General features: G+C 40.7%; 21 protein-coding genes and 1 pseudogene (2 of these 22 only partly in view). 15 read left to right on the top strand and 7 right to left on the bottom strand.

Annotated features, from left to right (window positions below; translation table 11 throughout):
- From PCIT_RS15340 to rsgA, 6 genes are all read left to right on the top strand, one after another.
- Positions 1 to 792 carry the 3' portion of a chlorinating enzyme gene (locus PCIT_RS15340; RefSeq protein ID WP_010365653.1) on the top strand. Its footprint begins 102 nt before the window's first position, so only the last 792 of its 894 coding nucleotides appear in the window; the start codon falls outside the window, past its left edge; it ends in the stop codon at positions 790 to 792.
- A gap of 105 nt (positions 793 to 897) precedes the next feature.
- Entirely contained in the window at positions 898 to 13,209 is a 12,312-nt protein-coding gene (locus tag PCIT_RS15335; protein WP_010365655.1) for a non-ribosomal peptide synthetase, read from the top strand.
- Complete coding sequence (locus PCIT_RS15330) at positions 13,209 to 32,627, top strand: non-ribosomal peptide synthetase/type I polyketide synthase (RefSeq protein ID WP_192992812.1); 19,419 nt, start codon at positions 13,209 to 13,211, stop codon at positions 32,625 to 32,627. Before PCIT_RS15335 ends, PCIT_RS15330 begins: the two co-directional genes overlap by 1 nt.
- A gap of 1 nt (position 32,628) precedes the next feature.
- Entirely contained in the window at positions 32,629 to 33,402 is a 774-nt protein-coding gene (locus PCIT_RS15325; protein WP_010368081.1) for a thioesterase II family protein, read from the top strand.
- A 104-nt stretch (positions 33,403 to 33,506) separates the two neighbouring features.
- A complete protein-coding gene (locus tag PCIT_RS15320) occupies positions 33,507 to 35,339 on the top strand; it encodes an ABC transporter ATP-binding protein (RefSeq protein WP_010368082.1) in 1,833 nt (610 codons plus the stop codon).
- A 177-nt stretch (positions 35,340 to 35,516) separates the two neighbouring features.
- Entirely contained in the window at positions 35,517 to 36,566 is a 1,050-nt protein-coding gene (rsgA, locus tag PCIT_RS15315; protein WP_010368083.1) for a ribosome small subunit-dependent GTPase A, read from the top strand.
- A 326-nt stretch (positions 36,567 to 36,892) separates the two neighbouring features.
- On the opposite strand, the gene PCIT_RS15310 is transcribed toward rsgA, so the two are convergent.
- From PCIT_RS15310 to PCIT_RS15295, 4 genes and pseudogenes are all read right to left on the bottom strand, one after another.
- A protein-coding gene (locus PCIT_RS15310) for an IS3 family transposase (protein WP_238348008.1) occupies positions 36,893 to 37,971 on the bottom strand; the annotation gives its coding sequence in 2 pieces (ribosomal slippage) (positions 36,893 to 37,710 and positions 37,710 to 37,971; 1,080 coding nt in all).
- A 250-nt stretch (positions 37,972 to 38,221) separates the two neighbouring features.
- Positions 38,222 to 38,338, bottom strand: a pseudogene (locus PCIT_RS15305) (IS3 family transposase); the annotation flags it as partial.
- Positions 38,339 to 38,654: 316 nt separating this feature from the next.
- Entirely contained in the window at positions 38,655 to 39,995 is a 1,341-nt protein-coding gene (locus PCIT_RS15300; RefSeq protein WP_010366642.1) for a YfaP family protein, read from the bottom strand.
- Positions 39,996 to 40,005: 10 nt separating this feature from the next.
- A complete protein-coding gene (locus tag PCIT_RS15295; RefSeq protein ID WP_010366641.1) occupies positions 40,006 to 40,830 on the bottom strand; it encodes a PKD domain-containing protein in 825 nt (274 codons plus the stop codon).
- Positions 40,831 to 41,469: 639 nt separating this feature from the next.
- Here PCIT_RS15295 and PCIT_RS15290 point away from each other — a divergent pair.
- The 7 genes from PCIT_RS15290 to PCIT_RS15260 all read left to right on the top strand — a co-directional run bounded on the left by PCIT_RS15290 (position 41,470) and on the right by PCIT_RS15260 (position 50,060).
- Positions 41,470 to 41,661 (top strand): hypothetical protein, encoded by a 192-nt coding sequence (locus PCIT_RS15290; protein ID WP_010366640.1) that lies wholly within the window; start codon positions 41,470 to 41,472, stop codon positions 41,659 to 41,661.
- A gap of 342 nt (positions 41,662 to 42,003) precedes the next feature.
- Positions 42,004 to 42,201, top strand: coding sequence for a hypothetical protein (locus PCIT_RS15285; protein WP_010366639.1), 198 nt, complete (start codon positions 42,004 to 42,006; stop codon positions 42,199 to 42,201).
- A gap of 301 nt (positions 42,202 to 42,502) precedes the next feature.
- Positions 42,503 to 43,204 (top strand): DUF3313 family protein, encoded by a 702-nt coding sequence (locus tag PCIT_RS15280; RefSeq protein WP_010366638.1) that lies wholly within the window; start codon positions 42,503 to 42,505, stop codon positions 43,202 to 43,204.
- 9 nt (positions 43,205 to 43,213) lie between these two features.
- Positions 43,214 to 44,284, top strand: coding sequence for an efflux RND transporter periplasmic adaptor subunit (locus tag PCIT_RS15275; RefSeq protein ID WP_010366636.1), 1,071 nt, complete (start codon positions 43,214 to 43,216; stop codon positions 44,282 to 44,284).
- Positions 44,284 to 47,352 carry an efflux RND transporter permease subunit gene (locus PCIT_RS15270; RefSeq protein ID WP_010366635.1) on the top strand — a complete coding sequence of 1,023 codons (3,069 nt, stop codon included), beginning with the start codon at positions 44,284 to 44,286 and terminating at the stop codon, positions 47,350 to 47,352. Before PCIT_RS15275 ends, PCIT_RS15270 begins: the two co-directional genes overlap by 1 nt.
- 252 nt (positions 47,353 to 47,604) lie before the next feature.
- The gene (locus tag PCIT_RS15265; RefSeq protein WP_010366634.1) at positions 47,605 to 49,440 is read left to right on the top strand and encodes a S41 family peptidase; all 1,836 of its coding nucleotides are present in this window, start codon (positions 47,605 to 47,607) and stop codon (positions 49,438 to 49,440) included.
- 131 nt (positions 49,441 to 49,571) lie between these two features.
- Positions 49,572 to 50,060 carry a DUF3016 domain-containing protein gene (locus tag PCIT_RS15260; RefSeq protein ID WP_010366633.1) on the top strand — a complete coding sequence of 163 codons (489 nt, stop codon included), beginning with the start codon at positions 49,572 to 49,574 and terminating at the stop codon, positions 50,058 to 50,060.
- 63 nt (positions 50,061 to 50,123) lie between these two features.
- On the opposite strand, the gene PCIT_RS15255 is transcribed toward PCIT_RS15260, so the two are convergent.
- From PCIT_RS15255 to PCIT_RS15245, 3 genes are all read right to left on the bottom strand, one after another.
- On the bottom strand, positions 50,124 to 53,294 hold the full coding sequence (locus PCIT_RS15255) for an HD domain-containing phosphohydrolase (RefSeq protein ID WP_010366632.1): 3,171 nt from the start codon (positions 53,292 to 53,294) through the stop codon (positions 50,124 to 50,126).
- A 178-nt stretch (positions 53,295 to 53,472) separates the two neighbouring features.
- On the bottom strand, positions 53,473 to 53,766 hold the full coding sequence (locus PCIT_RS15250) for a hypothetical protein (protein ID WP_010366631.1): 294 nt from the start codon (positions 53,764 to 53,766) through the stop codon (positions 53,473 to 53,475).
- A 133-nt stretch (positions 53,767 to 53,899) separates the two neighbouring features.
- A complete protein-coding gene (locus PCIT_RS15245; protein ID WP_238348032.1) occupies positions 53,900 to 54,874 on the bottom strand; it encodes a GlxA family transcriptional regulator in 975 nt (324 codons plus the stop codon).
- 136 nt (positions 54,875 to 55,010) lie between these two features.
- Between PCIT_RS15245 and PCIT_RS15240 the strand changes: the two genes are divergently transcribed.
- Entirely contained in the window at positions 55,011 to 57,383 is a 2,373-nt protein-coding gene (locus PCIT_RS15240; protein WP_010366629.1) for an efflux RND transporter permease subunit, read from the top strand.
- Between the two features lie 11 nt (positions 57,384 to 57,394).
- A protein-coding gene (locus PCIT_RS15235) for an outer membrane lipoprotein-sorting protein (RefSeq protein ID WP_010366628.1) crosses the window boundary here: on the top strand, positions 57,395 to 57,671 show its 5' end (the start). 512 nt of this gene lie beyond the right edge of the window; the window shows 277 of its 789 coding nt (coding positions 1-277); it begins with the start codon at positions 57,395 to 57,397; the stop codon falls past the right edge of the window.

The following is a 57,671-nucleotide window of genomic DNA, read 5'->3' as shown; positions in this document are numbered from 1 at the left end:
TGGGATGAGATATTTTTAAAATTAATCTCTGAAGAAAGTAAGGTATATAGCCCTAATAAATATCATTATGATAGGCATCTAGATATTGATCTTTTAACTGACCATGCGACTAATCCAAAAATAATCGATAGGCTAGCCAGTTTAATGGGTCATGATATGTTTTTGTGGCGAACAGAAGTATTTTCTAAGTCTCCAGGAGATAAGGGAACGGAGTGGCATCAAGTAGAAAGTTTTGCTTATGCAAATAATAAAGTTCCGCAACTGATTCAAAACGAAAAATCAGATTGGGGTATTGTATTAACAGTTTGGACTGCATGGACTGAAAGTACCAAAGAAAATGGTTGTCTTAAATTTCAACCTGGCTCTCATAAAATAATGTACTTTGATGAGCAGAAAGTATTTGAGAAAAAGTTCGATTATGACAGTACAGGGTTTTATGGTTATACATTTGCCGATCTAAAACGTGATAAAGATTGGGAACCAAAAGAAGAAGATGCTGTGTATATGGAAATGAAACCCGGGGAAGCTGTTATTTTTACGACCCGTTGCATACATGGTTCTGTCCCTAATGCAAGTAGTGATTCAAGGCGCTATAGCACGAACGCGAGATATGTTAAATCTAGTACGCAGATTTTTCCAGGTATGGATTTTGTAACTGACCATGGTGAGAATTATAACCTGGAAAAATATGCTTCAGTTCTTGTGTCTGGTGAAGATAAATTTGGTCACAATAAGACTGTGACTAAAAATTTAAATGGTTACGACTTTAAACACAGAGCTAAAAATAAATAGATAAAAACATAGGTTTAATATAAATGCCAACTCATTTAATTAGTTGGCATTTTTTTTCTCGAGTAAATTACTTTGCTTTTACGGCTAAGTCTATAAAGGAATGATATGACTAATTCAAATTTGTCCACTGGTTATGAGCCTAACCGTGATGATGATTTATTAATTACAAGTTCAACGCTACATGAAGCGGTATTAATAAGAAAGAACTTGAATGCAGTTGCTGTATCCGATGTTGCGCTTGGTAAAGATTATACTTACGGTGAAATTCATTCCCAAGTGTTGAGTGTTGCCTATAACTTAATCGAAGATTCGAAATTGAGCAACATCTCAAAAGACGCGAAGTTGGTTGCCGTATTAAGCGAGAAAGGTGTTAACCAAGCAATTGCGACACTGGCAATTATGAAAACGGGCAAAGCTTACTTACCTTTAAATGTCGATTGGCCAACGGATAGACTAAAAAGCGTATTACAAGAGGGACAAGTTGCGACAGTATTGGTTTCTCGAAAAGTATATGAGCAAGAAGGGTTTAAAGAGTCATTTGTAAACGATTACCGATTATTGGTGATTGAAGATTTAGCCACTGATGTACAAGAGGGGATGCATCTAAAATATACAGCGTGGCCAGAGGTGGCAGGAGATGATGTTGCGTATGTTATTTATACCTCAGGATCAACTGGTAAGCCTAAGGGAGTGACAATCAGTCATCAAGGTGCGCTAAACACGATAATAGCCGTAAATAAGCAGTATACAGTGAATGAAAATGACTCTGTATTAGCATTATCAGAATTGAGTTTCGACTTATCTGTGTATGATATTTTTGGTTTGTTAATTGTAGGTGGACGAGTTGTTTTTCCTGATCAAGAAAGAACTAAAGAATCAGAACACTGGCGTGCAGTAGTCGAAGAATATCAAATCAGTATTTGGAATACGGTTCCTCAATTAAGCAAGTTATTACACGAGGAATATGAATTCAATGACCTGAAAAATAATACGTTGCGTTTATTTTTGTTAAGCGGCGATAAACTCCCCTTAAGTTTACCTACTCAAATCGCAAGCACTTTTTTATCTGCTATTGTGGTTAGTTTGGGCGGTGCGACAGAAGGCAGTATTTGGTCTATATGGTTTGAAATAACCATTATCGACCCGACTTGGGAGGCTATACCTTACGGATACGCGATGCCAAATCAAAGCATGCACGTTTTAGATGAAACTGGTCAGGCGGCCAATGTTGGTGAAGTTGGCGAAATTTGTATTGGTGGTGAAGGGGTTGCGCTTAACTATTGGCAAGATCCACAGCGTACTGCTGAAAGTTTTTCTACTCACTCACAACTTGGCAGAATATATCTAACTGGCGACTTAGGGATCATGAACTCTGCTGGGTACATTGAGTTTGTGGGCCGTAAGGACCGTCAGTTAAAGGTCCGCGGTTACCGTGTTGAATTAGGTGAAATTGAAGCAAAACTTGCTATGTGTTCTCTCGTCAGTGCGTGTGCAGTGACAACCTTAGACTCTTTAACCAACTACAAAGGTAATTATGACGGCAAAACGCTGATTGCGTATTACGTCAGTTCGACGTCTTCAGCGACAGAGCAAGACGACATTAAGGCTTATTTAATAACGCAACTGCAAGACTATATGGTCCCGGAGTTTTATGTTGCGACGGATGCGTTGCCACTATCAGCAAATGGTAAGTTAGATTATAAATCTCTCCCTGTACCAACATTCTCACACAGCCAAGTTACGGAAAAACCAAAAACAGAATTAGAAGAACACGTTGCGGCAATTTGGTCACAGGTTCTGGGGATCCCTGAGCAAGATATTAATATGACAGCGGAATTTACTCAGCTTGGAGGCGATAGCATAGATGCGATTCGTTTATCGAGTCGTATAAGGCAAGCATTTCAGTGTAATTTAACTGTAGCTGAAGTGTTTGCATGCAACACCTTACAAAAAATTGCAGAGCAAGTGCAGCTCAACAAACTTGGCAAAGCGACTTTAATTCAAAGAGAAGAAGGTCGCTTAAATGGTGAATTTGCACTACTGCCAATTCAGCAGTGGTTTTTTGACAAGCAATTCGCTTTTCCAGAACAATGGAGCCAATTGTTTTTTATCAAAACACCTCAGCTTGATCTAGAAAAACTAAACTTAGCAGTCAATGAATTGCTAACTTATCATGACGCATTTTCACTTTGTTTCAGGCAAAAAGAAGCAGGTGAATGGGCGCAATGTTACGATCCGACTGCGCATTCAACACTCGATATTAAGCAACATCAGGTAGCCAGTACAGAAGAATATATTGACCAATGCCGTGACGAACAGTGTAATTTTGACTTACAACATGGACCGTTGTTTAGTGTTAGTTATCTTACTGGATTTGCTGACGGCAGTGCCAGAGTGGCCTTTTTGGTCCATCATTTAGTTGTTGATACGGTGAGTTGGCGTTTGCTTACGGAAGATTTACAACAATTCTACGACGGCAATACATTAGCTCAGAAAGGATCTAGTTATCGTCAGTGGATCTCGGCAGTTAACCAATATGCGGTACAGAACCAATCGCATAAAATGTACTGGCAACAGGAGCTTACTGATTTTAATGAGCCTTTTTCAGACGTTAAAGAGCGATCTCTACAAGCTTATACTGCCAGTTTTAGCGTTTCTGCGCTTGATACCACCGTGCTTTTAAAAGAAGCAAACACCATCTATAACACAGAAATCAATGATCTCTTACTTAGCGCACTTGCTCATACACTTGCGGACCAATTTGGTAACGTAAACACGGCAATTATGCTCGAAGGCCACGGTCGTGAAGAGCTTGATCACAGTATTGATATTAGTCGTACGATGGGTTGGTTTACTTCGTTATATCCACTCAAACTGAGTGCTCATGAAAAGCTATCCTCGACGATAAAGCACACGAAAGAACTACTGCGGAAAATTCCAGATAAAGGCGTCGGTTTTGGAGCTTTACATGGCTATGCACATCAATTACCGTCAATCTGTTTTAATTACTTAGGTCAATTATCAAAACATAGCACAACGTTTTTACAAGACAGTGACTGGCACTTAACCGATGAAAACGTGGTATTGCTTAGCAATTCAAATAACGACGACGGTTACCATCTGGTTATCACAGGATCAGTTGTCGACGGAATTATGTGTTTTACAGTTGAAAGTTATGTCGATCAGTTACTGGCGTCACAGGTTGCCGCAAATATTGAACAATATTTACAAGAGATCTGCCATTTTGCAAAAGCGCAATCACGAAGCTATTTAACGGTTCATGATGTTGACAGTGTTGTCTCAGAACAGTATTTAGATGAACTGCAGCAGGATAATGAAATAACGGGTGTTTATTTAGCAAATAGCCTTCAACAAGGTTTTATTTATCATGCTCTTTCTCAAGGTGATACAGATACCGCTTACCAAGTTCAAACATTTTGGGACTACCACTGCGAGATAGATCCGCAGCAACTAAAGCAAGCATGGTTAGCGGTGCAAACCGTGTATGCATCTTTGCGGACTAGATTTGTGTGGCAAGAACAGTTGTTGCAAGTTGTTGATAAGACTTCTTCATTAAGCTGGGTACATTTAGACATTAAAGATTTGCCGGCGGTGCAACAGGACGCTTATTTATCTGATCTATTGGACGATGATAGACAGCAACGCTTTAACTTGGCAGAGTCAGGTTTGTTCAGGGTCTACTTAGTATCTTTGAGTGAAACTTCTCACAGGCTACTGTTTAGCTGCCACCATGCCATCATAGATGGATGGAGCAGTTTGTTGTTGATGAACAAAGTACATGAGCTGTATTTAGATCTTATGGCTGGCAATGAAATCAAGGTTAGAGAAGACTTTAGCTATCAACAAGCCCAATCTTTCATACAGTATAACAGCGAACCAAACCAGCAATATTGGGATCGTCATCTGGCAGAGATTCCGCTACAAAATAGATTGAGCGACTTAGTTAGCGTTGAACACAAAGAAGTTCAAGACCTCAAGGCCTATAAATATGTTTCGCAACCAGCTATTGAACATCACACCTATGATGCGCAAGCATGTGCGAACATTAGGACATTCTGTATAGAGCATGGCATTACCATAAATGCACTATTTGAATTTTTATGTCACCAAATCATCAATATCTATTCGTTTGAACAAAAAACAGTCACAGGTGCAACTATTTCAGGTCGTGATTTACCTATTAGCGGTATTGAAGATTCCGTCGGTTTATTGATCAACACCTTACCGCTTGTTGTTGACCATCAACAAATTCAAAATATGAGTGTTAAAGACGCGCTGCAGCAATTACAGCAACAGATTAACTATCTCAATAGTAATAGTTCAACCTATTTGGCTAGCTTGCAAAAAGAAGGGCGACGGATTTTTGATATTCTATTTGTGCATAATAATTTTTCTTCGCTAAACAATGAAGCGCAATTTAGTCAGTTGAAAATTGGCAACCTTACCACGATTGAAAAACTAGATTATCCGTTGGCGATGATAGTCGAAGAATATCAATCAGAAGTTCAAGTAGCTCTAAGATATGCAGGAGAGTTGTTTGATGCGTCTTTAATGACAGGATTCTTCACTGTTATGGACAAAATATTGTCTCAATTGATTCAATCGCCATCACTATTGGTGAGGGAAATTGCTTATGTCACACCTGAATCATGTGAAGTTAAAAAAAGTTCATCTACCTATTCGATAGTTGACATCTTTGAACAATGTGCACAGAACAAGCCTCAGCACATCGCACTGCAATTAGAAAGTCAGTCGTTAAGTTATGAAGCTTTAAATAATAGAGCAAACCAGTTAGCGCGATACCTTCAAGCGAGGTACTCTCCTGCGCCTGAAACTATAGTGCCAATCTGTTTACACGACCCAATAGAAGAAATCATCGCTATCTTAGCAGTGCTTAAACTCGGTTGCGCCTATGTACCTATGGGTTTTGAGAGTAACGGTAGCCAGATCGGGTTCACATTGAAAGATGTTTCAGCGTCATGGGTCATTTGTCAAAGTACACGTGCGGAACAGTATCTGCCGTATTTATCTGCTGAACAGTTAGTTTGTTACGATTTGTTGAGTAAAACTGAAGAGCTAAAAAAGGGTACGCAAGCTAATTTAGGGGTCAAAATCAAAGACAGCAGTCTATGTTGTGTCATGTACACATCTGGAAGTACAGGTACGCCGAAAGGGGTACTTATCCAACATAGTGGTGTTGTGTCTCTGACGCGAGATGCAGACTATATCAATATTCAAGCAGATGACGTGTTTGTGTATTTGGCTGATCGCCGTTTCGACGCCTCATTATTTGAGATCTGGGGCGCATTACTGAATGCTTGCAAATTAGTATTGGTTGCTGATCGTTTAGAACTCTTTAGTAATGTCAATAAGTTACATAAACTAATTACCACTCAACAAATTTCAGTTGTGTGGTTAACTAAGTCTTTGTTTGATGAGCTGCTCCATCAGGATGCGACACTGTTCAAATCATTACATTACCTGTTGGTTGGTGGTGAGGCTCTAAATCGTACTTTACTAGAAAAGTTACTAAGGTCAGATTTTGCACCACAACATTTACTAAATGGTTACGGGCCTACTGAAAACACTACATTCAGTACGGTGTGCGAATTGACTTTAGATAAATTGAACCAATACCGAGCCGTACCAATAGGAAAGTCGCTATCTCACCGTCATGCAATAGTGATGTCTCACACCGGACAGACTTTACCTATTGGTGCAATTGGTGAGTTGTATGTTGGCGGAACGGGACTTTCAAGGGGATACCTCAATAATGAATCACTCACTGCTGCAAAGTTTGTCAAAGGCAATCGAGGCGAGCGTTTATACAAAACGGGAGACCTCGTTACCCGCTCACCTCAAGGCGAGATAGTATTTGTTGGGCGTGCTGATAGCCAGATTAAACTGAGGGGTTATCGAATCGAACTGGGAGAAGTAGAGCATGCGTTAATGGCATTTAATGGCATTGAGCAAGCTGTCGCAGCAATCAAACAAAACAGCAATGGTCACAAGCAATTAGTTGGTTATTACTCGTCTGAAAAAGATATTAATCAAAGCGAGTTACTCACGTTCATTACAGAGCGCTGTCCAGATTATATGGTTCCGACTTTCTTGGTGGCAATGGATGCTATGCCACATACCAGCAGTGGAAAAGTCGACCGTAATAAGCTACCGGATCCATTTGAAGTCGTGATAGAACAAACTCACCAAACCGCTTTGTCTGAGACACAAAGAAAATTGGTGGACATATGGAGCAAGGTACTAGGCATTGATAGCCAAACGTTGCATTCAAGCTCCGATTTCTTTGCAATTGGTGGTGACAGTATCCTATGTTTGCAAATGATTGGACAGGTTAATAAAGAGTTTAAGAGCAAAGTTGCGGTAAGTCGTGTTTTCAAAAATAAAACGTTAGCTGCGCTGGCAAATTTCATAGACAATCAAGTACCAGATAGTTATACAAAAATGCGAGCAATCTGGGCCGATGTGCTTGGCATGAACGCTGCGGATATTGCCTATGATAGTGATTTCTTCAGCATTGGTGGGGATAGTATTCTATGCCTACAGATGATCAATAAAGTTAATAAGGAACTGCAACAGAATATTCCTTTACGTATAGTATTTAAGCATAAAACCATCGCGTTGCTATGTAATTATGTAGAAAAAGCAGAGCAATCTAAGCTTGAAACGCCAACTCAACAACCTGATAGTAAACTTGCTGAGCCTTTACCTTTACTGCCAATACAACAGTGGTTTTTTGACCTCAATGTTAAGCGTGAAGCGCATTTTAACCAATCCTTCTTGATTCACACCCCGAATCTAGATGTTGAGTTATTGGAAAAGTGTTTTGAAGCGCTGGTATCTCAACATCGCATTTTTAGCGTCGGTTATCAGCGTACAACTAACAACATCATAGAGCAGCGCTATCTGCAAGCACCGCGGAGACCAAACATAGAGCTAATAGATGTATCGACCCTCAGCGCCGAAACACTACAAGACAAATTAACTGCATTACAGAGTAACTTTGATATTGCTCAAGGGCCGCTATTTAATGTTGCTTACTTGGATGGTTATGATGATGGCTCTGCGCGGATATTCATGGCGTTTCACCACTTAATCGTTGATGCGGTAAGTTGGCGCATTATTTTGGCTGATTTTGAGACATTGTACAGTGGGGAATCATTGGCTCCAGCAAGTTCAACATTTGCTAATTGGACGTCGGCTGTTATTAACTATGGAAAAGAACATCAGCAAGAAAAAGCGTTCTGGCAAACGATGACAGCGGATATCAATCGCGATATCTTTAAAGACCAGTTGCTAGAAAACAATAAAGTGCATAGGGTTAGTTTCTCGCTTGAGCGCGACCTCACCAGCGAGCTATTACAAAATACCAATCAAGCATTCAACACCAATATCAATGACATATTGTTGTCGGCTTTAGGCTTAGCACTTAAAGATGTTACACAGCACAACGTTCATCATTTAGTGCTCGAAGGACACGGAAGAGAGCAGGTAAATGATAATGTTGATGTAAGCAGAACGGTTGGGTGGTTTACTACTTTAAGCCCAATCCGTATTGCAGTAGCCGAGCAGCTATCAGACACAATTAAAGCGACCAAAGAAACCTTACACCGAGTACCAAATAAAGGGCTGGGTTATGGTGCGCTATTTGGCTACGCGCCTGATGAGATGCCATCGATCAGTTTCAACTATTTAGGTCAATTTAATGAGGCTGCCAACAATGGTTGGTACTTAGCAGATGAGCCTGCCGGAACCAATTACCATCAGGATAATATCAATCACAATATTATCGATATCAATTGTTATGTGAAAGGTGGGCAGTTCGTCGTAGATACTGATTCGAAACTCCAGCTTGATACAGCGCAGGGTTTGCAGGATGCGTTTGCGCGCCATCTTAAGGAAGTTATCCGACTTTGCGTTGCGCAGCAAATCACAGAGTATACCCCTAGTGATTTTATGAGTATTCGAAGTTCATCGGATATAGATTTACTACCAACAATTCGTGAAGGGGCCCCGCATAGCTGGTTCGAAATGACCGAAATTCAGAAAGCGTACTTATTGGGGCGCTTAGGAAGTTTTGAAATCGGTAATATCTCTAACCATATTTACTATGAACATGTGTTTGAACAACTTGACGTTGAAGAACTACAGAAGGCACTTAGACGCTTAATTGAAACTGAGCCTGTACTGAGAACCATTTATTCATTTGAATTGATGAAGCAACGCATGTTGTCGATGCAAGAGTTTGGTGAGTATCAACTTGCGGTAAACGATCATCATGATGTGGAATCCCAAGGGTCTGAGTTACACAGCATTCGAGCTAGATTATCTCACCAGGTTTATGATCCTGAAGTTGCGCCTCTATTTACGTTTGAAGTGAGTATATTTAAGGATGTGTCATACTTACATCTCAGCATGGATCTCATTTTGCTTGATGCAGAAAGTCGTCGCCGCTTGTTGGGCAAATTGGATATGCTTTATCGCGAACCACATGCGCCGCTACCTGAAAAAGTGACTAGCTTTAAGCGCTATCAAGGGGCTTATCAAGCATTGAGGCAATCACCTTGGTACGAAAGTGATAAACAATACTGGCAAGAGAAGCTCACTACGATGCCGTTACGTCCAGAGTTGCCATTAAAGGTCAACCCTAACGAGGTATCTCAACCGGTATTTGCTGATCATACCTTATACGTAGAACCTGAAACATGGCAAAAGTTTAAGCAAAAAGCGCAGCTACACGATGTATCGCCTTCTGCTGCGTTGCTAAGTTTGTACGGGGAAGTGATTGGTTTCCACGCAGGGTCATCTGAGTTCATTATGACCATGACAGTCTTTAACCGTTACCCCTTATTCGATGATGTTGAACAAATTATGGGGGACTTCACGTCAACGAACTTATTCCACTTTAGTTCACGTACCAAAGGGTTAGTCGAAACCATTAAACGTACCCATAATGTCATGTGGGATAACATTGCACATTCTTTATATACCGGTTTAGAAGTACAGCGTGATCTAGTGCAGTTGAGAGACTTGGACATTTACAAGGCAACTTCTCCCATTGTATTTACTGGTGTACTGGGCAATAAGAATGAAAAGCACGACACGCGTAAATTCCTTGATGATTCTGAATTAAAAGCCCGCCGCTTGTGGATGGGACAAACCTCACAAGCGTGGATAGACTTGCAAGCCATTGAAGTTGGCGACAGGTTTATGAGCAAATGGTTGTACGTAGATCAGCTTTTTGACCAGGATTATATCGATACCTTAAATCGCAGTTACTGTGCAATTATTGAGTATCTGGCTGACAATGACTGGTGTGAGGAAATCACAGATCTATTACGGGTGTCGAAACAGCAACAAGCTGTGCTGGAGCAAACAAATTATCAGCCTAAAGAGACATCGAACCGCCTACTATGTGACCTTATTCCGGCCTCAGACGAAGTTGCTGTGATTGAAGGTGACGGTACCGCGTTTACCTATCGTGAGTTGCATACATCTACGCATAACCTTACGCATCTGATCGCTCACCGTAAGCCTTGTTCTGTACACAGTGGTGAATTGATGGCTGTCTGGTGCGAAAAAGGCATGACGCAAGTCATCTCTACATTAGCGATTATGAAGTCTGGCCATGCTTATCTCCCGCTCAATGTAAGTTGGCCCATTGCGCGAATGCTAACCGTGTTAGAAGAAGGGAATGTCACGCACATTTTAATGTCGCGCGCTCAGTATGAACTTCACCGGCATTTAAAGGCTTTGCAGACGTATCAAATTTTGGTGGTTGAAGATCTTTTAGATGAAATTAAACAAGATCAGAGTTTTATCGAAGCAATAAGTGACAACGTTCTGCCTGAAATCACAGCAAATGATATTGCATATGTGATTTTTACGTCTGGGTCAACAGGTACTCCAAAAGGGGTCGTGATCTCACATCAAGGGGCAATAAATACGATAGATGCAGTGATCGATAGATTAGCTATGACAGCATCTGACAAAATACTGGCGTTGTCAGATTTGAGTTTTGATCTATCCGTTTTCGATATCTTTGGCACCTTAGCGATAGGGGGAACGATCATTTTCCCTGAGCAAGAAAACGTTAGAGATATAGCATCGTGGCGCAACTTAATTGAACAGTACGGAGTAACGCTATGGAACAGTGTTCCCCAGTTAGCAGGTCTGTTATTTGAAGAATATCATCTCAATGATATCGACAATCATAGCCTTCGCGCATTCTTGCTTAGTGGTGACAAGATCCCAATTACTTTGCCAAAGCAGTTAAAAGCACAGTTCCCACAAGCAGATATCTTGAGTCTCGGTGGCGCAACTGAGGGTAGTATTTGGTCAATTTGGCACGATATCACGCAAACAGATCCTAGTTGGAACACGATTCCATATGGTACAGCAATGCCAAATCAGGCAATGCTGGTACTTAATGATCTTGGTCAATATTGCCCATTTAATGTCATTGGCGAAATACACATTGCGGGTGAAGGTGTAGCGCTCGGTTACTGGCATGATGAGGAAAAAACACAGGCGAGTTTTTATCAACATCCTACTCTTGGCCGTTTGTACAAGACTGGAGATCTTGGGCGATTATTAGAAAACGGCAGCATTGAATTTGTTGGTCGTGTGGATACCCAAGTTAAGATCAATGGCTATCGAGTTGAAATGGGCGATGTCGAAAGCGCAATTCAACAATTGGACGGCGCAGAAGAAGTTGTTGTTCATGTTAACCGCAAAGATAGCAGCAACACTCTACTGGCCTTTATTAAACCAAGTGAATCTTTAACCTTTGCTGATGAAAAACTAGCGTTTAAGTTAGCACAGCATGGTGACCAAGTGACACTCAGTAATAATGCGACTAAGTTTGAATTACTGCAACCTGAGAGTGAGTTTGGTAATGCTCAGCACTATGAGCGTAAGAGTTATCGTGTGTTTGATGGACCAAGGGTAGATAAAATTCAGCTAGAGAGTGCGCTGCAAACTTTGTTGTCAGAGGACCAGGTTACAGTAAATAAAGTACCTGACTTCAATAGCTTGAGCCATTATTTATATGCGCTAAGTGCTGTGTCGGCGGACCTCAATGGGCTTCCGAAATATCGCTACCCTTCAGCAGGTACTTTATATCCGATTCAAGTTTATCTGCGTATTAACAGCGATGAATTGTCGCCTTTAGTACCTGGCGAATATTATTACGACCGCCGCCAGCATCAGCTAATTAAGGTTGCAGAGAATACACAGGCTTCGGATGAAACAGCAGTAGAAGTTTTCTTGGTTAAATCTCTTAGTGCTATTGAGCCAATTTATGGTGCCGCGAGTGACTTCTTATCGACCTTAGAGTGTGGCTATATCGAAGGTTTATTGCAGCGAGTTCGATTCCAAAACGAAAGCGATACTGAATGTGCGCTGTTTTATCAACGCGTTATTTCAGATAAGCCGCTGCAAGTTGCGCTGCAAGCTGAACAACATGTTGTCACTCAACTTAACTTCAAATCGGCAGCAGACGCCACGCAAAAAGCACCACCGCATGATTTTTATCTTTATGTGAAACACGATGAAATATCAGGGTTATCAGAGGGCTGGTATCAGTTGGTTGACAATAAACTGGTTGCACTGGATTGGTTGCCACTTACTGAAATCGATGCACTTGATGATAACGCGACAATATGGAACAACGCAGGTTTTGCAGTCTTTTTTGTCAGTGAAGGAGCGCAAGTGACCACGGCGCAATACCTTGATGTTGGTTCATGTTCACAACAACTCATGGAAGTGCTGTTAGAGCAAAGCATAGGCTGTTGTGCGTTAGGTGAGGTGCATAAACAACATAAAGCCCAGTTAGCTGAAATATTTGGTGAGTCTAAAGTCATTCATCATCTGGTCGCGGGCAGCATTAGCGATACTGCGAAATCAGATAAAGCGACATCAGTAATAAATCAAATTACTAAGTTGAATACATATTTTAGAAACAAAATAACAGCTCAGTTGCCCACTTATATGATGCCAGAGCAGCTTATTTTTGTGGAAGAATTTCCACTGTCTGCAAATGGGAAAGTAGACCGAAAATCATTACTGGAAGAGTTAGAGTCCAGTGATCTCAGTCACCGAGAAATTGTTGTTCCGACAAATGAACTCGAAATCAAATTAGTCAACCTTTGGGGGGAAATACTCAAAGTAGACGTTTCCACAATATCTATCTTCGACAGTTTTTTCCGTTTGGGCGGCAATTCATTACTGGCAATGCAGTTCATCAGTAACGTGAAGAAGTTATTTGATTTTACTTTGAATTTGGATGAGTTCTATAAGAAGCCGGACATCGCAGCAATTTCATTAATGATTGGTGATGAATCTAAGGAAGTAGAAAGAGAGGTTGGAGAATTATAATGAGTAAAATGGATATTTTTTATAAGCTGAAAGAAAGCAAAGTACTATTGTGGCTTAAGGAAGATCAAAGCATAGGATTTAGTTTTGATAAAAAGATAGGTTTTGCTGATACATTAAAGGCTTATGTTAAAGAACATCGAGCATTTATTATCGATGTTCTAAAAGAAAATGGCATATATTCAGAGCTTCAATCTGCGCAAATTCAAATATATAAAACACCATGTGTAGATAATAACTTTGCTCTTTCGAACATCCAAAAGGGAATTTTTCTACAAGCAAATTTAGATACTTTGGCATATACCTATAATGTACCTGTTTTTATCAAAGTACAAGGTGTAGAGCTGGCTGCGATAAACGCAGCCATCACTGAGTTTTTAAGTAAGCATGAAATGCTGCGTTTGGTTTTGAACTCAGGTGAATCCTGCCACTTGCGTGAAGCGTCTAGCTTCAAAATTAATCACTCGATTATTACTGAAGCTAGCTTAGAAAGTGAGTGTGAAGCGCGTTACAAAAAGCCATTTAACCTTTTAGATGATGTGTTAGTCCAAACTGAGGTGTTGGAGGTTAAAGACAGCGATAAGTTTATTGTCAACCTTACTCACCACCATATCTTATCTGACGCGTTTTCGGTTGGCGTTTTAATTGCTGACTTCTTTGCTTGTTTATATGGTGAGAAAACGCGAGAGGATGAATCGCTCCCTATTTCATATTTTGATTTTGAAAAATACCAAAGCTATTGTTTATCAACTGAAAAATATCAGCAAGGTAAAGAGAATTTAACCAGCAAGCTGTTACAAGCAAACGTTTTAAACTTATCTAGTAAGTCCAGTTCATTATTGAATAATAAGGCGGGCCTAGCTCAATTTCATATAAGCCCTGAGCAGCTTGGAGAGCTCAATGAAGCTGCTCTGAACGCAGGAGTGAGTTTATATGCAGTGCTGCTTACTGGTTTATACCATACTTTAAGTGTTTTCAGTGGCGGGCAATCTGGTTTTGCAATCGGGGTGACAGTTTCTAATCGTCCATTTGAATGTGCTTATAATATTGGCCCATTTATAAGTACGTTGCCATTCTTACCAAACTATCAAAGCAATGAAAGCGTTCTTGATAACTTAAAATGCTTTAATAGTGAAATTAACTACTTAAATGAACATCAACAGTTAAATTTGAATGTACTTTTAGATGGTTTGGCTGAGCGTGCTGAAGATATTTCAAAAATTATGCATGTAATGTTCACCATGCATAACTTCTCACAGCAAGATGATGGGAAAAATTACATTGAAGAGAAGCTGCTCAGTGTTGCTGAGGATATCGAGAAATTTGGGATATCATTCACCGCAAATAAGTCAAAAGACGGTATCCATTTTCATGTGAGTTATGACTTAAATAAATATAACGACAGTTATATTGCTTCGTTATTAAATGCTTACTCGGTATTTTTAACGTCAATTAGTACACATGTGAACGCTAACGATATTGGTAAGATACCGCTAGTAGATGTTGACGCTATGCGTGCAGCACAGCCTCAGTTGCCAATCATGCCATCACTTGATAGCGCATTTGAAAAACAAGTAGATTTAACCCCTAATGCTGTCGCGTTGAGTGATGCAGAACAAACATTAAGCTATCAACAGCTCAATGAGCGTGCGAATTGCTTGGCTCGCTATATAGTAGAAAACTGTCAGGTAACCCCGCAAGCGCCTATTGCATTGTGGTTTGATGGTTCTGTAAATACGATAGTAGCAATGTTGGCTGTTATTAAAGCTGGCGCATGTTATGTGCCACTTAGTACCAGTTTTCCAGCCGAAAAAATAAATTATGTTTTATCGCATACTGAATGTCAGTTGGTGTTGAGCCATACTCGGGCGACACTCCTGCAATCTGAGGTTAATACGTTAAATGTTGATGAACCAAGTTTGCTACAGCAGCTAAGTCAATACTCCTGCGAAAACTTATGTTTGTCTAATGATTCGGATTGCTTAGCTTATATAATGTACACATCTGGCACAACCAGTAACCCAAAAGGGGTTATGGTTGAGCAGGGTAATGTTTATTCATTAGTTAAAGATGCAGGCTATATTGATATTCGTCCATCAGATACTTTTCTGCAGCTCGCTGATATCGGGTTTGACGCAGCGACATTTGAAATATGGGGCGCATTATTAAATGGTGCCAAGCTCATCATACCGCAGGATAAAATCGCGCTTTTATCTGATATAGAAAAGTTCTCGCTACTGCTAAAAAATAACGACGTATCAATATTGTGGCTCACCAAAACCCTATTTGATCGCTTATATCTAGAAAATAAGCAGATGTTCTGTGGGCTTGAATATCTATTAGTGGGCGGTGAGGCATTAAATAAAAAGTTAATTCTAGAACTGGCGCAATCGGAATATAGTCCTGCTCACTTACTGAATGGTTATGGACCTACCGAAAATACGACTTTCAGTTGTACTTTCGATGTTATGAGCGAAATTATAGGATCACTAGGTAGCATACCGATTGGTAAACCATTCGCACACCGTTGTGCATATGTAGTGGATCAAAATGGTAACGAGGTTCCTGATTATGCCATTGGTGAGCTATATGTAGGTGGCGCTGGTGTGGCAAGGGGTTATTTGCATAATCGCCCATTGACCGAAGAAAAGTTTACCCATAACGACTTTGTGGTGCCGGTATCTGGCATTCAGGCTTTGCCAGTTCGAATGTACAAAACTGGTGATTTAGTTCGCAAATTGACGTGTGGAAACTTAGAGTTTATTGGTCGAGCTGATTCTCAAATCAAATTGAGAGGTTACCGCATTGAATTGCAAGAAGTAGAAGATGCTCTGCTCAATATCGGTGTTGTGCAACAAGTTTCGGTGATCCCCATGACTTTGGGCAGTGAAAGCACATTAATTGCTTACTGTGTTTGTAACACACAAGTGTCACAAGCGCAGATACGTGAATTGGTGAGCGAACGCTTACCAGCATATATGGTACCAGCGCAATTTATTATCTTAGAATCATTACCTCTGACGCAAAATGGCAAGTTGGATGTTGCTAAATTACCTTCTCCTGATTGGGATAATATGGCAGAGGAATATCAAGCGCCTCAAAATGAGATGGAAAATGCGCTACAAGCAATTTGGGCCACGGAACTTAACATTGATAGAGAAAAGCTAAGTTGTACGGCGGACTTTTTCGCTTTGGGTGGTAATAGTATTTTAGCCATTAGTGTGGCAAATAAAATCAATCAAGCTGCAGGAGTTTCACTAAGTGCCAGAGACATTTATGAGCATAAAAGTATTCGCCGTTTGGTATCAAAGACTGCGAATAAAGCGCCTTCGCAAAGCTATGAGCAATATGCGATCGAACCAAATCAAGTGGAAAGTGAGCAGTATTTACCGTTTCCGCTAACAAATGTGCAGCAAGCTTATCAATTGGGCCGTTATAGTTCATTTGGGCTAGGAAATATATCTACACATATTTATCAAGAGCATACTTTCCATGAGTTGAATGTTGGTAAACTTGAGCAAAGCTTAAATCGCTTAATCATACGCCACCCTGCGCTGAGAACGGTTTTCACTGAGTCAAGTCAACGCTTTTTAGCGGATGTTCCTTACTACCACATAACTGTGAATGACTTTAGTGAAAAGGCCCAACTTATTGAGTTTAGGAACGAGCTATCGCACAAAGTATATGATTCGGCTACTTTTCCATTGTTTGATATTGCGGTTAGCAATACCTCACAAGGAATTGTTCTGCATCTAAGTTTCGATGCGCTATTAATGGATGCATATAGTTTCAGAATATTTTTTGATGAATGGACGCAGTTATACAACGAGCCACAGCTCGCACTTTCGCCATTGGATCTTAGTTATCGAGATTACGTCTGCCGATTTGAGGAGATCCGTTGCTCTGACATGTATACCACCGCCAGAAACTATTGGGAAAGCAAATTGGCGGATTATAATTTTGAGATGAATTTACCTACGCTGGTTAATGCCAATAGCATTAAAGAGCCCAAATTCAGTCGAGCAAGTAAAATTATTTCACACGATACTTGGCAAAAACTAGAGCGAAAAGCTCAGCAGGCGGGAGTCAGTCCATCTGTTATATTTCTCTCAATTTACAGTGAGCTATTGTGTTTTTGGTCTGGCCAATCGTCAGTGTGTGTGAACTTAACGCTCTTCAATCGATTACCTATTCACCCCCAGATTAATGATATTGTTGGCGACTTTACGGTTTTAGAACTATTCAATTACAGTAAGGAGCGTGGTGCTGTTGCTGAGGTGTTTAATCGAACACACTTACAGTTGTGGAATGATATCGACCATAACTTGTTTGATGGTATGGATTTTCAGCGTTTAGCGCGTTCTAAAAATTCGGTCTCCGCTGAACAAGCTCTGGCTCCAGTGGTCTTTACAAGTCTGATTGGTAACACGGGTAAATCTAAAGGAGAATTAGGTTTTATTAATACCACTCACTTAGGCGAAACATTCTCTATAACGCAAACTTCACAGGTTTGGCTTGATAATAAAGTCTACGATCATGCTGATGGCATTGTGGTTGAATGGGATTTTGTAGAGCAGTTATTTGATCACACGCAAGTTGTAGCAATGCACGGCTATTATTGTGAATTATTAAATACGATTGCAGATCTAGACTGGTCTACTGCCACATTGCCGACCCCTAAAGTGTCAACAGCGGCACTTAATTTGATTGCTGAAGCCAATACAGCGACTCAACCGCTCAGTGATGACACCTTATTCGGCCGTTTTGAGCAACAGGCTCAAGCGCATGATTGGCATGAGCAAATTGCCGTCATTGAAGGGTTTACAGATACGCAATATAGCTATGGTCAATTGCTTGATGACTCACAGCGTCTTGCGCGCTACCTTGCACACCATGGTCAGCAGGATGACTCACAGCTTATCGGGGTGTTAGCGGAGAAAGGGTACGGACAAGTCGTCTCTACTTTAGCGGTGATGAAGTCTGGTCATGCTTATTTGCCATTGCATGTTGAATGGCCTGTAGGTCGTTTGGACACGGTATTACAGCAAGGTCAAGTCAGCACATTATTGGTGTCTGCGAAGCAATTTGCTTGTGAAGAAATTCAAGCAAGACTGGCGGGTAAATACACCTTATTGGTCATCGAAACATTACTGGCAGAAATGAGTGGAACATGGAGCGAAGCCCATTTACCACACGTCAATGCGGACGACTTGGCCTACGTTATTTTCACTTCAGGTTCAACAGGTGTACCAAAAGGGGTGAGTATCAGCCATCGTGGCGCCTTGAACACGATTGATGCGGTAAACCAGCGCTTTAATATTGACGGCAACGATAGTGTCTTAGCGCTATCAGAATTGAGCTTTGATTTGTCAGTCTATGACCTTTTTGGCTTGTTGGCGGTTGGGGGGCGTATAGTTTTCCCAGTGCAAGAGAAGAGCAAAGATCCGAGCCATTGGCTGGACTTGATAACGCGTTATCAAGTGAGTACTTGGAATACGGTTCCCCAATTGGCAGGCTTGTTAGTTGATGCAGTGAGCCAATCAGCAGGGACACTTGCGTCATTACGAACAGTGTTAATGAGCGGAGATTGGATCCCCACCAAACTGGCAGACGAACTGGGTGTACTTGCGGAGCATGTCACCGTGATGAGTTTAGGCGGGGCAACAGAGGGCAGTATTTGGTCGATTTGGTATGAAATAACACGGCCAGTGCCAGAGCAATGGAATAGCATTCCTTATGGGGTTGCGATGCCGAACCAGCAAATGTATGTGCTGAATCAAGATGGTGAGCATAGTCCAGTGGGCGTGATAGGAGAGATCCACATAGGTGGCGCCGGTGTGGCACTCAATTACTGGCAAGACAGTGAGCGTACAGCAGAAAGTTTCTTTAGCCATCCACAACTAGGTCGTTTGTATAAAACGGGAGATTTAGGGCGTTGGCATGGTGATGGCTACATAGAATTTGTAGGTAGAAAAGACAATCAGCTGAAATTAAGAGGATATCGTGTAGAGCTAGGCGAGATAGAGCATGCACTCAATCAAGTAGCAGAAATAAAACAAGCCTTAGTGTTAGCGAAAGAGGACAGTGCTTTAGGTAACAAATACTTAGTCGCGTATTACGTTGCAGCTGAAGCGTTAGAAGAAACGGCATTACGGGCACAGCTGCAACATGAATTACCGGAGTATATGTTGCCTTCAGTATGGATCCACTTAACGACATTGCCTTTAACGGCAAATGGCAAAGTGGACATAGCAAACCTGCCAGATACCGAACATTTATTAGCGCGGGAATATGTCGCCCCGCGTACAGATTTGGAACGTGATATCAGTGAATTGTGGGCAAATGCGCTGGGCTTGCCACTAGAGCAAGTGGGAGTTGAGGATGAATTTTTCAACCTAGGTGGCGATAGTATTATCAGTATTCAGCTGAGCAGTAAATTAAGACAACAATTGGGTGTAGCGTTAACCATCCAAGATATTTTCACCCACAAAACAATCGCAGGACTAAGTTCAGAAATCGCCCGTAAACAAGACAGTGCTCAACTCGAATTAAAAACGGAGCAAGGACGCTTGGCAGGGAACTTTGACTTATTGCCAATTCAAGCTTGGTTCTTTGCTAATGACTTTGCAGTGCCAGGACATTGGAATCAGGCGTTCCTATTGTGCACACCAAAGTTAGATATGGCGCGTTTAGAAGCATGTTTGGCGCAATTGGTAGAGCAACATGATGCTTTTAACTTACGCTTTTCTAGTGCCGAGCAGCGTTATGATAGCGATGCGAAAGTAGAGCCACTGCGCATATTAGATGTGAATACGTTAGGTCAACAAGGCAGTGAGTCTTTTAATGATGCATTGCAAGCGACGTTAACCGAATGGCAAAGTGGTTTTGATATAGCAAAGGGGCCGATATACAGCTTGGGGTATTTACATGGTTTTGAGGATGGCAGTGCACGGGTGTTCTTTGCATTACATCACTTAATAGTAGATACGGTAAGTTGGCGTGTTTTGGCAGAAGACTTACAGTCATTGTACGAAGGGCAAACATTACCACCGAAATTGAGTAGTTACCGACAGTGGGTGCATCAAATCAGCGCGTTGCAAAAAGAAGCACAAAATGAACTGGCCTTTTGGCAGGATATGCAACAAAGCTACCATTTTGAGCCTTTGATTCGCTTAGCACAAAGACAAGAACATTCAGTAACTAATGTAACATTTGACAGCGAATTTACTCAGCAGTTAATCACTCAAACTAATCAGGCCTATCACACGCAAATTAATGATGTATTACTTGCAGCTTTAGCCTTTGCTTTGCGCGACATAACGGGGCAAGCAACTCATCATGTTATGATTGAAGGTCACGGCCGTGAACATATTGATGAAAGCATCGACATAAGCCAGACCTTAGGATGGTTTGCAACGCTTTACCCTGTAAGCTTGCAAGTAAGCGATTCCATATCACATTCGATCAAATCGATTAAAGAAGGTCTGCGCGCAATCCCAAATAAAGGTCTGAGCTATGGTCCGTTAATTGGTTATGCGGGAGTGAGTTCGCCTGCGATTCGTTTTAACTATCTTGGTCAAATGAATGAGACTAAGAGTCCGAGTAATTGGACTATTGAGCTGCAAGGGTGTGGAGAAACAACATCTAAGGACAATCAATTCAACAACATCATTGATATGGGGATGGCAGTTGTAAACGGTACATTGCAACTTGAGCTTCAAACACTACTCAGTGAAGATAACGCAACACATTTCTTGCGAACCTTTGAGCGTATTTTAAGAGATATCGTAAAACATTGTGTAGAGAAAAGTAGCTCAGAATATACCGCCAGCGATTTTGCTGCAGTTAGCAGTGAGGCAGATTTGCAAAATATGCCGTTACTGCCATATCGTGAGTCTCAAGATGATTGGTTTGAAATGACTGAAATACAGAAGGTGTATTTGTTGGGTCGTTTGGCTAACTATGAAATAGGTAACGTGTCGAATCACGTTTATCATGAATATTATTATGATCATTTGGACAGTAAAAAGTTAGAAACCGTTGTAAATAAAGCCATTGCGGTTTACCCCGTGTTAAGAACGGTGTTCTCTTATGAGAGGCTACAACAGCGTTTTCTAGCGGTTGCTGATACGCCTTATTACCATATCAAAGAGCATGACTTCACTGACCGTGACATTAACCCTGATGATGTAGATATTGTGCGCTCTAAATTATCGCATAAGGTGTATGACCCAGAACATTTTGCCCTGTTTAGTTATGAAGTATCTAAGTTTAGAAATGGTGTGGTATTGCATATTAGTACCGATTTGATCTTACTGGATGCACACAGCCGTCAAGCACTATTTGAAGTTGTTGATCAGGCTTATCGTGAGCCAAACTATGTGTTCCAGGTGCCGTCAATTACCTTTGCGGATTATCAAAAGTATTACCAACTTTTAAGACAATCTGATTGGTACGTACAGGACAAGCAATATTGGTTAAACAAAATTCCCAATATGCCGTTACGTCCGGAGCTACCATTTTTGGTAGCCCCTGAGACCGTCGAATATCCTAAGTTCACCGAACATACCATGTATGTCGACAGTGAAACATGGAATAAATTCAAAGAACGTGCTCGCCAATATGATGTTTCATATTCCTCAGTTCTATTGAGTGTTTATGGTGCTGTTTTGTCTTATTTTTCTGGCCATAAAGAGTTTTTAATTACCATGACGCTCTTCAATCGCTACGAAATACATCCAGAAGTCAATCAATTATGGGGTGATTTTACTAGTACAAATTTGTTCCACTACCAAGATTTTGGCAAGAATTTACTGCAAACATTACTTAATACTCACAAACAGATGTGGGCTGATATTGGACACTCTTTATTTACAGGTATGGATGTTCAACGTGAGTTTGCAAAACGAAACAAACTTGATATCAGTAAAGCCGTTTCACCTATCGTATTTACCGGTCTCGTCGGTAGCTTATTTGATGATCTAGAAAATAATCAGTACCTAGAAAGCAGTGAAAGAACGTCGGAGAGATTTTGGAGTGGCCAAACCTCACAAGCTTGGATTGATTTGCAAGCGATAGAAGTCAATGGTCAATTTATGAGTAAGTGGTTGTATGTAGAGCAGCTCTTTAGCCCAGAATACATGGCTGAGCTGAACCACATGTACTGTGCTTTGATAACACATTTGGCAGGGCATGATTGGGAGCAGCCTGTAGATATCTTCAAGTTACCAACTGCTGATGCAGCTATCATTGCCGAAGCCAATGCAGCGACTCAACCGCTCAGTGATGACACCTTATTCGGCCGTTTTGAGCAACAGGCTCAAGCGCATGATTGGCATGAGCAAATTGCCGTCATTGAAGGGTTTACAGATACGCAATATAGCTATGGTCAATTGCTTGATGACTCACAGCGTCTTGCGCGCTACCTTGCACACCATGGTCAGCAGGATGACTCACAGCTTATCGGGGTGTTAGCGGAGAAAGGGTACGGACAAGTCGTCTCTACTTTAGCGGTGATGAAGTCTGGTCATGCTTATTTGCCATTGCATGTTGAATGGCCTGTAGGTCGTTTGGACACGGTATTACAGCAAGGTCAAGTCAGCACATTATTGGTGTCTGCGAAGCAATTTGCTTGTGAAGAAATTCAAGCAAGACTGGCGGGTAAATACACCTTATTGGTCATCGAAACATTACTGGCAGAAATGAGTGGAACATGGAGCGAAGCCCATTTACCACACGTCAATGCGGACGACTTGGCCTACGTTATTTTCACTTCAGGTTCAACAGGTGTACCAAAAGGGGTGAGTATCAGCCATCGTGGCGCCTTGAACACGATTGATGCGGTAAACCAGCGCTTTAATATTGACGGCAACGATAGTGTCTTAGCGCTATCAGAATTGAGCTTTGATTTGTCAGTCTATGACCTTTTTGGCTTGTTGGCGGTTGGGGGGCGTATAGTTTTCCCAGTGCAAGAGAAGAGCAAAGATCCGAGCCATTGGCTGGACTTGATAACGCGTTATCAAGTGAGTACTTGGAATACGGTTCCCCAATTGGCAGGCTTGTTAGTTGATGCAGTGAGCCAATCAGCAGGGACACTTGCGTCATTACGAACAGTGTTAATGAGCGGAGATTGGATCCCCACCAAACTGGCAGACGAACTGGGTGTACTTGCGGAGCATGTCACCGTGATGAGTTTAGGCGGGGCAACAGAGGGCAGTATTTGGTCGATTTGGTATGAAATAACACGGCCAGTGCCAGAGCAATGGAATAGCATTCCTTATGGGGTTGCGATGCCGAACCAGCAAATGTATGTGCTGAATCAAGATGGTGAGCATAGTCCAGTGGGCGTGATAGGAGAGATCCACATAGGTGGCGCCGGTGTGGCACTCAATTACTGGCAAGACAGTGAGCGTACAGCAGAAAGTTTCTTTAGCCATCCACAACTAGGTCGTTTGTATAAAACGGGAGATTTAGGGCGTTGGCATGGTGATGGCTACATAGAATTTGTAGGTAGAAAAGACAATCAGCTGAAATTAAGAGGATATCGTGTAGAGCTAGGCGAGATAGAGCATGCACTCAATCAAGTAGCAGAAATAAAACAAGCCTTAGTGTTAGCGAAAGAGGACAGTGCTTTAGGTAACAAATACTTAGTCGCGTATTACGTTGCAGCTGAAGCGTTAGAAGAAACGGCATTACGGGTACAGCTGCAACATGAATTACCGGAGTATATGTTGCCTTCGGTATGGATCCACTTAACGACATTGCCTTTAACGGCAAATGGCAAAGTGGACATAGCAAACCTGCCAGATACCGAACATTTATTAGCGCGGGAATATGTCGCCCCGCGTACAGATTTGGAACGTGATATCAGTGAATTGTGGGCAAATGCGCTGGGCTTGCCACTAGAGCAAGTGGGAGTTGAGGATGAATTTTTCAACCTAGGTGGCGATAGTATTATCAGTATTCAGCTGAGCAGTAAATTAAGACAACAATTGGGTGTAGCGTTAACCATCCAAGATATTTTCACCCACAAAACAATCGCAGGACTAAGTTCAGAAATCGCCCGTAAACAAGACAGTGCTCAACTCGAATTAAAAACGGAGCAAGGACGCTTGGCAGGGAACTTTGACTTATTGCCAATTCAAGCTTGGTTCTTTGCTAATGACTTTGCAGTGCCAGGACATTGGAATCAGGCGTTCCTATTGTGCACACCAAAGTTAGATATGGCGCGTTTAGAAGCATGTTTGGCGCAATTGGTAGAGCAACATGATGCTTTTAACTTACGCTTTTCTAGTGCCGAGCAGCGTTATGATAGCGATGCGAAAGTAGAGCCACTGCGCATATTAGATGTGAATACGTTAGGTCAACAAGGCAGTGAGCCTTTTAATGATGCATTGCAAGCGACGTTAACCGAATGGCAAAGTGGGTTTGATATAGCAAAGGGGCCGATATACAGCTTGGGGTATTTACATGGTTTTGAGGATGGCAGTGCACGGGTGTTCTTTGCATTACATCACTTAATAGTAGATACGGTAAGTTGGCGTGTTTTGGCAGAAGACTTACAGTCATTGTACGAAGGGCAAACATTACCACCGAAATTGAGTAGTTACCGACAGTGGGTTAAATGCATTGTGGATTATGAACAGCAAAATCGTCAAGAACTTGGTTATTGGCTTGATATCATGCATCGTACCGAAGCATTGGGCTTAACCCATAGTGGAGATATTACTGATGGTGAAGTAGTCATAAGTACAGAGCTTACTAACTCATTGTTACATCAGTGTAATAGGCCTTACAACACGCAAATAAATGACCTTTTGCTAAGTGCATTCGCACATGCGTTAAAAGATCTGAATGGCAAATCAATTCACCATATATTACTTGAGGGTCATGGCCGTGAAGTGATTGATAGTGAATTAGACATTACCAACACGTTAGGGTGGTTTACCTCTCTTTATCCTGTGGAGCTCGTTGCACAAGCTACTTTGACAGAGAGTATCAAAGGCAATAAAGAAACTCTGAGAGCAATCCCAAAAAATGGCTTAGGTTTTGGTACTTTGGTTGGTTATTGCCATGCGCAATTACCAAATATTAGTTTCAATTATCTCGGACGTCTCGACCGGACGCATAAAAAGGCCTGCTGGTTTATTAGTGATGAACAAGCTGGTGTCACAATATCTCCCCTAAATGGCTTTAATAACGATATCGGGGTAGTGGCCTTTGTACAAAACGAGCAATTATATTTGCAAATTTATACCCAATTTGGCCAGGCGATAACTGCTCAATTGTGTGATGCCGTCTCACAACATTTGCATAATTTAATAAAACAGTGTCAAGAACTTAAAGCTGTTGAATACACCAAGAGCGACTTTGTCAATGTGACCAATGAAAATGATTTGGCGCAATTACCCTTAGTCAGTAACCCTGACAAACGTGATTGGTTTGAAATGACGGCGGTTCAACGTGCTTATTTGGTCGGGCGCTTAGCGAACTATGAGATCGGTAATATTTCGAATCATATCTACAATGAATATTGTTACCGCGTTCTAGATGTTGAATCTTTACAGCGTGCTTTAACGCATTTGATTGAACAATATGATGTGTTAAGAACCGTATATTCATTTGAACGTTTGCAACAAAAATGTTTGGGTATCAATGATGTAGAACCATACATAATTAAAACTAATGACTTTAAAACAAAGCCCAGAAGTGAAGCCGTATTAGATCAAGTAAGAGAACGTTTATCACACAAAGTCTATGATGCAAGAACGTTCCCACTATTTACTTTTGAAGTATCACAATTTAGCGATTGTGATGTGCTGCATATTAGTATCGACCTGATCTTATTAGATGCTCAAAGTCGACAAGCAATGTTTGTTGAAATGGACAAATTATATCGTGACCCTAGTTATCAATGTCAGCCTCCAGAAGTGAGTTTTAAAGATTATCAGGAGTATTTCAAACATCTGACAGATTCTCAGTGGTATCAAGCTGATAAAGCTTACTGGATGGAAAAAATTGAAAATATGCCATTACGTCCAGAGCTTCCTTTCTTGGTAGCACCTGAAAGTATTAGTGAGCCTAAATTCTCAAATCATACTTTGTATGTTGAGCGTGATGTATGGTTGAAGTTTAAAGAACAATCAAGACGTTACGGTGTTTCTTACTCCTCTGTATTGCTAGGTGTTTATGGTGCGGTCCTATCTTATTTTTCAGGGTTCAGAGACTTTCTGATCACCATGACCGTGTTTAATCGATACGCAATACATGAAGAGGTCGGCAACCTTTGGGGGGATTTTACGAGTACTAACTTATTCCACTTTACTAATTTTGGGAAAAATATTCTGAAGACTCTACAGAACACCCACGATGTAATGTGGAATGATGTGGAACATTCCTTGTTTAACGGTATAGAGGTACAGCGAGAGCTTGCTCGACGTCATCAACTCGACGGTAATAAAGCCGTTTCTCCAATCGTATTTACAGGCATAGTAGGTAATCTGCTTGATCAAACCGAGCAATCTTTGTGGTTGGATGATTCTGAAATCGTTGCGCAAAGGGATTGGAGTGCACAAACCTCACAGGCTTGGATTGATTTGCAAGCGATAGAAGTCAATGGTCAATTTATGAGTAAGTGGTTGTATGTAGAGCAGCTCTTTAGCCCAGAATACATGGCTGAGCTGAACCACATGTACTGTGCTTTGATAACACATTTGGCAGGGCATGATTGGGAGCAGCCTGTAGATATCTTCAAGTTACCAACTGCTGATGCAGCTATCATTGCCGAAGCCAATGCAGCGACTCAACCGCTCAGTGATGACACCTTATTCGGCCGTTTTGAGCAACAGGCTCAAGCGCATGATTGGCATGAGCAAATTGCCGTCATTGAAGGGTTTACAGATACGCAATATAGCTATGGTCAATTGCTTGATGACTCACAGCGTCTTGCGCGCTACCTTGCACACCATGGTCAGCAGGATGACTCACAGCTTATCGGGGTGTTAGCGGAGAAAGGGTACGGACAAGTCGTCTCTACTTTAGCGGTGATGAAGTCTGGTCATGCTTATTTGCCATTGCATGTTGAATGGCCTGTAGGTCGTTTGGACACGGTATTACAGCAAGGTCAAGTCAGCACATTATTGGTGTCTGCGAAGCAATTTGCTTGTGAAGAAATTCAAGCAAGACTGGCGGGTAAATACACCTTATTGGTCATCGAAACATTACTGGCAGAAATGAGTGGAACATGGAGCGAAGCCCATTTACCACACGTCAATGCGGACGACTTGGCCTACGTTATTTTCACTTCAGGTTCAACAGGTGTACCAAAAGGGGTGAGTATCAGCCATCGTGGCGCCTTGAACACGATTGATGCGGTAAACCAGCGCTTTAATATTGACGGCAACGATAGTGTCTTAGCGCTATCAGAATTGAGCTTTGATTTGTCAGTCTATGACCTTTTTGGCTTGTTGGCGGTTGGGGGGCGTATAGTTTTCCCAGTGCAAGAGAAGAGCAAAGATCCGAGCCATTGGCTGGACTTGATAACGCGTTATCAAGTGAGTACTTGGAATACGGTTCCCCAATTGGCAGGCTTGTTAGTTGATGCAGTGAGCCAATCAGCAGGGACACTTGCGTCATTACGAACAGTGTTAATGAGCGGAGATTGGATCCCCACCAAACTGGCAGACGAACTGGGTGTACTTGCGGAGCATGTCACCGTGATGAGTTTAGGCGGGGCAACAGAGGGCAGTATTTGGTCGATTTGGTATGAAATAACACGGCCAGTGCCAGAGCAATGGAATAGCATTCCTTATGGGGTTGCGATGCCGAACCAGCAAATGTATGTGCTGAATCAAGATGGTGAGCATAGTCCAGTGGGCGTGATAGGAGAGATCCACATAGGTGGCGCCGGTGTGGCACTCAATTACTGGCAAGACAGTGAGCGTACAGCAGAAAGTTTCTTTAGCCATCCACAACTAGGTCGTTTGTATAAAACGGGAGATTTAGGGCGTTGGCATGGTGATGGCTACATAGAATTTGTAGGTAGAAAAGACAATCAGCTGAAATTAAGAGGATATCGTGTAGAGCTAGGCGAGATAGAGCATGCACTCAATCAAGTAGCAGAAATAAAACAAGCCTTAGTGTTAGCGAAAGAGGACAGTGCTTTAGGTAACAAATACTTAGTCGCGTATTACGTTGCAGCTGAAGCGTTAGAAGAAACGGCATTACGGGTACAGCTGCAACATGAATTACCGGAGTATATGTTGCCTTCAGTATGGATCCACTTAACGACATTGCCTTTAACGGCAAATGGCAAAGTGGACATAGCAAATCTGCCAGAAGTTGCAACAAAAGCTAAAGCTCAAATTTTGCCTCGCAACGAGCTTGAGCGTTGTATTAGCAAGGTTTGGAGTGACGTTCTTGGCGTTAACGAAGATCGTATTGGAGTTGATGACAATTTCTTTGACCTCGGTGGTAACTCTATTTTGATGATCCGCATGAAGTCTCGTTTGGAGGTTGCACTACCAGACAAGAAATTTGAGTTAACAGATTTATTCCAGTACACCAATATTCAAACTTTGTCAGCGTTCTTTGATGGCTCAAATGTTCAACCATTGCACAGCGATGTTGATGTTGAACAATCAGCGAACTTTGCTTCAAGTAGTCAAAATGTTGAACGAGACATTGCTGTTATTGCGATGAGTGGTATGTTCCCACAAGCAAATGATGTTGATGCATTCTTGCACAACATTTTTGCCGGAGCGCAAAACATCGAGATCCTTGAAATTGCACGTTGTGAAAAAGAAGGTGTACCAGCAAGTTTCGTTAGCCATCCTGATTATCGTCCAATTGGTGCCAGAGTATCAGGCCTAGACGCATTCGATCCGAATTTTTGGAATTTGTCGATGAATGACGCGAAGTTTATCGACCCTCAAATTCGAAAGTTCCTCGAATGTTCGTGGCAGGCTATTGAGAAATCAGGCTACATCAAACAACGTAAGGATCTCTCTATCGGCGTTTATGCTGGCATGAGTGACAGTAAGTATAGTGAAAGTCGCATTCATGGTAACAAAGCATTGAGTGAGAGCTTAATGACTTTTGGTACTGCACATCTCAACGAAAAGGATTATCTAGCAACAAGAGTAAGCTATTTACTAGGCCTCACAGGTCCATCATTGAACATTAATACCGCTTGCTCGACATCACTTGTAGCTATCGCTGAAGCATGTAAAAACCTTATTTTTGGTGAATGTGATATTGCATTGGCAGGGGGAGTTTCATTACCAATGCCTGAAAATCATGGTTACATCCATCAAAATGGTGGCATTTTCTCTGAGTCAGGACAGTGTCGGACGTTTGATGCAGATGCCAGTGGCACAGTAGGCGGTGCTGGTGTTGGTGTGGTTGTACTGAAGCGACTCAGTGATGCCCAACGTGATCGAGACAATATCGTTGCTGTTGTAAAAGGGTATTCGGTGAATAACGATGGCGATCAGAAAGCGGGCTATATGGCACCAAGTATTTCTGGTCAAAGTCGCTGTATTTTGGATGCACAACGCAAAGCGAATATAACTGCTGACAGCATTGCTTATGTAGAATGTCACGGCACCGGAACTAAACTTGGTGATCCAATTGAAATTGCGGCATTGCACAGTGCGTTTTCAAACAATTCGACAGCGGGGGATTATCGCTGCGAATTGGGCGCAGTGAAAGCGAATATAGGCCATGCGGCCAGTGCCGCCGGTGTTGCTGGATTTATAAAAGTGTGTGGCATGATGCGACATCAGATCATGCCGAAACAAATCAATGTTACACAGGTTAATCCGGTAATTCAGCTTGAAAAAACGCATTTTAGTATTCCAACGCAGAGCAAACCTTGGCTGGTAGAAGGAGATAGAGTAAGGCGTGCAGGCGTCAGTTCGTTTGGTTTCGGTGGTACTAATGCGCACGTTATTTTAGAGGAATATCGACGTGAAGAACATGCCGCGTGTGAGACTGAGTCAGACTGTTTTATGGCGTTCCCCATCAGTGCAAAAAGCGAAACTTCGGTTCGCTGTTACAGTGAGGCATTGGCCCAATACTTAGAAAACCATGAGGTGCCACTTGTCGACCTAGCTTATAACTTGCAACATCGCAAGGAACAATTTGATCAGCGACTGGTTATTTGTGCAAAAGACAAAGCGTCACTATTGTCTTCGCTACGCAGTAACATTGAGGTCACGGCACACTCTACTAAACCAGCAAAATTAGCATTTATGTTTTCTGGTCAAGGAAGCCAATACAGCAACATGGCACGTTCACTATATATTGCTGAACCAGTATTTAAAGAAACTGTTGATTACTGCTGTGAGGTGTTATCAGCAATAACGAAAACTAATTTCGCCAATGTGCTTTTCAAAGCACAAAACGACACAAAAATGTCACTTAAGGAAACACGTTGGAGCCAACCTGCTTTATTTACGGTGTCTTATGCGTTGACTAAGTTACTGAATCATTATGGAATTAAGCAAAATGCAATGATTGGTCACAGTATCGGTGAGTATGTTGCTGCAACGTTGGCTGGAGTGTTTACACTCGAAGATGCATTGTTTGTTGTAGCAAAACGTGGTGAATACATGCAAAAAATGCCTGCGGGTGCAATGATAGCGGTGAGCGCATCGAAAGAGAAAATTGCTGCATTGTTATCTGCAAATGTGTCGATTGCTTTATATAACTCGAGTCAACACCTCGTACTATCAGGTTCAGAAAATGCGATTCGTGACTTTAAGCTGATACTTAACGAACAGGCAATACAGCATGTTGATCTACACACTTCACATGCTTTTCATTGTTCTTTGATGGAGCAAGCTGCGCTGCAATTTGGCGATTTATTGTCAAATATAACTTTGTCGACGCCAAATCAGGCATTTGTTTCAAATGTGACCGGCGAGTTGGTAACCGCAGAGCAAGTGACCAGTGTGCAATATTGGGTTGAACATCTAATAATGCCGGTACAATTTGAAGCGGGCCTTAACACACTCATCGCACAAAATGAGCCGGTTATTTTCATTGAAATGGGGCCAGGTAAAGTGCTTTCAACTTTTGCCGCTGTGCAAGGTGCAAACTCAGGTAAGGTGAGTTTTATTAACACTTTACCAGCGGCGGATAAAGCTCATAATCAAGATGATGCGCAATATTTTTATGAAGCAGTCGGTAAACTTTGGAGCTTAGGTTATTGCTCAGAGTTGATAATAACGGGTGTAGCACAAGAACACGTGAAGCCAGTTATTGACTTGCCTACTTACCAATTTGAAACAGTAAGCTGTTGGCTACCTTTACCAAAGGCAAGCCACAGTGAAGCCAGTACTGCACGGAACGTCACCGATATAACAGGGTTGAATATTTGTGATAAATCACTAACGGAGAGCGAAAAATACGTGGCTCAAGCTTTCCTAAGTATTTTGGGAAATGAAGATATGAGCGCCGATGATAGCTTTTTTGACTTAGGTGGTAACAGTCTGTCAGCGCTCAGACTGACTTCTCTGTTGCAAAATATCTTTAATATCGATATCTCCTTAGCGATATTGACCCAGTATAACTCGGTTAACTTATTAGCACGGTTCATTGATGGGCAAAAGTCTGGGTATAGAACGTTAGTAGATATGAATAGTGCGACTGCGCATGCACCTATGTTTATGTTTCATCCTGGGATTGGTGGATGTGAGGTTTATGCGAATTTAGCGAAAACGCTTAGCCATCAATATCACTGTTATGGGGTTGATTCCTACAATTTATTTCATGACGAGAAGATCACAGAGCTTGAAGAATTAGCTGCGTATTACCTGTCGCACATAGATACAGTTATTAAGCCAAAAGACGACAATGAGTATCACCTGCTTGGTTGGTCTTTAGGTGGCACTATTGCATTAGAGGTTGCAGCTCAATTGGAATTAAGAGGCTATCGAAATGTTAAGGTATATCTTCTTGATACAATTATTGATGACGAATTTATGAAAGAACTTAAGGCGTCAAATCGCTATTTAGCCACTTTAGAACGTGACTATGAAAACTACATGTCTGACAGTGGTTTTAGCGCGCGCGATATTGCTTGTCGGTTACCTAATCTCGCTTTAGCAACGCAGTTTGAACGTAGTCGTCTCTCAGCCAAATTACAGTACAGCAAGGTTCTGTTGCTTAAGGCTGATCAAGTTGATAACGCCATGGAGAATAATCAGTTATTGAGTTTGTTCTCTCACGCAGTAGCTTTGCAAGACAGTAACATTGGACAGCTGTTAGAAAATCCGAGTTCGCAGTTAACGGTAGTTAACTTAACTGATAAGCATCACAACAATGTGTTAGCTGCGGATAAATATATTAATCAATGTATAGCTGAGATGGATATACATCAATCACAAGACACAACAAATATTGTGGAGAAAGTTTAAAATGGACATGCTAAAAAACTCAAAATGGTTTGTGCCTTATTCATATTCACCTGCAGCTAAGCTTAACCTGTTTTGCTTGCATCACGCTGGCGGTTCAGCTGCTTTTTACAGCGCTTGGCCAAAGCATTTGAGCGCCATGGTTAATGTGATTGCGATTCAATTACCTGGTAGGGAGTCTCGTTACGGAGAACCATTTGCCAATAATATTGAGCAAATAGTCTCTGAGTTGGTTAAATATAGCGCTGTATTTGCGCATAAGCCTTATGCCCTTTTTGGGCATAGTTTGGGGGCTCTAATTGGCTTTTCATTGGCAAAAGAACTAATTAGGTCACAAGATATTACACCACAGTTTTTTATCTCCTCGGCACATCCAGCACCAAGACGGAGTCGATTGGAAGACAAACTCGACGGTTTACCCGATGACCAATTTGTACAAAAAATGGTGGATAAATATGGTGGGATCAGTGAAGAAGTACTCAACAGTAAAGAGCTGTTAGAGTTTCTTATGCCTAGATTCAGGGCTGACATTTTCTTATCAGAGGCGCATTTGAGTAGCGCATTAAATCCAGTACCGTTTTCAATCGTGACGTTATACGGAAAAAATGACAAGTCGGTTACCTTGCCAGGGATTCAGGCTTGGCAACATGAAACACAAGAGCAGCTCCAAATTCACTCTTTTGAAGGAAATCACTTCTTTGTGGAAACAGAAGAAGAAAAGGTACTTGGAATAATTAATAAACTTGTTGCCAAACATTTGTGGGCACTTGAGGTTTAAAAAAGAAAGGCAACAGCGAGATATCTGTTGCCAAATTTTACATGCATTAGACGCTTGCTTAGCGTGTTTATTTGCACCAATTATATAAAGTTTAAGGAAAAAAAATGTTTTCTCGACTATTGAATTTGTATAGTTTCGTTCGTTTGTGTCTTTGGCAAGGAAAAGCGAATAATACAAAATTAATTCTTGCGATGATCGTTGATGTATTGAATTCAACGATTAAAGTAGGAGGTGCGATTTTAATTGGCCAAGAGGTCATAGTATTGAGCGCAGGTAACGGTACTTTAGCCATCAACAGTTTTATTATGGCTGTTGCAGCGGTTATGGCGATAGCGATAAATATCCTGCCCATAGCTAGAGGCTATCTGCTATCTTCAGTACGTTCGAATACACAATCATCATTGCTAGAGCGTTTGCTGCGAAAAACCTATCAAATGAAACTTGATGAGCACATAGCCGCGCCGACAGGTCGTTTTCCTCAGTTGCTAACCGCTGTATATAGCAATGTTGAAAAAGTAATCCCAACCTTACATGGTGAACTGTTTCCTGCAATAGTGGATTTAGTTGCAATCATTGCGGGGTTATTTTATATCAATTTTTATTGTGGTTTAGTTGCTATCTTAGGGCTTGGCATTTATTGCGTATCAGCGTCTTATAATGCTGCCAAAATGGGTCAAGCTAGCAAGTTTCGGTTATCTGCTTCTTATGGGGCATATGGTGGTTTGTTAGCAGCCATTGCACGATATAAAGTGGCTCATCAGTTCGGAAACGTCGAATATGAAGTAAAAAAGGCACGTGAAGTTCTTGATGTTCAAAAAAACGCGTTTATGGGGGTTCATAGGCAAGATGTTTTTTCAGGATTAAGAAACAACATCATCGCAATTGCCACCATAGTGTTGGTTGCGGGACTCGCGGTATATGGATTCTTATATACTGGTTTAAACATGCTAGAAGCGATGTTGGCTGGATACTTAGCCAGTATTTTAATCGGGCCGTTGCGTTCTTTAGGGAAAGCGTTGGAGCAAGTTTACGTTGATTCAATTGAATGTGAAAAGATCATCGACTTTACGACTTCGGATTCAGGTTTAGAGCAAAGCAGCGATGCACAAGATCTAAAAATAGCGGCTGCACCGAGTATTGAATTTAGAAATATTAGCTTCTCTTATGATGCAACAAAAGAGAAAAAGACCCTCAATGATGTCAGCTTTGAAGTCCGTTCGGGACAAACAGTGGCGATTGTTGGGGAAAGCGGCGCAGGAAAATCGACATTAGTGAATTTATTGATGCGATTTTATGCCCAAGATACGGGTGAAGTATTGGTCAATGGTAAAGATATTCGCACTGTAACGGCTGAGTCATTGCGTTCACATATTTCTGTTGTATCTCAGAATCCTGATTTATTCCAAGGAAGTATTGCAGAAAACATCGCGTATGCCGATTGGTCTGCTGATAAAGGCCAAATTGAACAAGCTGCGAAAGCAGGTGGTTTGGATGCTTGGTTAGAGTCTAATGATAGAAGCTTGGAAGAACAACTTGGAGGAAGTGGTGATAGTATCTCTGGGGGGCAAAAACAAAGAGTTTCATTAGCAAGGGCACTACTCAAAGATGGCGAAATCCTTCTGCTAGACGAAGCAACGTCAGCATTAGATATCAGTACCGAGAAAGAAATAATGACCCGCGTTGAAGCCGTAACAAAGGGGAAAACGGTCATTGTTGTTACGCACCGAATTACGAATATAGTGGGTGTCGATTGGATAGTGTATCTGCAAGAGGGCGTTGTTAAAGAGCAAGGCACATTTGCTGAGCTGCTCAAAGGTAAAGGGTTATTCTATCAGCAGTTAAAAACGGAATGCGATAAGCTTGGTATCGATATTAATAAACTTGAAGTGAGCAACAAGCTAAGCGAAGCGACCTCTCAAGAGGTATTAGAAATGTAAATGCTTGATTCCACAGTCTGTTAATTTTGATTGGGTTAAGTGTTGTTTTATGTTAATTTTGGCTCCAAAAGGCATCATTCAATGTGTTTTGTTTGACAATCGACATGGCAAGGGTGTGCCTTAAGGCGTCAATTTTTGATGAATGTAAAAAGAAAAAGTAAATCTAGGACGAAAGGAATGTCGTATTCTGAATTAAATAAGCTTGGTTGGTCTAATCTCTTTTTCCAGCAGCTAAGTTATGATGAAATATGTGATGAGAATATCTGTAATTTGGTATATCGTATCTCAGAAATTCACCGTAGTCGAATTGTGGGAAGAGGGTTGGCTGGTGAACAGTCAATCATCTGTGGCTCTGAATACCAACCAATAAGTCAGCATCTCGCTGTTGGTGATTGGGTATTAGCTGAACTTGCAAATGAGCATTACCGTATTACAAAAATATTTACCCCTAAAAACAGGGTTCGCCGTATTTCGAATGGCTTACCTCAAGTTATTGCCGCCAATTTAGATTATTTATGGATTGTAACCAGTGCAAACGAGGAGTTTAATGTAAAGCGTTTAGAGCGCTACATTTCATTGGCGTATGAATTTGATATCACTCCCATTGTCGTTCTGACTAAATTGGACTTGTGTGATGATATCGAGCAATTTACATCACAAATAAAGCATCTTGATGTGCCAAATGTGCACGCGTTGAGCTCAAATCAGCCTAGTAGCTTAGGCGTGTTGCAAGCGTATCTTTACGAAGGTTCAAGTATCGCGTTAGTGGGGTCATCAGGTGTTGGTAAGTCTACTTTGATCAATGCGTTATTCCACACGCGTCAAGCCACTAAAGAAGTTAGGGAAAGTGATGATCATGGTAAGCATACCACAACGCATCGACAACTGTTTTTCACGGATGGGGATGTAGCAGTAATAGATACCCCTGGTATGCGTGAACTACAACTCTACAATGCTGAGCAAGGCATTGAACGCACATTTAGTTCCATTATCGAGCTGGTTACAGAGTGTAAATATAGTGATTGTACGCATAGCAACGAACCTGGGTGCGCAGTTCAAGCGGCCATCGCTGAAGGTTTGATAAGCGAAGCTCACTTTGCCAATTATCTTAAATTATTAAAAGAAGAAGAGTCTCAACAGCGTCGAACGGTTGGTGCCCATGCTGTAAAAGAGCACTACCGTGCCTATTTCAAAAAAATCCATAGTGACAATAAAGAGAAATGGTAACAATGGCTCAGCGGAGAGGAAAATAGCTGATTTTACAGATTTGTGTTGATTTAACGTGAAGCTGAACTATGTCATCATTTTGTACCGTGTGATAATTTTGGGCTGTTAAAAGAGATAGCTGATACCAGCGCACCAATGTAGTGGTGCCTAAGTAACCTATGTTGGTGTAGTAACAATCTGCCTAAATTGCTTTCTGTGTCTGAAATTTCATGAAGCGTTATCATTTTTGGGGGAGTTACATAGAACGACCTAAGAGGAAGTTGTTGTGGATGGCATGATGCAACGCTGTAACTCCACCCAATTTAGTACAGCTCTTTTGTAGAATTTTATGCAGCCTCAAGATAACTAATTGGTGTCATATCACCAAGTGAATCATGGGGTCGTTCATAATTATAAATATCTAACCATTCATCTGTGATTTCACGTACTTCTTGTAGTGACTCAAACAAGTATAAATCTAGCACTTCTTCACGGTAACTTCGGTTAAACCTTTCCACAAAGCCATTTTGATAAGGGCTACCAGGTTTTATAAACTCTAGCTTAATACTGTTTTCCATCGCCCACGTTTCAAGCATAGTGGAAGTAAACTCTGGGCCATTATCTACCCTAATTTGTTTTGGTTTGCCGCGCCAAGCAATGATCTGCTTTAGTGTCCTAATTACTCTCTCAGCCGTTAAACTGGTATCAACTTCAATCGCTAATGCTTGTCGATTGAAGTCATCGAGTACATTCAATGTTCTGAACCGATGTCCATAGCTTAATGCATCACTCATAAAGTCCATTGACCAAGATTCGTTATGTTCTGCTGGGGCACTTAACGGTTCTGGCGTTCTCGTTGGTACACGGCGTTTTCCTTTACGTCTTAAGTTGAGTTTAAGCATGTTGTAAACACGTTCAACACGCTTCTTATTCCAAGGTTTACCCTTGTTGCGAAGCCTTTTAAATAGTTTGGGCAGCCCCCACCTTTGGTGACGTTCGATCAATGCTAGCAATGCGTCGATAACTTCATCATCTGATGGCCGTTTATGTTTGTAATAAAAAACTGAGCGGCTTAATCCAGCCACTTCACAAGCAAATGCGACGCTGACGTTAAATTGAGTTCTCAAATGCTCAACCCAAGCTCTGCGTCTACTTGTCTTTACAGCTTTTTTGCAATGATATCCTCAAGCATCGAGTGCTTTAAGCTCAGCGTTGCAAACATATCTTTTAGCTTACGATTTTCTTCTTCAAGTTCTTTAAGGCGTTTAACATCAGATGCTTCCATACCACCATATTTTGAGCGCCATTTGTAAAATGTGCTTTGGCCTATGCCATGTTTACGGCAAATTTCAGGCACTGGAATACCTGATTCAGCTTCTTTGATCATGCTGACAATTTGAGTTTCGGTGAACTTACTTTTTCTCATCGTAAATTTTCCTATTTTAGTTAATGGAAAATTCTACTTATGAACTGTTTCATTTTTTGGGGGAGTTACAACGCGGCTTTTTATGCTAATCCTTCATAGGTCGTGTGTACTGTATTACAACAACGCATTTTGCCGTTAAGCAATGAATGGAGCAGGCTATTAAATCATGAGCCACTAATTCTTAGAGGAAGCGCAAGAGCTTTCATACTGTGTGAGAAGTGCTTAATCCTAGGTGTTCTGCATTACTAATTTAGGGCACCTTTTTTAAGGAGTTTTGCTCATACTCTACTGGCGACAGGTCACCATTAGCTGTATGAAGTCGTTCTAAGTTATAATAGGGTATATACGCCATTACATCATTTCTCATATGTCCATAGTGTTTATCGCCTTCAGTTTGACCATCGTAGATAATAATTGGTATGCATTTTAAATTATCACCAAAGATCCCGAATCCAGGTTCCAACTGCACCGTTATAAAATCTAGTGCCGTGATATAATCAAGATAAAAACCTAGAAATGATTTTTAAAGCAAAAGAGGAAAGTATCAAGGTACAATTGTGATGTTAGATATAGAGATTAAGAATATATAAAGTTGATTGATTAAGACTAAGTTACAACTAACTTTATAGTCTTAATCAATGGGTTTTGCGCGATTATAATGTTTAGCTTAAATTCTTAGTATTTTACTGTACGGAGTATACTGCGTTACCATTACCATCATTACTAACCGTTATTTCAAATACTACAGCAGGACTATCGTCACCATTAGGGCCTTCAGCTTTATTGAGAAGCAATTCTCGTGGAGTAACCGTTCTTCCATCTCCAAGGAATATTGCTACACGAGCAGTTTCAGGAGCGCTACCACTGTAATAATTTACACCTATTTGATATGTGCCAGTATTTACGTTTTCACAGGCGACAACATAATTTTCAGGACCTTGACCATTTATATCATCCACATCAAGAGTTCCATCCTGCCCAGTAAAGTCTTGGTAATATACATGAGAACCGTTTGGTTCAAATGCGTGTAGATCTATATCTGATTGGTCTCCCCATGACAATGACGCACGTATAGCACCAGTTCCTGCTATTTGCGTGGGAAATGGAGTATCTTGAGCAAGCCTGGTTAAATTAGTATCAATCACACCTCTTGACGCTAAGCGTGCATCAAAATAATCTTCAATAATTAGGTGATTTGATATGGATCTAAAATCACCGCCTAAAAACCCCGGAAGGATACTAGGATCATTGTCTATGTTACTAGGTAAGACATTCTCGATTAATCTCAAGCTGTCTATTACACGGTCATCATCCGCAGTTACATACTGCGCACCATCTACAGTAAACGCCGAAGGATTTGCAATTCCAAAATAATCAATACTATCTGCACGTTCAGGCTGCCTTGTTTTTACAGAGGCAACAGCGCTATTTGTAAACAGGTTTCCTTGACTATGTGGCACGATAATGACACGCTTACCAGCTAAAAGATCTGCTTCATAGAGCCCAACATGTTCGGAGTTGACAGTGATACGATCTGCTATCGCATCTATCGAAGCTTGAATCATTGACTCTCCAAGCTCCTCTAACAATGAATCAGTAAACAATGCAAGTGTATTGGGAGTTAGGTATACCGCTAACGTAGCACGTATTGCATCATTATTTAATTTAGATGAAATTAGATCATATATTTGATAACCCGTAATTCCATCAACACCTTCCTCGTCCATTTTCTGTTGAAGAACTTGCGTTATATCTGTTAAAGCGCCTTGTGAATAATTATATGCATCAGAAAATACATATGATGAGTTTTCATGTAAACTTTCGAACTGAGACTTGTAAGCATTCTTCATTGTTTTAGCCATGAAGCTAGCATCAAACTTTTTAGTTAAAATCCCATTCGCAAAATAAACTGCTGTCTTTTTTTCTGAATCCGTAGTGTCAATACAACCATTTAAATTAGCGTGAGAATACATGCTCATACCAGTACATAATAGTGCCGGAATTAATAATGTTGTTTTATTCATGAAACTTTCCTTAGTTTTGAGGTAACCGGCATTCTTCAATATTAGCTTCCAAAGTTCTTTGGACCGTCCCATTTCTACTCATCAAAAAGTTCTCATAGGCAGCCATTCTTTCTGGTGTATCTATTAGAATACTTCGTATTTTTGCTACTTCTTCACGACCATTAAGACTTGTATGATCAATATAGCACGATGCTAATTTGGATAATTCTTCTGCCGCCTCACCATCATCTAAGTCATCTTGAGAATCACCTGTAACTAAAACATTTTGAAAAATTTGCGCTGCTTTACGTGAAATTTCTCTGTTATCTTTAGAAAGTGGATAAAGGTTGTAAATCTTTATCTCAACATCATCTCTAACACCATCCCTATCTGAATCAGTGCCTTCTAAACCAAGTCTTGGACTTACTGGGATTGGTGGAAGTTTTTCTATATCAAGCTCTTGTATAGTTATTGTATTCGTATATTTATCAGTAGCACCATCATTGTCTGTTACTGTCAAATTAACCGAAACTGTAACATCTTCCTCAATTTCACCAACGACTAAGTTAGAATTAACTCCATTCTCTGTAAGGCTAATGCTCTTGCCTGTATAGTCACCTAAGTCGAGACTCCAGTTATATGAAGATATAGAACCATCAGAGTCACTTGAACCTGATGCATCAATAATAAATTCTCCACGCTCATAAATGTCATCTATTTGAGAGAATGCTGCGGTAGGTGAAATATTTGAAAGCAGCTGAGGTTGGGGTAATGTCTGTGTATCATCTGAGTCAGAACCTCCACAGGCACTTAGTAGGCAGCTTGCTAGCAGGATGTTTATTGCTTTAATTTGCATAATTTAATATCCCTATTAGTTAAATTATTTTTAATAAAAAAGGTTTTTTGTTGTGATTTATTCTAGCAAAAAAAGATAAAATAAAAAAATAAAATCCATATATATTCGGTTAAATTAAATGGTATATAAATATAGTTAATTTTAAATTTGTTAATTTCTCTTGATTTATTTGTGTGTTATTTTTCATTGTTTTCTTTTCTCTTTCATTTTAATTAATTTTTATTAATGGTGTTACTCTTTTTTATTCGGTTTGTTTAAAGGTGTTTTTAATTGGTTTTTTAGCCTACGTTAATAAGTTGTCTACAGAAGGACCTTGTTGATTAGTAACTAGCTACTTGATCTACACGGCTGCTAATAGCCTAACAATAAGCCGTTTTTTTAAACTATAATGGGTTAATTATTTTCAGGTAAGCATATAGTTATACGAGCTATAAACTTTTATATAGGAGCAGGTTGCATTAAATACCACAGCTTTGAATGGTGTCTTTGCCAGCAGATAAAGGCTTTGATTTCTTAATTGGAGAGGTTTTTTTGAACAAATTGTGCGTTTTTTGTTGTGTTATGTCATTTTAATGGGTACTTTATGTACTTGGGTATGAAAGTTTTCATATCTAATTAAATAATAAAGGAATAACAAAAATGAAAATAAAATTAAAAAAAACACAATTAAAAACATTAACGAATGATCACTCAGCTTTAGCACAAGACATGACACCAAACATTGCTGGTGGTAGTAGCTATGCGTCATACCGTTGTCCACCTCAAGAATCACAACGAGATTGTTTTAGTTCACCTGACCAAGGTCAACCTTGTGTGACCTTGCTGCAATAAGAGATTAATTTTATCTACTAATCATAAAGTAGTGTCTCAACGTTGCTGCTTTATATGATAAATAACCCGCGGTACCGATGATGAGACTTCAAAAGTCGTGACGAGTCTCGAACTAATCTTAACATTAACGTAGACTTCCTTTCTTTTAGGATCAGGTTGCATTAAATACCACAGCTTTGAATGGTGTCTTTGCCAGCAGCTAAAGGCTTTGATTTCTTAATTAAAGAGGTTTTTTTGAACAAATTGTGCGTTTTTTGTTGTGTTATGTCATTTTAATGGGTACTTTATGTACTTGGGTATGAAAGTTTTCATATCTAATTAAATAATAAAGGAATAACAAAAATGAAAATAAAATTAAAAAAAACACAATTAAAAACATTAACAAATGATCAGTCTGCTTTAGCACAAGACATGACGCCAAACATCGCTGGCGGTAGTAGTTATGCATCATACCGCTGCCCACCGCAGGAATCTCAAAGATGTTCATTAGATTGCTTTAGCTCGCCAGGTCCTGGTCAGCCTTGTGTGATCATGCCATAAACGAAGGTTAGTATTATCTACTAATTCACTCATTATAAAGCAGTAGCTCAGTGTTGCTGCTTTATATGATAAATAACCCGCGGTACCGATGATGAGACTTCAAAAGTCGTGACGAGTCTCGAACTAATCTTAACATTAACGTAGACTTCCTTTCTTTTTTCTCCTAACTTAGCTTTATATTTACAATTTAACCTGCACAATTACATTTATTTGCATTTTAGTGCATCAATTCTTTGTACTATAAGCTTATCAATGTGTTTGTAGTCCCTGCGTTTTTCTGTATTTAAATGGAGCTTATTTTATGCGTTTTAGTCGTACTTTTTGTACTCTTGTGCTGTGTTTTTTGATTAGTGCATGTAGTTCACTGCAGCATACAAAAACCGGTTTTTTAGATAGCTATGAGTTACTAAAGCCAAATGATGAATACCCAGATACGTTAATGTATCGCTCCACACAATTTGATAAAGCACAGCTACAGCAAGTCAAAACTATTTACTTACCTAAGTTTGAAATATGGCTAACAGCCAATGACAATGCACAGTTTTTGGCTGTTAATCAGTCACATATTGTAAAGTTAAGTAACTACATGCAGTCTCAGTTGCAAGAAAAACTATTGCCTTATTATCAAGTGGTGACAGAAAAGCCAGCGGCACTTAATAGTCAAATACTGACGATTAAAGGGGCGTTTACTAATATCGACTTTCAGGAAACATCTTTAGATGTGCGTGATTTTGTGCCGGTTAAGCTCGTCTACAATGCAGGTAAAACAGCCTATTTAGCGGCAACAGAACAGACTGAAGCCGTTACCTCTGTATCCCTAGAGTCAGCTTTTTATATTGGAAGTGGGGTACAACCGGTATTTATGATGACAGCGAGCAAGCAGTTGGAGTCAGTGGTTAAAGCCAATGGTGAAGAAAATGTTCAGGCTGTGAAGGCGATACTTGATATTTGGATCAATAACTTTGTGACTGGTATGACTAAAAATAAAATGGCGAAAAATTAGGAGCCCAATATGAATTATAAACGTAGCAAACACTTTCTTTTTTCTGGCATTTTATTAGCACTGTTAAGTGCATGTAGTGAGCAAAATAAACAGCTTGCAGAAGAACCTACTTTACGCCCTGTGCGAACGCTGACACTGGTCGTGAACAATGGCGGGCCTATGCAGGAATTCCCAGCGGTAGTAGATGCAGCGAATTCAGCTGATCTGTCTTTTAAAGTCGCGGGTGAGGTTGTGTCGTTACTTGTTAAGCAAGGGCAAGATGTATCTAAAGGTGACGTGATTGCTGAAATTGATAATACCAATTACAAACTCGCACTTGATGAATCACAGGCCGCGTTTGATAAAGCCAAAGCGGACTTTGGTCGAGCAGAGCAATTGATCACCTCAGGGACTATTTCACAAGCTGATTATGATCAGCTTAAAGCGCAGTTTGCCAGTGCAAAAAGTAAGTTAGCGACCGCGCGGAATAACCTAGATTATACCCAGTTACATGCATCATTTAATGGCGTTGTAGCCCGTACTCATATTGAAAAGTTTGAAGAGGTTCAAGCGAAACAAGTCATCGTTACATTACAAGACATCGAACGCATTAATTTAAAGGTGAATATCCCTGAAAGTATGATGGTACATGTATCAAAAGAAGCACCTAAACAAATTTATGCAGAATTTGCTGCAATTAAAGGCAAGCAATTTCCCCTGAGCTTTGTTGAAGTAAGTACGCAAGCTGATGAAGTCACCAAGGCTTATGAGGTTACTTTAGGTATGCAGCCTCCAGCAGGCTACAACATATTACCGGGCATGACAGCACGTGTTATTGCCAGTGCACAACAAGGCCAACAAAGCCAACTTTATGTACCAATAAAAACAGTGCTAAAAGATGAAAATGGGAACTTTGTTTGGACAGTAAGCACCATTGAAGCTGGGAAAGGCCAAATTACTAAAAAGCCCGTTGTAGTGGGCGATATTACGCCATTTGGTTTTACTGTTTTGTCGGGCCTTGAGGAAGGTGTACATGTTGTCACTGCTGGTATGAGTAAGGTGACAGAGGGACAGGTTGTAAAATTCAGTGAGGGCGTATAGTGAACATTACCCGTTTAGCATTAGAAAATAACCGGACTGCGTGGGTTGTATTTGCTGCCCTATTACTATTTGGGTTGTCGGCATTTAATAATATGCCTAAAGATTACGATCCTGGTTTTATTATACGTACGGCGCAAGTGGTTACTTACTTTCCTGGGGCTAGCCCACAGCGAGTTGAAGAGCTAGTAACAGATCAAATAGAAAAAGTTGCCCAGCAGATCCCTGAACTTGATTTTGTCACCAGTACCTCAAAGACAGGTGTTTCAATTGTTGGGGTAAATATCAAAGAAAGCTATAAAGATATGCGCCCTATTTGGGATAACCTACGGCGTAAAATTCAAAGTATTGAAAACGATTTACCAAATGGGGCTCAAACCCCCATTGTGAATGATGAGTTTGGCGATGTATTTGGGATTGTCATTGGTTTAACGGCCGATGGTTATAGTTATCGTGAAATGGAAGAAGTAGCTGAGCAAGTCAGAGATGCTTTTTTACGTTTACCTGAAGCGGCAAAAGTGGATATATACGGCACACAAGAGCAGCGTGTATTTATCGAGTTTGAAAATACCCGTTTGGCATCGCTGGGTTTATCAGCGAACCAGCTCAAAGATCAGCTGGCTGCGCGTAATATTGTAAACCCAGGTGGCTCTCTTTACATTGATGATGAGACATTAGCGCTTGAGCCCAGTGGTAACTTTGAATCGGTAGAAGACATTGCGCAGACCATCATTAATATCCCTGGTAGCGATCAAGTTATCTTGTTGACTGATATTGCAAAAGTGTACAGAGATTATGTTGACCCAGCTAAAAGCAAAGTGCGTGTTGGTTCTGATACTGGGTTAACGCTTGCAATTTCTATGCGAGCTGGTGGTAATAACTTAGCGTTAGGCGAGCAGGTACTTGAGAGCATCAGTTATTTAGAGAGTGTTTACCCAATTGGTGTAGAGTTTAAGTTGCTGTCTTTCTTGCCACAAGAGGTTGAACAAAAGGTGAGTGATTTTGTATCAAACCTCTTTCAAGCAATATTGGTTGTTACCTTGGTAATGCTATTTAGCTTAGGGCTACGCACAGGTTTAATTGTGGCCAGTTTGATTCCGATGAGTATGGTATGTGGTGTTTTAGTGATGTCATTTTTTGATATTTCTATCGATCAAATTTCATTAGCTGCATTGATCATTGCTCTGGGTATGTTGGTTGACAATGGCATTGTGATGTCTGAAAACATCATGGTACAAATGGAGAAGGGCAAAAAAGCCATTGATGCTGCGGTTGACTCTGCCAATGAGTTAAAGGTGCCGTTATTGGTTTCGTCACTTACTACGGGTGCTGCATTTTTACCTATATTTCTTGCTGAATCATCGACCGGTGAATATACGGCATCACTTTTCAAAGTAGTCACTATTACTTTGTTGTGCTCTTGGTTATTGGCGATGACGATGATCCCAATGCTATGTGTGTACTTTACCAAAGTGAATGTGAAGCAAAATAGTGATGAATATGCGGGGAGCGTGTATCAGAGCTACCGAAATATCTTATATACCTTATTGAAATTTAGATGGCTAACCGTTGCCGTGTGTATAGGTATGCTCGTATTGGCGATCCAAGGCTTAAAGCTCATTCCTAATTTATTCTTTCCGCCTTCAGATAGGGAGTACTTTAAGGTTGAATTGGAATTGCCAGTCGGAACGCGTTTACAGACCACAGAAGCACTGGTTAAAGATATGGAAGCATATTTTCAAACACAGTTACAGGTGAGTAATGACCGTGAGAGTGGTGTAACACAATGGGTAAGTTACATTGGCAATGGTGGACCACGCTTTTTGTTAACACATACGCCTGAGTCAACCAGTTCAAACTATGCCTTAATGATAGTGTCGGTAACTTCATATCAGATAATTGATGAAGTGATGGCTGATATTGAAGAGTATGCATTAGCACGCCACCCTGACTTGCTCCTTAAACAGCGAAAAATAGAAAACGGTGCGCCTATCGCAAACCCGGTTGAATTTAGAATTGCAGGTAGTGATACCGCTGAAGTAATGAAAATCGTGGCGCAATTGAAAGACAAAATGCGTGAAACACCAGGGTTAAAGTCTATAAGTGATGATTGGGGTTTACCGATTAAAAAGCTACAGATAGACATTAATCAAACTCGAGCTCGCAGAGCCGGTGTTTCAAGTAAAGATATAGCGACATCCTTACAAACTGGGTTAAGTGGTTTTGAGCTCACCCAATACCGAGAAGGTGATGACATTATTCCGGTTACACTGCGTTCTATTGCTGCCGACAGACAAGATATTAGTAAATTGGAGGCGATGGTAGTGTACTCACAATCATCAGGTAGTTCAGTACCCCTTAAGCAAGTTGCAGACATCAAAGTGGTATGGGAAAACGCACAAATATTTCGTCGCGATAGGTTAAAGTCGGTTGTGGTAGGTGCACAAGTTGATGGGATCACAGCCAGTGAGGGTTTTGCAGCAATAACTCCTTGGTTAGATGAGCAAAAGCAGCAATGGCCATTAGGCTATGGTTATGAGCTAGGTGGCGAAGCTGAGTCTTCAGGCAAAGCAAATCAGTCGATAGCCGACAAACTGCCCATTGCTGTATTGATCATTGTTATCCTTTTAATTGGACAATTTAACTCAATTCGTAAGTCTGCCATGGTACTCGCTACCATCCCACTTGGCTTTATAGGGGTTGTTGCAGGGCTATTAATTGGGCAATCGTTCTTTGGTTTTATGACGTTGCTAGGGGTGATTTCTTTGGCAGGGATCGTGATCAACAATGCCATTGTTTTGCTAGAGCGTATCAAAATTGAATTAGATGAATTACCCGACTCACCGATTGAGGCCATTGTAAACGCAGCACAAGCTAGAATGCGACCTATTTTATTAACCACTGCCACCACCGTGTTGGGACTCGTGCCTTTATATTTAGGAGGCGGGGAAATGTGGGAGCCGATGGCATTGAGTATTATGGGAGGGTTGTTGTTTTCAACCGTACTTACCCTTGGTGTGATCCCTGTATTGTATGCACTCTTTTTTAGGTTACCGTACAAGCACGCTTAATTTTTGTTAAGCATGAGTTTGCTTTAGTAAAAGGTAGTCATTGACGTGACTACCTTTCTTATTTCACAGTACTGAAAAGTATTAGAATAAAAAAGATCTAGAGCTAAAAAATAATAAAGGACGTGTCTGATGTAGTTCATCTGTCTTGTATTTGGTTTTTTCACTGTATAAAAACTACTCTTTTCTTTACAAATTTCCTGTATTAGGTATTTTTGGTGATGTTTACCCTATTACAATAAAAAAGGAAAATGTATGTGGAAAAGGATATTAAGCTACTTCGCGACCATTTATTTGGTTAGTGCATGCGGTTCCGGTAGTGAAACAGCAGAACAGTCAGATCAAGCTGAGGTGCCAATAGTCACAGCCCCTCCAATAGTCGAGTTACAGAGTAAGCCTGCAATCACGTACTCCTCTTCGTTGCAAGATGACATAGTCAGCTTTGTTGAAGTGGCCCAGCAAATCCGATTTTTCTACCCCAGTGATTCTGTGGCAAATAGCCAGTGGGATGCGTTTATAGCTGAGGCTATCGTCAAGTTGAGTCAAATCAGTAAGCAGGAGCGTTTAGCTGAGTCCTTTCAAATATTACACTCAATTGCTCCTCATATATCACTTGGGGTCGCTATACCTAATGAACCAGGCGAGGAGTCTCGTGTATCGAGTTGGTTGGCTAATAGTAGTTTAGATGATTCGGTGTTTACTCGAAAGTTGATTCGAGGCACTTATAAAAACTTGCAAAGCGATATCCGTCATGCACAAGAATGGTTTTATACGACACAATTGTATAATGAGCCTTTACATATTCCACTGTATTTAAATGAGCATGAGTCATCAGATGGGAGTACATACAATGGTTTTGATACGTATGACATGTCTCACTCCATTGGTGAAATTGAGTTATGTATGGCAGCTGCAAGTCATATTTGGGCTGAAATCCAACATTTTTGGCCATACTTTTCAGAAGTGGACGTTAACTGGAAGCTTGAGCACAAAGAGATGCTCTCAGCATGCTTGTTGGAGGACCCGCAAGACACCTGGCAGACAATCTTTGCGTCTATGAATCGGCTTCAAGATCAGCATATATCGATACATTTGCCTACACATATATCGCCAAGTAGTAGTTTTGAGTGGATATTGCCATTTAGGCCCTATATCGTTGAAGGTAAAGCAATAATCACACGAATTCATCCCGATGCGCTTAATCTTGTTGAGTTAGGGGATGAACTAGTAACAATTGATAATGAACCTATTGAGCAAATGATAGAGCGTAACGCTCAAGTGATTTTGACCTCAAAGCATAATGCAAAATATCAGAGCTTAAAATCGCTTTTTCTCAGGCGAGATGACACGCAAATAGAAGCGACCTTAAAAAAAATGGATGGGACGACTTATACTGTGCTATTTGAGCCTCTTCCAATTTCTGCTATGGCGCAAAGATATACTGGGAATAGGCTTATATACAGATACGATTATATGCATGAAGTGTTGGATGAGGGGGTTCATCACTTAGTACTTTATAAGCTCTCTCAGGCTGCTTTATCGCAAGTGAGAGAGCAGTTATCGTCTGCAAAAGGCATTGTCATTGATTTACGCCATTACCCTGAAGACTTTTTTGCGTGGTTGCATGCTTTAGGTTGGTTCTCGTCTCAAGAAATAAGCAGTGCGCCTATATATGAACATTGGCAACGGGCACCAAATCAATCTAGCAGCAATGTACAGCGAGTGTTTCAATTTATTCAGCCTAAGGGGGATCTTATTGATAAGCCAATCGTGGTATTAGCCTCTAGAGACAGTATTAGTCAAAATGAACATGCTTTAGCCTATATACAAAATGCAGGGTTAACTATTATGGGTGAAGCGACCGCAGGTATTAACGGTAATATTCAGGTGCAATCCGTTTTTTCTGGGCCTGATAATGGCGGCGTTACATTTATATATACTGGATTACAAGTTACGCAAAATGATGGCTCATCACTCATTGGCGTAGGAATACAACCCGATATTACTGTTCCAATTAGCAGAGAGTCTATCGTCGAAGGAACTGATAATCAGCTAGCGCGTGCTGTAGAGTATATATTACAGCAGCAATGATATGGATTGATCGAACTAACCTGTAGTTAAGTGTAACTCGAAGTAAAGGCTGGTAAAGGTGCCAAAAATTAAGTTTTCATTCAGTCAAATCTGGTCAAACTGAGTGTGTAGACATTAACAGGAGATAGATAATGAATAAATTAAGCCTAGTATTATTAATGGTATGTACTCCCTTTTTCGCAAGTGCAGGTGAAGTATCGGTTAAGTGGTTAGATTTTAACGATTATCGAGATGTAAGGCCTGCTAACGAATCAAAGAGCAGTTATTATAAACGTATTGAAAAGCAGTTTGATAAGCAGATACAAAAACTGATGGCAGATACACCGTCAGGCTATAAATTAGATTTAACCTTTGAAGATATAGACCTTGCTGGTGATGTACGCTTTAACATGCATGACATTCGTATCATTAAGTCTATACATTTTCCTCGGATGAAGCTGAGTTACACGCTTACGGATAAGTCTGGGAAAGTGCTGGCGCAAGCAGACTCTAAAGTTATTAAAGACCTGAGCTTTATGGATAGGATCCGTATGGGTCGTGATGAAGCTTTTTATTTTGATAAACGTTTATTAAAAGATTGGTTTGCTGAGCATATTGAGTCAGTTATCCCTAAATCTTAATTTTGCTGATATAAAAAGGGTAAATCTCTAATGAGTCTACCCTTTTTTGTTACGAGCGTTGCATTAGCGTGCCATATTGGCAACTTCTATTGATGAGTCATCAGGCATAAAAAACTGCGACGTATCTACCTCATCGATTTGTTCTGCGGGTAAAAACCGTTGGGCGTAGTCCAGATACACACCACTTTCTATAAATAGCTCAAACACATTTAAGTCAATGTGTTTATCTACTGCCATCTTATGTAATATTTTCAGTGCGACACTGAGTGGTTTTGCTTTTTTATAGGGCCTATCCGCCGCTGTCAGTGCTTCAAAAATATCGGCAAGTGCTAAAATTCGCTCAGGGATTGATAGTGTTTCGCCTTTAAGCTGCCTTGGATAGCCATCTCCACGCATCGTTTCATGGTGTGTTGACGCAATACGGGGCACTTTAGCCAGTTCAGGGGGGAAGGGCACACTGTCGAGAATTTTTATGGTACTGATAATATGCTCATTAATTTTAAATCGATCTTCAGCAGTTAAAGTACCTCGTGAAATACAGAGATTATAGACTTCACCTCGGTTAGCTAGGTTGTCAGGGACTGGCATTTTTATGTCAAAATGTTCAGGGCAATGATATGGTTCAAAACGTTGCACTATATGCATTGCTTTGTCGGCCAGCAGCGGCTCTTCTACGGGAGTTACAGGGTGTGGATACTGTGCGTAACGTAGTTCCTCTTGAGGCGATAAACCTAAGCTATCATCAAAGTAACGAACCCATGTTTGCGCAGCTATGGCACGTACTTTTTCTTTGGTTTCGTTAGCCATAAATTCGCTGCCTACATTAGCGGACGCGATTAATGCAAAGTCGTCGAATAATTGCTGTTGCGTGGCCTTTTTTTCTTTTGATAGTTGCGCTGCTTGCTCTGGGTGAACTGAAATTTGGGTGAGGTAATGTATTTGCGCATCCCGATATAGGACTTCAAAACGCATTCTTATTTCATGAATTCGGTTGTAAATACACTCTAGCTTGGAGCCTTTATCAACAATGTGCTCAGGCGTAGTTATCTTACCGCAATCATGCAACCAAGCTGCGGTTTTAAATTCACGCCATTGTTGCTCACTATCAAAGGAAAAGTGTTTAAATGCGGAGCTTTTGCTATCGCATGCGGCTTGTGCGAGCATCTCACCTAGTTCAGGTACGCGTTTACAATGCCCCGCGGTATAGCGTGACTTTTCATCGATGGCTTGGGCTATGAGTTTAATTATGGCATCAATCAAATTACGTTGTGCATATTCATGGCGCTTAAGTTCATCGGCCATACGCTTCATAGCGAGTGATAGGCGCTTTACCTCAATCACTTTACTGGGGATAACTTTAACTCCGGCGTAATCGTGGGTTCGAATATGATAGGTCATTGCCAGTAGCTCAGTAATGGGTTTCACGATTGGAGAAGCGCAAAGCCAAGTTAATGGTAGTAGCATGGCAACGACTAGTAAGGTGATTAGGCTGCTGGTGGCCACACTATCATAAACGGGAGAGAATAAGGTCTGTTGATCAATGACAAACACAATGAGTTGGTCTGATGACATTGCACTTTGTAGCTTATCAACGTAGATAAGCTTTTGCTTTGCGTTATCTGTAAAGTGATGGAGTGTGCCAAATTGGGTGTTGTCCATATTTTTAATATAGATCAGATACGGCACAATTCGCCCAATCTCATGGCTATTCATTGCTTCTTTGAGCCACTTAGATTCTAACTGAGCTAAATATTCATTACTTAAAGTATCAATGGCCAAATTAATGAGGGGTATGAGCTCAGATTTATTGTTTGCCAATAATAAGTGAATCGATGATTTAACATTGGCTCGTGCAAACGAAAACTCGTTACTGACTTTTAATCCGCTCAGTGCATATTCAGTTAATAAGTTACGCACAATAATATCGCTTTCAATACCAGCATCGGCTTGACCATTTAATACTGCATTAACTACGTCAATGGTTGTTTCTACTTCTAATATATTGATATTGGGGTAAGCATCACGAATCGGTTGAATGACAGACCAGCCTTCTGCTATGGCGAGCGTTTTTTGATTCAGCTGTGCGATTGAGGCTATATGTGTGGCGTTGCTGGGCCAAATTAACGCAAATTTAAGGGTGCCATAGGGCTTAGTTAATAGGCCAAGTTGTCGATTTTGTTCATTATCAAAAGTGGCATTGAGCGCTTGTATACTGCCTTGTTCAAAGCGGTCGGTAAATTCAGACCAACTATAGCCATTGATAAACTTTACATCGAGTTGTAATAGGGCTGCGACTTGTCGCATGACCTCTACGGCATATCCGTTGGGCTCACCAGATACAGCATAATCAACCGGGAACCAATCGGTCTCATTTGATATGGTCAATGGAGAGTGCCTAGCAATGATCTCTTTCTGCTGTGGGGTTAGTTGCATAGGCTGCATGGGTACCATGCGGGCTTTGTTATCTAAACGATTGGTGGCAATGATGTCACCTTGCGGCTTTATTAAGTAAGCCTCGCCGGCAAACCCCTTAACTTGCCGTTCCAAGCTGCCAGCGAGAGCATGCAAAGGAATATCTAAGCCAATAACGCCATTTTGGCTTTGCAGCTTTCTGGCATAAGTTACGCCCGGCACTTGTGTATATTGGAATAAGTATGGGGTACTACGCTGACTCACGTTACTGGCATTGATATACCAAGGGCGCTTTGTTGGGTTGTAGCTGGTTGGCTCTATGCGTGATGTACTCAATTCAAAAGAGGCATTGAAAAAGGATAGCTCCCGTTGATTCGGGTTAGATTTACCATCAATACTCATGATAACCCAAGCGTCATTTTTTGATGCGCGGTAGCTTTGCGTCAGTGTTTTATTTTTTAAATTAATGACTTCAAAAAAGTCACCATGACTGTTGGCGAAGTAGATCCCCTCAACGGCTGGGTTGGTTGTTATGAGTTCAGCAAGAATACGCAGTTTTTGTTGGTTACTAAGTTGTTCGATATTTGGTATGAGGGCTAACATGTCAACTATTCGGCTTGCGGCTAAATCATTTTGATGAATTGTTTGCTTCGCACTCGTCGCAAATTGATCAAACTGCTGAACCGTTTGCTGTTCTAGTTGTGCAATGCTGTTGTAGTACTGAAGAGAAACCGTAAGCGCGGCAACAATACTGCATACCACGGTAAATAGTGCAACCACAGTGAGCCTGACCGAGAAGCGCCAATGCTTGCGACGTTGCATAGTCTTTCCCTGAAAATAAAGTTTGAATTATCATTCATAGCGTAGAAGGATATTTTATGATTACAAATAAACACTCAAAATATGTTAATTAATTGTTTTTTAATCGAAGAGGAAATTGGATGAGAATAAGGTGCAAAAGGCCGAGCGGCCTTTCACGTTATTAAGTGACTCGTAATGGTTACTTAAAAGTTGCGAGTAGCTTTAATAGGTTTTGTAGCTTGGTAACCGCCAAAGTGAGCTGTTGTTGATCAAGCTCTTCATTATGGCTTAATGCCTCTACATCTGCAGCCACATCCAATACGTAAGGCTTGAAGCGTTTAGCTTCGAATGTAAAACCGGCATCTTCAGCAAATAGTGCTTTGAATTTACCGTGACCTTGCTGTTGCAACTCGTCTAATTTTTTATCAGCATCAAGTGCTTGACGGTAAATGATCTTCAGGTTTTCGTTGAGCTTTTCGATAACGGCGTGCATGGTCATTCCAAACAGATTTACAAAGGCGTACATTTTAAAGGTTTAAGGTTTAAAAGTCAGGGGCTGTAGGTAATAATTCTTAGTTAGTGTCTATTTTTCTTGTAAACATATTTTAATCATACAGCATGTTATATCAGTAAAGCATGTCCCTTTGTTTCTCAGATAGTTCATCATGGTCTTTAAACTGGCTTCTGTATTCTTTTGGCGTAAGGCCTGTTATCCGTTTAAATGTGCGTCTAAATTGACTGTCATCGTTATAGCCTAAGTTATCACTTACAACGTTAACTGTCTGTGATGTAAGTACTAATAGTTCACAAGCTCTGTTGATTTTTATTTGCTCGATGAGCTTGAGTACTGTCATATTGAGTAAAGCTTTAACCCTTCTCGCTAAAGTACGTTCAGTAAGGCATAAATGATCTGCAAGGTTTGATACAGATAGCTGAGAAGCCGGAGTCTTATCAACCCAGTGAAAGATTTTCTTCAAAAGAGGCTCATCTAGATACACTAAGTCTAAGTGTCTAAACGGCAGGTAATCTAGGTGTGGGCGGGGTAATACTAAAAACTTGAAGACGTCTCGTGCCACACTCTCTTCGAAGTTATGCTGCATAAGGTTATGGAATATATGTAAATATCCATTGGCGCCCGAGGTTGTTGTATCTCCATCTGCGTGATAAATACACGCTAGATGGTTATTCCACTTCACTTTAGGGAAGCGCACAGCGGCTTGCTCGTTTAACCACCAAGTGATGGTTGCTTTTGTGTTATTTAAGCGCTCAGATTCAGCGTGCAGAGCAACACCAGTACAGTATGACCAAACTTTCGTTTCAGTTGGTAATTCTTTTAGCTCGTTAATTAACCTTCCATAAGTGATTGGTAAGCAGTGAAGGTCTGTGCTGCCCCAAAAACCCGGTAACAAAATACCATCGTACTGATAGTCGTTGATGATGTTATCTACCGTGAGTTTTATATTGTGTGCACATGTGACTTCGGTCTTTTCTAACCCGACCCAAGAAACTTCAAATACAGGCTTGGATAGAAGGCTATTTACCGTTTCTAAAAGGTCTAAAAAGTAAAACAATCCAGCTGGCATACAATGCGGGTATAACAAAAGCCCAATCCTTACCATTGTCAGAAATTGTCCTAATTTGGTCCATTTATGCAATGATACTATGCTTATGTTTTACATACAATTTTCAGTGTGGTGTTAACTTCATGTAATTTCAATCCGATAAGGGAGTTCTATTTTGAACACTGAAAATCAAACGGTGTCTCAGTCTAGCAAAATGAAAAATTTTGTTGGGCTGCTGATACGTTTTCGATATCTGGTTACGCTAATAGTGATAGCCATTTGTATAGCTACTAGCCTTGGGCAAAGTAGGGTAGGCTTTAGTAGCGACTACCGCTATTATTTTGGGTCGCCTTCACCTGTAATAGCAGCGATGGATGAATTGGAAAGTGATTATGCGCTTTCCGATAGTATTTATATTGCTATTAGCCCAAAGTCTGGCGGTAGCGTATTTAATAAAGCCGTATTGTCTGCGGTTATACATGCTACAGAAGAGGCTTGGAAAATACCCCACGCTACAAGAGTTGACTCATTGAGCAACTATCAGAACACAGTTGCCAATGGTGATGACTTAACTGTTGCACACTTATTTAAGTCTGAAAGCGAGTTATTTAGCTCTAATATCGACTACATTCGTCAGGTTGCACTGTCTGAACCCATGTTAGAGAACCGCATTGTCTCTCAAAATGGTGAGCATACAGGTGTAAATGTAGTATTAACACTTCCTGGTAAGTCTCCAATGGAAACTTCTGAATCTGTCACCGCTATTAGGGAATTGGCTAAGCTACTTGAGAGTCAATACCCTGTTGAAGTAAGGTTATCTGGCGTACATATGCTTAATCATGCTTTCGCCGAGATTGGTATGCAAGACATCGTGAATATTATGCCTGTGATGTATATGGTGATGTTAGTAATACTATTTGTATTATTCCGCTCTGTGTTTCAAGTATTAATGACCGTTGCGATAGTACATTTGTCGACTATTACAACAATGGGCATTGTCGGGTGGTTGGGGATCCCACTTACCGCACCTTCATCTATTGCACCGACTATTATTTTGACTTTAGCTGTTGCAGATTCTGTTCATATTATTATGAGTTTTGTTATTGCGAAGCGTCGTGGAGCTAGCAATGCTGAAGCGATTAAAGAGTCTATGTCAGTTAACTTCTTGCCTATTTTATTGACAAGCCTGACTACCATAATTGGCTTTGTAGCGCTTAATTTTGCTGACGCACCTCCTTATCATGATCTCGGAAATATAACCGCAATCGGTGTTTTTATCGCATTTATTCTATCCGTTACATTATTACCTTGTTTATTATATATCCTGCCTAACTGGATCAAGGTAAAAGAAAATGACACTAAATTTTCAGATAAATTATGGGCTCAATTATCTCTATTTATAGAAAGGAAGTATAAGACAGTTATTATTGTTTTCTCTTTATTAACTATAGCATTTGCCATTCCTACCGAAAATTTGAAACTTGATGATAGGTGGGTTGAATACTTTTCACAAAAAACACAATTTAGAAATGATGCGGACTTTGTGCAGAAAAATGTCACCGGTTTATATAGTATTGAATTCAATATTCAGTCTCTTGGTCCTCAAGGAATTAGCCGTGCTGAGTATTTAAATACATTGGATGATTTTGCAAAATACTACCGTGGTTTTGATAACGTTTATAATGTCAGTGCAATAACAGACACAATGAAACGTTTAAACAAAAACCTACATGGCGATGATCCAGAGTTCTATCGTATACCAGAAGATAAAGCGCTGGCAGCGCAATACCTGCTGCTTTATGAAATGTCGCTACCTTATGGTTTAGATTTGACGAACCAGGTTAACTTAGACAAATCTAGCTCAAAAATAGTTATCACGATGAAGGATGTTTCTACTAATGAGTTAAGAGAAGCAGCAGCGAAAGGCGAAGCATGGTTACAAACAAATGCGCCTGAATATATGCAAGCTATTGGCTCTGGTGCGACCGTAATTTTTGCGCATCAGTCTGAAGTAAACATTCAAGGGATGGTAACCGGTACATTATTATCGCTTATTATGATCTGTATTGTGGTCTTTATTTCCATGCGAAATATTAAATACGGCCTTATTAGCGTACTGCCTAATGTGCTGCCTGCGGTATTTGCATTTGGTGCTTGGACTTTACTCAAAGGGCAGGCTGGTATGGAGGTTTCAATTGTTGTTTCAGCTACGTTAGGTGTCATTGTCGATAACTGTGTCCATTTTATGAACAAGTACTTGCGTGGAAAAGAGGTATATAATCTCGCTCCAGCGGAAGCAATTAAATATGCTTATCAAAATGTTGGCAATGCCTTGTTATTTACCTCAATTACGTTAATTGCAGGGTATACAGTGCTAACAATGTCTTCTTTCTCCTTGAATAGCTCTCTAGGTTTAATGTCTGCGTTAACCGTTGTTGCTGCACTATTGGTGATTAATATTCTACTACCTTCAATTATTTTATTTGTCGACCGTGCAGAGCAAAGAGTGGCGGATGAAAGATTGGCCAATACGCCACTGGCATCATAAGGAAAAATACTATGCGTAATTTAACAAAGCAATTAGCAGTAACAAGTTTATTGCTCAGCTCGACACTGACGTTTGCACAGACTGACGAAGAAAAAGGTCAACGCCTTGCTCAACTTGCCGATAAAATAAATTCTGGCTGGGTAGATCAAACTGTCGATATTACTATGACATTGCAAAACAAAGCAGGTGAAAAAAATATTCGCAAGGTAAGAAATGAAGCCCTCGAAGTCGAAGGGGACGGGGATAAAAGTATCGTTGTATTTGACACCCCATATGATGTTAAAGGGA

Origin of the sequence: Pseudoalteromonas citrea (assembly GCF_000238375.3) — a bacterium.
Taxonomy (GTDB): Bacteria; Pseudomonadota; Gammaproteobacteria; order Enterobacterales; family Alteromonadaceae; genus Pseudoalteromonas; species Pseudoalteromonas citrea.
This window is presented reverse-complemented; position numbering and strand designations above follow the sequence as displayed.

Bases quoted from the DNA above. Each gene is read 5' to 3' on its own strand.
- PCIT_RS15275 (WP_010366636.1), top strand. From the start codon at position 43,214: ATGAATTATAAACGTAGCAAACACTTTCTTTTTTCTGGCATTTTATTA.
- PCIT_RS15265 (WP_010366634.1), top strand. From the start codon at position 47,605: ATGTGGAAAAGGATATTAAGCTACTTCGCGACCATTTATTTGGTTAGT.
- PCIT_RS15250 (WP_010366631.1), bottom strand. From the start codon at position 53,766: ATGCACGCCGTTATCGAAAAGCTCAACGAAAACCTGAAGATCATTTAC.
- PCIT_RS15285 (WP_010366639.1), top strand. From the start codon at position 42,004: ATGAAAATAAAATTAAAAAAAACACAATTAAAAACATTAACAAATGAT.
- rsgA (WP_010368083.1), top strand. From the start codon at position 35,517: ATGTCGTATTCTGAATTAAATAAGCTTGGTTGGTCTAATCTCTTTTTC.
- PCIT_RS15295 (WP_010366641.1), bottom strand. From the start codon at position 40,830: ATGCAAATTAAAGCAATAAACATCCTGCTAGCAAGCTGCCTACTAAGT.
- PCIT_RS15290 (WP_010366640.1), top strand. From the start codon at position 41,470: ATGAAAATAAAATTAAAAAAAACACAATTAAAAACATTAACGAATGAT.
- PCIT_RS15280 (WP_010366638.1), top strand. From the start codon at position 42,503: ATGCGTTTTAGTCGTACTTTTTGTACTCTTGTGCTGTGTTTTTTGATT.
- PCIT_RS15260 (WP_010366633.1), top strand. From the start codon at position 49,572: ATGAATAAATTAAGCCTAGTATTATTAATGGTATGTACTCCCTTTTTC.
- PCIT_RS15255 (WP_010366632.1), bottom strand. From the start codon at position 53,294: ATGCAACGTCGCAAGCATTGGCGCTTCTCGGTCAGGCTCACTGTGGTT.
- PCIT_RS15300 (WP_010366642.1), bottom strand. From the start codon at position 39,995: ATGAATAAAACAACATTATTAATTCCGGCACTATTATGTACTGGTATG.
- PCIT_RS15325 (WP_010368081.1), top strand. From the start codon at position 32,629: ATGGACATGCTAAAAAACTCAAAATGGTTTGTGCCTTATTCATATTCA.
- PCIT_RS15335 (WP_010365655.1), top strand. From the start codon at position 898: ATGACTAATTCAAATTTGTCCACTGGTTATGAGCCTAACCGTGATGAT.
- PCIT_RS15330 (WP_192992812.1), top strand. From the start codon at position 13,209: ATGAGTAAAATGGATATTTTTTATAAGCTGAAAGAAAGCAAAGTACTA.
- PCIT_RS15320 (WP_010368082.1), top strand. From the start codon at position 33,507: ATGTTTTCTCGACTATTGAATTTGTATAGTTTCGTTCGTTTGTGTCTT.